General features: G+C 45.6%; 47 protein-coding genes and 1 pseudogene (2 of these 48 cut by a window edge). 45 read left to right on the top strand and 3 right to left on the bottom strand.

Annotation, left to right across the window (positions count from 1 at the left end; genetic code table 11):
- From ACYVD3_RS00505 to ACYVD3_RS00450, 12 genes are all read left to right on the top strand, one after another.
- A protein-coding gene (locus ACYVD3_RS00505; protein ID WP_460640547.1) for an SPFH domain-containing protein crosses the window boundary here: on the top strand, positions 1 to 913 show its 3' portion. The gene continues 26 nt to the left of window position 1, outside the view; only the last 913 of its 939 coding nucleotides appear in the window; the start codon falls outside the window, past its left edge; its stop codon occupies positions 911 to 913.
- Positions 914 to 1,000: 87 nt separating this feature from the next.
- Complete coding sequence (locus ACYVD3_RS00500) at positions 1,001 to 2,173, top strand: patatin-like phospholipase family protein (protein WP_460640546.1); 1,173 nt, start codon at positions 1,001 to 1,003, stop codon at positions 2,171 to 2,173.
- Positions 2,174 to 2,249: 76 nt separating this feature from the next.
- Positions 2,250 to 3,185, top strand: coding sequence for an ornithine carbamoyltransferase (argF, locus tag ACYVD3_RS00495; RefSeq protein WP_460640545.1), 936 nt, complete (start codon positions 2,250 to 2,252; stop codon positions 3,183 to 3,185).
- A 3-nt stretch (positions 3,186 to 3,188) separates the two neighbouring features.
- Entirely contained in the window at positions 3,189 to 3,497 is a 309-nt protein-coding gene (locus ACYVD3_RS00490; protein ID WP_460640544.1) for a DUF6637 family protein, read from the top strand.
- A gap of 5 nt (positions 3,498 to 3,502) precedes the next feature.
- Positions 3,503 to 4,480 (top strand): biotin--[acetyl-CoA-carboxylase] ligase, encoded by a 978-nt coding sequence (locus ACYVD3_RS00485; protein ID WP_460640601.1) that lies wholly within the window; start codon positions 3,503 to 3,505, stop codon positions 4,478 to 4,480.
- Positions 4,480 to 5,577, top strand: coding sequence for an A/G-specific adenine glycosylase (mutY, locus tag ACYVD3_RS00480; protein WP_460640543.1), 1,098 nt, complete (start codon positions 4,480 to 4,482; stop codon positions 5,575 to 5,577). The genes ACYVD3_RS00485 and mutY overlap by 1 nt, the downstream gene beginning before the upstream one ends.
- A 4-nt stretch (positions 5,578 to 5,581) precedes the next feature.
- Complete coding sequence (locus ACYVD3_RS00475; protein ID WP_460640542.1) at positions 5,582 to 6,535, top strand: diacylglycerol/lipid kinase family protein; 954 nt, start codon at positions 5,582 to 5,584, stop codon at positions 6,533 to 6,535.
- A gap of 104 nt (positions 6,536 to 6,639) precedes the next feature.
- Complete coding sequence (gene rpoD, locus ACYVD3_RS00470; protein WP_460640541.1) at positions 6,640 to 7,782, top strand: RNA polymerase sigma factor RpoD; 1,143 nt, start codon at positions 6,640 to 6,642, stop codon at positions 7,780 to 7,782.
- A gap of 165 nt (positions 7,783 to 7,947) precedes the next feature.
- Positions 7,948 to 8,583, top strand: coding sequence for an epoxyqueuosine reductase QueH (locus tag ACYVD3_RS00465; RefSeq protein ID WP_460640540.1), 636 nt, complete (start codon positions 7,948 to 7,950; stop codon positions 8,581 to 8,583).
- A 122-nt stretch (positions 8,584 to 8,705) separates the two neighbouring features.
- Positions 8,706 to 8,972: an HPr family phosphocarrier protein gene (locus tag ACYVD3_RS00460; protein WP_013273141.1), complete on the top strand. Its 267-nt coding sequence runs from the start codon at positions 8,706 to 8,708 to the stop codon at positions 8,970 to 8,972.
- Positions 8,973 to 9,527: 555 nt separating this feature from the next.
- Positions 9,528 to 14,087: a glutamate synthase large subunit gene (gltB, locus tag ACYVD3_RS00455; RefSeq protein WP_460640539.1), complete on the top strand. Its 4,560-nt coding sequence runs from the start codon at positions 9,528 to 9,530 to the stop codon at positions 14,085 to 14,087.
- A gap of 12 nt (positions 14,088 to 14,099) precedes the next feature.
- Positions 14,100 to 15,587: a glutamate synthase subunit beta gene (locus ACYVD3_RS00450; protein WP_460640538.1), complete on the top strand. Its 1,488-nt coding sequence runs from the start codon at positions 14,100 to 14,102 to the stop codon at positions 15,585 to 15,587.
- Positions 15,588 to 15,812: 225 nt separating this feature from the next.
- On the opposite strand, the gene ACYVD3_RS00445 is transcribed toward ACYVD3_RS00450, so the two are convergent.
- Positions 15,813 to 16,520: a DUF5131 family protein gene (locus ACYVD3_RS00445; protein WP_460640537.1), complete on the bottom strand. Its 708-nt coding sequence runs from the start codon at positions 16,518 to 16,520 to the stop codon at positions 15,813 to 15,815.
- 399 nt (positions 16,521 to 16,919) lie between these two features.
- Positions 16,920 to 17,555 (bottom strand): annotated as a pseudogene (locus ACYVD3_RS00440) (formate/nitrite transporter family protein); the annotation flags it as partial.
- Positions 17,556 to 17,936: 381 nt separating this feature from the next.
- Here ACYVD3_RS00440 and ACYVD3_RS00435 point away from each other — a divergent pair.
- From ACYVD3_RS00435 to ACYVD3_RS00425, 3 genes are all read left to right on the top strand, one after another.
- The gene (locus ACYVD3_RS00435; protein WP_460640536.1) at positions 17,937 to 18,680 is read left to right on the top strand and encodes a LytR/AlgR family response regulator transcription factor; all 744 of its coding nucleotides are present in this window, start codon (positions 17,937 to 17,939) and stop codon (positions 18,678 to 18,680) included.
- Positions 18,680 to 19,966: a sensor histidine kinase gene (locus ACYVD3_RS00430; protein WP_460640535.1), complete on the top strand. Its 1,287-nt coding sequence runs from the start codon at positions 18,680 to 18,682 to the stop codon at positions 19,964 to 19,966. The genes ACYVD3_RS00435 and ACYVD3_RS00430 overlap by 1 nt, the downstream gene beginning before the upstream one ends.
- Before the next feature lie 143 nt (positions 19,967 to 20,109).
- Positions 20,110 to 20,259, top strand: coding sequence for a cyclic lactone autoinducer peptide (locus ACYVD3_RS00425; RefSeq protein ID WP_460640534.1), 150 nt, complete (start codon positions 20,110 to 20,112; stop codon positions 20,257 to 20,259).
- Positions 20,260 to 20,957: 698 nt separating this feature from the next.
- Here the strand turns inward: ACYVD3_RS00425 and ychF are convergent.
- Entirely contained in the window at positions 20,958 to 22,055 is a 1,098-nt protein-coding gene (ychF, locus tag ACYVD3_RS00420) for a redox-regulated ATPase YchF (RefSeq protein WP_460640533.1), read from the bottom strand.
- Between the two features lie 205 nt (positions 22,056 to 22,260).
- On the opposite strand from ychF, the gene lgt reads away from it, so the two are divergent.
- From lgt to ACYVD3_RS00270, 30 genes are all read left to right on the top strand, one after another.
- The gene (gene lgt / locus ACYVD3_RS00415) at positions 22,261 to 23,145 is read left to right on the top strand and encodes a prolipoprotein diacylglyceryl transferase (protein WP_460640532.1); all 885 of its coding nucleotides are present in this window, start codon (positions 22,261 to 22,263) and stop codon (positions 23,143 to 23,145) included.
- Positions 23,142 to 23,294 (top strand): aspartyl-phosphate phosphatase Spo0E family protein, encoded by a 153-nt coding sequence (locus ACYVD3_RS00410; protein ID WP_198018262.1) that lies wholly within the window; start codon positions 23,142 to 23,144, stop codon positions 23,292 to 23,294. Before lgt ends, ACYVD3_RS00410 begins: the two co-directional genes overlap by 4 nt.
- Positions 23,295 to 23,579: 285 nt before the next feature.
- Positions 23,580 to 25,400: a cache domain-containing sensor histidine kinase gene (locus ACYVD3_RS00405; RefSeq protein WP_460640531.1), complete on the top strand. Its 1,821-nt coding sequence runs from the start codon at positions 23,580 to 23,582 to the stop codon at positions 25,398 to 25,400.
- Positions 25,378 to 26,121, top strand: a complete 744-nt coding sequence (locus ACYVD3_RS00400) for a response regulator transcription factor (protein WP_460640530.1) — start codon at positions 25,378 to 25,380, stop codon at positions 26,119 to 26,121. Before ACYVD3_RS00405 ends, ACYVD3_RS00400 begins: the two co-directional genes overlap by 23 nt.
- Before the next feature lie 338 nt (positions 26,122 to 26,459).
- The gene (locus ACYVD3_RS00395) at positions 26,460 to 27,503 is read left to right on the top strand and encodes a BMP family protein (protein WP_460640529.1); all 1,044 of its coding nucleotides are present in this window, start codon (positions 26,460 to 26,462) and stop codon (positions 27,501 to 27,503) included.
- A gap of 175 nt (positions 27,504 to 27,678) precedes the next feature.
- Positions 27,679 to 29,199, top strand: coding sequence for an ABC transporter ATP-binding protein (locus ACYVD3_RS00390; protein ID WP_460640528.1), 1,521 nt, complete (start codon positions 27,679 to 27,681; stop codon positions 29,197 to 29,199).
- 3 nt (positions 29,200 to 29,202) lie between these two features.
- Positions 29,203 to 30,267 (top strand): ABC transporter permease, encoded by a 1,065-nt coding sequence (locus ACYVD3_RS00385; protein ID WP_460640527.1) that lies wholly within the window; start codon positions 29,203 to 29,205, stop codon positions 30,265 to 30,267.
- Positions 30,268 to 30,275: 8 nt separating this feature from the next.
- Positions 30,276 to 31,193 (top strand): ABC transporter permease, encoded by a 918-nt coding sequence (locus ACYVD3_RS00380; protein WP_460640526.1) that lies wholly within the window; start codon positions 30,276 to 30,278, stop codon positions 31,191 to 31,193.
- A gap of 268 nt (positions 31,194 to 31,461) precedes the next feature.
- Positions 31,462 to 31,887 (top strand): division/cell wall cluster transcriptional repressor MraZ, encoded by a 426-nt coding sequence (mraZ, locus tag ACYVD3_RS00375; RefSeq protein ID WP_460640525.1) that lies wholly within the window; start codon positions 31,462 to 31,464, stop codon positions 31,885 to 31,887.
- A complete protein-coding gene (rsmH, locus tag ACYVD3_RS00370; RefSeq protein ID WP_460640524.1) occupies positions 31,884 to 32,822 on the top strand; it encodes a 16S rRNA (cytosine(1402)-N(4))-methyltransferase RsmH in 939 nt (312 codons plus the stop codon). The genes mraZ and rsmH overlap by 4 nt, the downstream gene beginning before the upstream one ends.
- Positions 32,823 to 32,839: 17 nt before the next feature.
- Entirely contained in the window at positions 32,840 to 33,322 is a 483-nt protein-coding gene (locus ACYVD3_RS00365) for a cell division protein FtsL (RefSeq protein WP_460640523.1), read from the top strand.
- 40 nt (positions 33,323 to 33,362) lie between these two features.
- The gene (locus ACYVD3_RS00360; RefSeq protein WP_460640522.1) at positions 33,363 to 35,519 is read left to right on the top strand and encodes a peptidoglycan D,D-transpeptidase FtsI family protein; all 2,157 of its coding nucleotides are present in this window, start codon (positions 33,363 to 33,365) and stop codon (positions 35,517 to 35,519) included.
- A 74-nt stretch (positions 35,520 to 35,593) separates the two neighbouring features.
- The gene (locus ACYVD3_RS00355; RefSeq protein WP_460640521.1) at positions 35,594 to 37,354 is read left to right on the top strand and encodes a peptidoglycan D,D-transpeptidase FtsI family protein; all 1,761 of its coding nucleotides are present in this window, start codon (positions 35,594 to 35,596) and stop codon (positions 37,352 to 37,354) included.
- 75 nt (positions 37,355 to 37,429) lie between these two features.
- Entirely contained in the window at positions 37,430 to 38,398 is a 969-nt protein-coding gene (gene mraY / locus ACYVD3_RS00350; protein ID WP_460640520.1) for a phospho-N-acetylmuramoyl-pentapeptide-transferase, read from the top strand.
- 12 nt (positions 38,399 to 38,410) lie between these two features.
- On the top strand, positions 38,411 to 39,757 hold the full coding sequence (murD, locus tag ACYVD3_RS00345) for a UDP-N-acetylmuramoyl-L-alanine--D-glutamate ligase (RefSeq protein WP_460640519.1): 1,347 nt from the start codon (positions 38,411 to 38,413) through the stop codon (positions 39,755 to 39,757).
- Positions 39,758 to 39,984: 227 nt separating this feature from the next.
- The gene (locus ACYVD3_RS00340; protein WP_460640518.1) at positions 39,985 to 41,136 is read left to right on the top strand and encodes an FtsW/RodA/SpoVE family cell cycle protein; all 1,152 of its coding nucleotides are present in this window, start codon (positions 39,985 to 39,987) and stop codon (positions 41,134 to 41,136) included.
- A gap of 68 nt (positions 41,137 to 41,204) precedes the next feature.
- A complete protein-coding gene (gene murA / locus ACYVD3_RS00335; protein WP_460640517.1) occupies positions 41,205 to 42,455 on the top strand; it encodes a UDP-N-acetylglucosamine 1-carboxyvinyltransferase in 1,251 nt (416 codons plus the stop codon).
- Entirely contained in the window at positions 42,452 to 43,180 is a 729-nt protein-coding gene (locus tag ACYVD3_RS00330) for a cell division protein FtsQ/DivIB (protein ID WP_460640516.1), read from the top strand. Before murA ends, ACYVD3_RS00330 begins: the two co-directional genes overlap by 4 nt.
- Before the next feature lie 118 nt (positions 43,181 to 43,298).
- Positions 43,299 to 44,636 carry a cell division protein FtsZ gene (gene ftsZ, locus ACYVD3_RS00325; RefSeq protein WP_460640515.1) on the top strand — a complete coding sequence of 446 codons (1,338 nt, stop codon included), beginning with the start codon at positions 43,299 to 43,301 and terminating at the stop codon, positions 44,634 to 44,636.
- A 287-nt stretch (positions 44,637 to 44,923) separates the two neighbouring features.
- Positions 44,924 to 45,250, top strand: coding sequence for a helix-turn-helix domain-containing protein (locus tag ACYVD3_RS00320; protein WP_460640514.1), 327 nt, complete (start codon positions 44,924 to 44,926; stop codon positions 45,248 to 45,250).
- Between the two features lie 15 nt (positions 45,251 to 45,265).
- The gene (locus ACYVD3_RS00315) at positions 45,266 to 46,408 is read left to right on the top strand and encodes a hypothetical protein (RefSeq protein ID WP_460640513.1); all 1,143 of its coding nucleotides are present in this window, start codon (positions 45,266 to 45,268) and stop codon (positions 46,406 to 46,408) included.
- A 183-nt stretch (positions 46,409 to 46,591) separates the two neighbouring features.
- On the top strand, positions 46,592 to 47,449 hold the full coding sequence (gene metF, locus ACYVD3_RS00310) for a methylenetetrahydrofolate reductase [NAD(P)H] (protein ID WP_460640512.1): 858 nt from the start codon (positions 46,592 to 46,594) through the stop codon (positions 47,447 to 47,449).
- 72 nt (positions 47,450 to 47,521) lie between these two features.
- Positions 47,522 to 48,166 carry a vitamin B12 dependent-methionine synthase activation domain-containing protein gene (locus ACYVD3_RS00305; RefSeq protein ID WP_460640511.1) on the top strand — a complete coding sequence of 215 codons (645 nt, stop codon included), beginning with the start codon at positions 47,522 to 47,524 and terminating at the stop codon, positions 48,164 to 48,166.
- Positions 48,167 to 48,193: 27 nt separating this feature from the next.
- Positions 48,194 to 50,626 carry a homocysteine S-methyltransferase family protein gene (locus tag ACYVD3_RS00300; protein ID WP_460640510.1) on the top strand — a complete coding sequence of 811 codons (2,433 nt, stop codon included), beginning with the start codon at positions 48,194 to 48,196 and terminating at the stop codon, positions 50,624 to 50,626.
- Between the two features lie 218 nt (positions 50,627 to 50,844).
- Complete coding sequence (gene trpS / locus ACYVD3_RS00295) at positions 50,845 to 51,936, top strand: tryptophan--tRNA ligase (RefSeq protein ID WP_460640509.1); 1,092 nt, start codon at positions 50,845 to 50,847, stop codon at positions 51,934 to 51,936.
- 8 nt (positions 51,937 to 51,944) lie between these two features.
- Positions 51,945 to 52,187: an RDAC family protein gene (locus ACYVD3_RS00290; protein WP_460640508.1), complete on the top strand. Its 243-nt coding sequence runs from the start codon at positions 51,945 to 51,947 to the stop codon at positions 52,185 to 52,187.
- A 453-nt stretch (positions 52,188 to 52,640) separates the two neighbouring features.
- The gene (locus tag ACYVD3_RS00285) at positions 52,641 to 53,996 is read left to right on the top strand and encodes an NCS2 family permease (protein ID WP_460640507.1); all 1,356 of its coding nucleotides are present in this window, start codon (positions 52,641 to 52,643) and stop codon (positions 53,994 to 53,996) included.
- A gap of 363 nt (positions 53,997 to 54,359) precedes the next feature.
- Entirely contained in the window at positions 54,360 to 55,658 is a 1,299-nt protein-coding gene (eno, locus tag ACYVD3_RS00280; RefSeq protein WP_460640600.1) for a phosphopyruvate hydratase, read from the top strand.
- A 196-nt stretch (positions 55,659 to 55,854) separates the two neighbouring features.
- Entirely contained in the window at positions 55,855 to 56,910 is a 1,056-nt protein-coding gene (locus ACYVD3_RS00275; protein ID WP_460640506.1) for a GNAT family N-acetyltransferase, read from the top strand.
- 199 nt (positions 56,911 to 57,109) lie between these two features.
- A protein-coding gene (locus ACYVD3_RS00270) for an MBL fold metallo-hydrolase (RefSeq protein WP_460640505.1) crosses the window boundary here: on the top strand, positions 57,110 to 57,671 show its 5' portion. 86 nt of this gene lie beyond the right edge of the window; 562 of the gene's 648 nt are visible here — the first part of the coding sequence; it begins with the start codon at positions 57,110 to 57,112; its stop codon lies off the right edge, out of view.

The following is a 57,671-nucleotide window of genomic DNA, read 5'->3' as shown; positions in this document are numbered from 1 at the left end:
TATTATTATATTAATTGTTATTCTGGCATTATTGTCATCCTGTATCAGGATCGTTCCCCAGGCACAGGCCCTGGTTGTAGAGCGTCTGGGCGCTTTCCTGGAGACATGGTCTGTAGGGGTTCATATTAAGATGCCTCTCCTTGACAGGGTGGCTAAAAGAGTCAATCTAAAGGAGCAGGTAGCGGACTTCCCGCCTCAGCCGGTTATCACCAAGGATAACGTTACCATGAGAATCGACACGGTCATATTTTTTCAGATCACAGACCCTAAGCTTTATGCTTACGGTGTTGAGAATCCCATTATGGCCATTGAGAATCTGACGGCTACGACTCTTCGTAACATCATTGGTGATCTGGAGCTGGATCAGACCTTGACCTCAAGAGAGACCATCAACGCAAAGATGAGAGAAACCCTTGATATTGCCACTGACCCGTGGGGAATCAAGGTAAACCGTGTGGAGCTTAAGAATATCATGCCTCCGGCAGCCATCCAGGATGCCATGGAGAAGCAGATGAAGGCAGAGCGTGAACGCCGTGAAGCCATCTTAAGGGCAGAAGGAGAGAAGACATCCACCGTTCTTGTGGCGGAAGGAAAGAAGGAATCTGCCATTCTTGATGCGGAAGCTGAAAAGCAGGCTGCAATCCTTCACGCAGAAGCAGAAAAGGAAAAACGGATCCGTGAGGCGGAAGGCCAGGCGGAAGCCACCTTAAAGATTCAGCAGGCCAATGCAGAGGGAATCCGTATGATTAAGGAAGCCGGCGCAGATCATTCGGTTTTAGTCATTAAGAGCCTGGAGGCCTTTAAAGCAGTTGCTGACGGCAAGGCCACCAAAATCATCATCCCTTCGGATATTCAGAACATGGCAGGGCTGGTTTCTTCCATTACGGAGATCGCTAAGAATCCCGGGGAATAACTTCCTTAAGCATAAACATACCGCAGCAGGGGGCAGATGCCTTCTTGCTGCGTTTTTGGCATATAAGGAGTTTTTTAAGGAGGGCTTATGGAACTGAAACTGGATTTGAGCAGGGAGTATGGACTCGTGTTGGAAGGCGGAGGAGCCAAGGGGGCTTATCAGATCGGTGCGTGGAAGGCCCTGCGGGAAGCAGGAGTAAAGATCAAGGGAGTTGCAGGCGTTTCTGTTGGCTCCTTAAACGGCGCTCTGATTTGTATGGATGATTTAGAACGGGCAGAGGAAATATGGAAGAACATGGAATACTCCCAGGTCATGGCGGTAAACGATGAGACCATAAAGGCGCTAAAGGAAAGGGATTTCAAGTCCTTAAATCTTCAGGAGCTGATAAGCAGCGGATTCCAGATTCTAAAGGATGGCGGGTTTGACATCACTCCGTTAAAAAATCTCATTGAGGAAGTGGTGGGAGATGAGGAAAAAATCATAAATTCAGACAGGGAGCTTTATGCTGTAACCTATTCGGTTTCAGACCGGAAAGAGCTGGCTGTGGATATCAGGAGGGGTGAAGCTGGGGCGATCAAGGATATGCTGTTGGCCAGCGCCTATTTTTTGGCCTTTAAAAATGAGAAGCTGGGCGGAAAACGGTATATGGATGGCGGAGGGGTCAACAATGTTCCCATTAACGTGCTTCTTGATCATGGATATGAAGATATTATTGTGATCCGTATCTACGGTCTTGGTCTTGATAAAGAGCGGGTCACAGAGATCCCGGAGGGAATCCGGGTATACCACATCGCTCCCAGGCAGGATCTTGGGGGAATTCTGGAATTTGATAAAAAAAAGACCAGAAAAAACATGACTTTGGGATATTTTGATGCAAAAAGGTTCTTATATGGCCTTTTCGGGCGTATTTATTATATTGATGCACCCAATACGGAGCCTTATTATTTTGATAAGATGATGTCGGAACTGGAATTTTTTAAAATATATATGCAGGATGCTCTTAATGAAGAGGGAATGGCGGCACTTACAGGGTACCGGGCCTTTACGGAAAAATTATTCCCTAAGCTGGCTGAAGAGTTTAAGCTGAAAGAAGACTGGGATTATAAGGATATGTACCTGGGGCTTTTGGAGGATCTGGCAAAGCGTTTAAAGGTCAGACGCTTTCAAATATATACGGTGGATGAGCTGTTGAGAGAGATCAGAAAGAAGCTTCAGGCTCTTGAAAAGGTCAAGCTCTTACAGCAAGGCGATAAAAAATAAAAAAAGTATTGCATAACTATACGCAATATACTATAATATTGTATAAAAATACAATAAGAAAAGCGGAGGAAGCAATATGAACTTAAAAGGAAGAAATTTTATCACATTAAAGGATTATTCACCGGAAGAGATCGGATACCTGCTGGATTTAGCAGCAGACTTAAAAACTAAGAAGAAACAGGGGATTACTGGAAACTCCCTGAAGGGAAAGAATATTGCCCTTATTTTCGAAAAGCCATCCACCCGCACCAGATGTTCCTTTGTGGTGGCTGCGGTGGATGAAGGGGCGCACCCGGAGTATTTAGGAAAAGATGACATCCAGTTGGGACACAAGGAAAGCGTGGAAGATACGGCCAGAGTTTTGGGAAGGGTGTTTGACGGGATTGAATTCCGTGGTTTTAAGCATAAGACAGTGGAAGACCTGGCAAAATATGCAGGCGTTCCGGTGTGGAACGGACTGACCGATGATTACCACCCCACACAGATCCTGGCAGACCTTCTTACCATGAAGGAACATTTCGGATATTTGAAGGGCTTGCATTTTGTATACGCAGGGGATGGCCGCAATAACATGGCCAACAGCCTGATGATCGGCATGAGCAAGATGGGCGTTCATTTTACCATCCTGGCTCCTAAGAGCCTGTGGCCCAAGGAGGAGCTGGTGGACTTGTGCCAGGGCTATGCAAAGGAAAGCGGAAGCACCATCACTCTCACAGAGGATACGGGTGCAGTGAAAGATGCGGACACCATTTATACTGATGTGTGGTGCTCCATGGGCGAAGAAGACAAGGCAGCCCAGCGAATCGCCCTTTTAAAGCCTTACCAGGTAAATAAAGAGCTGATGGAAAAAACCGGTAAAGACACTACCATATTTATGCACTGCCTGCCGGCTGTCAAAGGGAATGAAGTGACAGAGGAGGTTTTTGAATCGGTTGCGTCTTTGGTATTTGATGAAGCAGAAAACAGAATGCATACCATTAAGGCGGTAATGGTGGCAACCTTAGGAGAGTAGAACATGTATATACAGGAACGAGGAAGAAGTTTGAGAAACGCTTCCATGATGGTGGATATCCTCCATATTGTGGTTGGAATCCTGATCGTAGTGCTGGCAGTCATATCATTTTTAAACCCGGAAGACCATATGCTTTTGCTTCCGGCAATATTTTTCCTGGCAGGCGTGCTCAACCTGATCAACGGAATTTATAAAATCAGGCTCAGCGGCCGGGAAAAAAAGAAGAAGGCAGCGGGCATGGCGGTCCTCATGTTCGGGATCCTTCTCACCGCCCTTACCGTGATCAGTGCGGTAAGTATCTGGTGGGGGTGATGTCATTGAAAACAGAGATTCTTAAGCTGCTTAAGGAAAACGACGGCTATTTATCCGGGCAGGAGCTGTGCAACCGTTTCGGGGTTTCCAGGACTGCGGTCTGGAAGATTATCCGTCAGTTGGAAGAAGAAGGATACCAAATTGAGGCGGTTCGAAATAAAGGGTACCATTTCATCGGTTCTTGTGATATAATGACGAAAACAGAGATAGAAAGCTGCATCAAAGGAACGTTCGGCCAGGAGGTGGAATACCACGAGACCATTGATTCCACCAATATAAGGGCCAAGCGTCTGGCAGAGGAAGGAGCTTCCTGGGGAACGCTTGTTGTATCGGACTGCCAGAAGGCAGGCAGGGGCAGAAGAGGCCGTATGTGGGTATCTCCTTCCGGGAAGAATATATTTATGAGCCTGATCTTAAGGCCGGACATCCTTCCTTCCTCGGCTTCCATGATAACGCTGGTGGCGGCCCTGGCGGTTTATGACGGAATAAAGAATGTGACAGGCCTTGCTGCTGGTATTAAGTGGCCCAACGACATTGTTGCAAACGGGAAAAAGCTGTGCGGTATTTTGACGGAAATGAGCGCTGAGCTGGAAGGGATCCATTACGTGGTAGTGGGGATCGGGATCAACGTCAATATGGAAGAATTTCCTGAAGAGGTAAGGCAGACGGCCACCTCCCTGTTTCTGGAAACAGGGGAAAAGGTGGAAAGAAGCCGGCTGGTTGCCGCTGTTATGGAGGCTTTTGAACAATATTATGAAGTATTTATCAGCCAGGGTGATTTATCCGGGCTGATAAGTGTCTATAATAAGCATATGGTCAATGGGGGAAAGGAAGTAAGAGTCCTGGACAGGTCAGGTGAATATATTGGTAAGGCTTTGGGAATCAACGAAAAAGGGGAGCTTCTTGTGGAAGTGGAACCGGGAGAGGTAAGGCATGTGATTTCCGGAGAGGTATCTGTCCGGGGAATCTATGGATATGTGTGATGAAGAACCATTCGCTTTATGATAAGTTACAGATTTTAGAACCCCGGGAAAAGGAACTGGATACAAAAGAGCGGTTAAAAGCCATGGAGCGCCCTCTTTTGTCCTGGTACAGTGAGAATGCCAGGGCTTTGCCCTGGAGGGACCAGCCGGAACCTTACCGGGTATGGATATCGGAGATCATGCTCCAGCAGACAAGAGTGGAAGCTGTAAAGCCCTATTTTGAACGTTTTATGGCAGCCTTGCCTGGAATCCATGATCTGGCGGCAGTGCCGGAAGACCGGCTATTAAAACTCTGGGAAGGCCTGGGCTATTACAGCAGGGCGAAAAATCTAAAGAAAACAGCAGAGCTTCTTGTAGAGCAGCAGGTTGGAGAGCTTCCGGCTTCCTACGAGGAGCTTAAAAAACTTCCGGGGATCGGGTCTTATACTGCAGGGGCGATTGCGTCCATAGCCTTTGGAATTCCTGTTCCTGCGGTGGACGGCAATGTTTTGCGGGTGGTCTCCAGAGTGACAGGCAGCAGGGAGGACATTTTAAAGCAGTCGGTCAAAAGCCGTATGGAGGATGAATTAAGGGCTGTGATGCCGAAAGAGGCAGCCAGCTCTTACAACCAGGGGCTTATTGAAATCGGTGCCATTGTCTGTGTGCCCAACGGGTCTCCCCTGTGTGGCCAGTGTCCCCTGGCCTCCATTTGCGTTGCAAGGATCAAAGGCCTTACAGGAGAGATTCCGGTGAAGACTCCTAAAAAGGCCAGAAGGGCTGAGGATAAGACGGTGATGCTCTTGTGGCAGGATGGGCGGATCGCAATCCGGAAGCGGGAGGACACAGGGCTTTTGGCTTCTCTTTATGAGTTCCCCAATGTGGAAGGACATTTAAAAGAGGAGGCGCTGCTTTCCCGGCTTGGAGTGAAGGAGGCTGTAATAACGCCTCTTCCTGCCGCAAAGCATGTGTTCAGCCATGTGGAATGGCATATGATAGGATTTCGAATTGAACTGGAGGAACGGCCGGCCGGAGACTTTTTATGGGTCACTGTAGAGGACTTAAAGAAAATTTATTCTCTGCCAGGTGCATTTAAGGCGTATACAAAATTAATCAGGTGATATAATGAAAAAGATTCTTTTTATATTTAATCCCCGTTCGGGGAAAGCTCAGATCAGGAATAAGCTCATGGATATCCTGGATATTTTTACAAAGGCCGGTTATGAACTGGCGGTCCATGTGACCCAGCGGTGCGGAGATGCAATGGAGGCTGCCGCCGCATACGGAGGCGATGCGGACCTGGTGGTGTGCAGCGGGGGAGACGGGACCTTAAATGAAACCATAAGCGGCCTCATGAAGCTGGATCATTTCCCGGATCTGGGATATATCCCTGCCGGTTCCACCAATGATTTTGCTTCCAGCTTAAAGATTTCCAAAAACATGATAAAGGCGGCTGAAGCGGCGGTTTTTGGCGAACCTTACCCCATTGACATCGGCTGTTTCTGCGAGGACAGGCATTTTGTATATATTGCGGCCTTCGGAGCTTTTACAGAAGTATCTTATTTAACGCCCCAGGATAAGAAGAATGTTCTGGGACATCAGGCGTATATGCTGGAAGGCATGAAAAGCCTGGCTTCCATAAAATCCTACGTGATGAGGATCGAGTGTGAGGAGCACCCTGGGGGCATGCCTTTATTCCCGGAGAGCGCGGGCAAGAAAGAGGAAATGACCCTGGAAGGGGAGTTTATTTTCGGCATGATAACCAACACTATAAGTGTGGGTGGTTTTAAAGGGCTTGTGGCCCAGGATGTAGCTCTTGACGACGGCGAGTTTGAAGTGCTGCTCATCCGCACCCCCAAGACCCCTATGGATCTGACCAACATCATTAACTACATGTTTCTGAAGGAAGAGGCAAACGAATACGTCCATAAATTTCGGACAAGGTCTTTGAGAATTCTCTCGGAAGAGCCCATAGACTGGGTGTTAGATGGAGAATTCGGCGGGACCAGGAGGGAAGTTAATATCAACAATTTAAAGAAAAGGATCCGAATTATGAGAAAAGTGCCGAAAAAGCAATAATACAGCTTTTTTAGCAGAAATATGTTGAAATATGGATTCCGATAGTATATAATGAAAAGTTGTGTGGGCTTTATGTATACCTCTTAGCGAAAGGACGTTATTAAGTGGAAAAGGATAATTTTTTAGATAAACTGGGAAAACTTGTCGAACTTGCAAAAACGAAGCACAATGCTTTGGATGTAACGGAGATTAATAACTTCTTTATGGGGGAAGAACTGACAACCGAGCAGATGGATCAGATTTATACGTACCTGGAGAATCGCGGAGTAGACGTGATTCCGGTCATTGACGATTCCGTTTTAACTGATGATGTGCTCCTGTCGGACGACCTGCTTTTAGATGATGATCTTGATGACAACTTTATAAAGGATGTAGATGAGGAAGATATTGATCTTGACGCCATTGACCTGTTGGATGGCATCGGCACAGAAGATCCTGTCCGCATGTACTTAAAGGAAATTGGCACGGTACCACTTTTGAATGCAGAGGAAGAGTTGCGCCTTGCTAAGAGAAAAGCAGATGGCGATGATGATGCCAAAGAGCGTTTGATCGAGGCAAACCTGCGCCTTGTAGTCAGTATTGCAAAGCGCTATACAGGCCGGGGAATGAGTTTCCTTGATTTGGTTCAGGAAGGGAATCTGGGCCTTATTAAAGGTGTGGAAAAATTTGATTATACCAAGGGTTATAAATTAAGTACATATGCTACTTGGTGGATACGGCAGTCTGTAACCAGAGCTCTTGCAGATCAGGCCAGAACCATCCGTGTGCCTGTGCATATGGTGGAAACGATTAATAAAATGTCCAAGATGCAGAGAAAACTGACCCTTGAGCTTGGATACGAGCCGTCTGTGATGGAACTGGCGGAAGCTCTTGATATGACTGAGGACAAGGTCATGGAGATCATGCAGATCGCCAGGGAACCTGCATCCCTTGAAACGCCCATCGGTGAGGAGGATGATTCCAATCTGGGAGATTTCGTAGCCGATAATAACGTGGTGACTCCGGAAGGCAATGTGGAATCCGTTATGCTGAGAGAGCATATCGATGCCCTGCTTGGAGATCTAAAGGAGAGGGAGCGCCAGGTGATCGTACTCAGGTTCGGGTTGGAGGATGGACATCCCCGTACTCTGGAAGAAGTGGGGAAAGAATTTAATGTTACCCGGGAGCGGATCAGGCAGATAGAAGCAAAGGCACTTAGAAAGCTTAGAAATCCTGTTCGCAGCAAACGGATCAGGGATTTTCTGTAAGAAACAGGAGGCGTGGCAGGCTACTGCGGACGCCTTTTTGTGATTTGCGCGAGCAATGATCCGAATGAATATGCTTGTATATTCATCCGGCGAATGCCGCGGCAACTAAGATAAACCCGCAAAGCGTGTTTTTTTAGTTTTGAAATCAGCAGGGAAGGAGCTACCATGAATCAGAGAAATTATCAGAAGGAATTGGATCAGGTCATTGCAGCATTGGAAGAACAAGAAAAAGTCCCCAGGCTGCTTTTACACAGTTGCTGTGCACCGTGCAGCAGCTATGTACTGGAATATTTATCCCGCTATTTTGAAATAACCGTGTATTTCTATAATCCCAATATATATCCGACCGAGGAATACAAAAGGCGGGTAAAAGAGCAGGAAAGGCTCATTGCCGCCATGAATTTCGTCCATCCCGTTACCATGGAAACAGGACCTTATGAGCCGGAGGAATTTTACCGGTTGGTAAGAGGCCTTGAACAGGAGCCGGAAGGCGGAGAACGGTGCTTTAAATGCTATGAGCTGCGTCTCCAGGAGGCGGCAAAGGTGGCCCAGGCGGGGCGCTTTGATTACTTTACCACCACTCTGTCCATAAGCCCTTTAAAGAATGCAGGGAAACTCAATGAGATCGGTGAGAAGCTTGCCAAGGAGTACCGTGTCTCCTACCTGCCCTCTGATTTCAAGAAAAAAAACGGATACAAACGGTCTGTGGAGCTTTCAGGAGAGTACGGCCTTTACAGGCAGGATTACTGCGGCTGTGTCTATTCCCAGAAGGAAAGGCAGACCCTTTCAAAGATCTCCTAGGCAGGATCGTTCCTTTGGAAAATATGCAAAAGACCTATGGTTTGTCTTGACACAAATTGGATATTGTAATAGAATTAACTGCAAGGAGTATAAAAAAAATTGAGGATAAAGGAGAAAAATTTATGTTATCAAAAACATTGACCGTAGTAAATCCATCCGGACTTCATTTAAGACCAGCAGGGGTTCTGTCTCAAACAGCTATGAAATTCAAATCCGATGTAATCATCGAATATGGAGAGAAAAGAATCGTAGCTAAAAGCGTGTTAAACGTTATGGCAGCCGGAATTAAGTGCGGAACAGAGATCAAATTGATCTGTGACGGCGAAGATGAGGCCGCTGCAATGAAGACCATGACAGAAGCCATTGAAAGCGGTCTTGGCGAGATGTAATACCGTTTTTCTTTTTATAAGAGAATATTGTATAAGCCCTGGGAAGGTGATTCCCAGGGCTTTTTCTATGGAGAAAAAAGGGGAAATTAGCGGTCCTGGCAACGGAGAAGCTTTGAAAATAAAACACAGGCTTAATAATTGAAAGTGATGACTTCAAAAAATTAGAAGTTTGTTCCAGAATCCTTGAAAGATGGTAAAATTGTATTATATGGAGAGAAAAAATATAAATAATATTTATAATAATCTGAATATTTTATTTTTAATCAATAAAAGTCAAATTATCTGACAATACAAAAATAAAATCCGTTTACAAGTGGGGAAAAATGTAGTATTATCAACTAAAATTTACTATTACACATTAGTACCTAAAAGCAGAGGAAGAAATCAGGAATGCTCTTCGGGTAAACCATTATGTCCAAAAACCATGGGCAAGAATAAGGAACGCCCTCCGGGCATACCTCTATGCCCAGAAACCATGGGCAAGAACAAGGAACGCCCACCGGGCATCCCTCTATGCCCAGAAACCATGGGCAAGAATAAGGAAAGGAAGAGATTATGGATATGAGTATAAAATCCCCCAATAAAAAGGCGTCGCCGGGGCTGTATGATCCCCGCTTTGAACACGATAACTGCGGCATCGGAGCGGTTGCCAACATAAAAGGCATAAAGACTCACAAGACAGTGGAGCAGGCGCTCCATATCGTGGAGAATTTAGAACACCGTGCTGGAAAGGATGCAGAAGGAAAGACAGGGGACGGAGTCGGAATCATGCTCCAGATCTCTCATAAGTTTTTCAAAAAGGTGACAAAGCCTCTAGGCATAGAGCTTGGAGAAGAAAGGGAGTACGGTGTGGGAATGTTTTTCTTCCCCCAGGATGAACTTGCCAGAAACCAGGCTAAAAAGATGTTTGAGATCATTGTGAAGAAGGAAGGTCTTGAATTTTCCGGCTGGAGAGATGTGCCCATCCATCCGGAGCTGATCGGTGCTAAGGCGGTGGACTGTATGCCCTGCATTGCCCAGGGCTTTGTGAAGAAGCCGGCGGATACTGCCAAAGGGCTGGAATTTGACCGGAAGCTTTACGTTTCAAGGCGTATCTTTGAGCAAAGCAATGACAATACCTATGTGGTTTCTTTAAGCAGCAGGACCATTGTCTATAAGGGGATGTTTTTGGTAAAGGAACTGAGAAAATTTTTCCCGGATCTTCAGGATAAGGATTATGAATCCGCCATCGCTGTGGTCCATTCCCGGTTCAGCACCAACACGAACCCCAGTTGGATGAGAGCCCATCCCAACCGTCTCATCGTACATAACGGCGAAATCAACACCATTCGCGGAAATGTGGATAAGATGATGGCCAGAGAAGAGAACATGGAATCCGAGTATTTCCGGTATGACGTGCATAAGGTCCTTCCGATTATCAACCAGGAAGGTTCGGATTCAGCCATGCTTGATAATGCGCTGGAATTTATGATGATGAGCGGAATGGATCTTCCTCTGTCTGTTATGGTGACCATTCCGGCCCCATGGGAGCATGACAAATCCATGCCCCAGGAGATCAAGGACTTTTACCGTTACTATGCAACCATGATGGAACCCTGGGATGGTCCGGCTTCCATCGTGTTCAGTGACGGCGATCTGGTGGGCGCTGTTTTGGACCGCAATGGCCTTCGTCCTTCCAGATACTACATTACAGATGATGACCAGATGATCCTGGCTTCCGAGGTAGGTGCCATTGATATTGAGCAGAACCATGTGGTGAGAAAGGAGCGCCTTCGTCCGGGCAAGATGCTTCTCATTGATACGGTCAAGGGCTGCCTTATCAGCGATAAGGAACTGAAGGAATATTATGCGGCCAGGCAGCCTTATGGAGAATGGCTGGATTCCAATTTGATTGAACTGAGCGGTCTGCCCATTCCCAACAAGGGAGTTCCTGCCATGAGCAAGGAAGAAAGGGCAAAGCTGCAGAAGACTTACGGCTATACTTATGAGGAATACAAGACCATGATCCTTCCTATGGCCTTAAACGGAGCAGAAGCAGTTTCCGCCATGGGCGCTGACAGCCCCCTGGCAGTGCTGAGCAAAAAACATCAGCCTCTGTTCAATTATTTCAAACAGCTTTTTGCCCAGGTTACCAATCCTCCCATTGATTCCATCCGTGAGGAAATCGTTACCTCTACCACGGTTTATGTGGGTGAGGAAGGGAATATCCTGGAAGAGACAGCGGAAAACTGCAAGATACTGAAGGTCAATAATCCAATCCTTACCTGTACGGATTTATTAAAGATTAAAAATATGAAAAGACCCGGTTTTAAGGTAGAAGTGATTCCTATTACCTACTATAAAAATACTTCCCTGGAAAAAGCCATTGACAGGCTGTTTCTGGAGGCGGACCGGGCTCACCGGGATGGGGCCAATATCATCATCCTGTCTGACCGGGATATTGATGAAAACCATGTGCAAATCCCTTCCCTCCTTGCCGTATCTGCCCTTCAGCAGCATCTGGTGAAGACAAAAAAGAGAACTTCCATGGCGCTCATACTGGAAAGCGGAGAGCCTAGAGAGGTACATCATTTTGCTACCCTTCTGGGATACGGAGCCTGTGCCATCAATCCTTACCTTGCCCAGGAGTCCATCCGTTCCCTCATTGAAAGCGGTATGCTGGATAAGGATTACTATGCGGCTGTGGAGGATTATAACGCAGCGGTTCTTCATGGCATCGTAAAGATCGCTTCCAAAATGGGAATTTCCACCATACAGTCCTATCAGGGAGCCCAGATTTTTGAAGCCATCGGTATTTCAAAGAAGGTGGTGGACAAATATTTTACTGACACCGTAAGCAGAGTAGAAGGGATCACTCTGGATGACATTGCCAATGATGTGGATGTCCTTCACTCAGCCGCCTTTGATCCCCTTGGCCTTGATGTGGATCTTACATTGGAAAGCGTGGGAAGCCATAAGGAGAGGGCTGGGCAGGAGGAGCATTTATACAATCCTGTTACCATCCATCTCCTTCAGGAGGCGGCCAGAACCGGAAACTACGAAACATTTAAAGAATATACACATGCTCTGACGGAAGAGGGGCAGACGGTTAATTTAAGAAGCCTTCTGGACTTTGATTATTCCAAGTCAAAGGAAATTCCAATGGAAGAAGTGGAAAGCGAAGAATCCATTGTTAAACGGTTTAAGACGGGAGCCATGTCCTACGGCTCCATTTCCCAGGAAGCCCACGAAACCCTGGCCATTGCCATGAACCGGATTCACGGCAAATCCAACAGCGGCGAGGGAGGGGAAAGCCTGGAGCGTCTGATTCCGGGGGCAGATGGTGTAAACCGCTGTTCAGCCATTAAGCAGGTGGCCTCCGGGCGCTTTGGCGTGACTTCCAGGTATCTGGTCAGCGCCAGGGAGATCCAGATCAAGATGGCCCAAGGGGCGAAACCGGGAGAAGGAGGCCAGCTTCCGGGAGAGAAGGTATATCCGTGGGTTGCAAAAACCAGGCATTCAACCACAGGTGTAGGTCTTATTTCCCCTCCGCCACACCATGATATTTACTCCATTGAGGATCTGGCCCAGTTGATTTATGACCTGAAAAATTCCAATACCGCTGCCAGGATCTCCGTTAAGCTGGTGTCCGAGGCAGGTGTGGGCACGGTTGCTGCAGGCGTTGCAAAGGCCGGTGCACAGGTAATCCTTATTTCCTCTTTTGACGGTGGAACCGGAGCGGCTCCCAGAAACTCCATTTATAATGCAGGTCTTCCATGGGAGCTTGGTGTGGCAGAGGCCCACCAGACCCTGATCATGAATGGGCTGCGGGATAAGGTGATCCTGGAGACTGACGGAAAACTGATGACAGGACGTGATGTTGCCATTGCCTGTGCCTTAGGGGCAGAGGAGTTTGGCTTTGCAACGGCTCCCCTTGTGACCATGGGCTGCGTCATGATGAGGGTCTGTAATCTGGATACCTGCCCAGTGGGAATTGCCACCCAGAATCCGGAGCTTAGGAAGCGCTTTAAAGGGAAACCCGAACATGTGATCAACTTCATGCATTTCATTGCCAGAGAGCTTCGGGAGTATATGGCAAAGCTTGGCATCCGTACGGTAGATGAGCTTGTGGGAAGGACCGATCTGTTAAAAAAGAAAGGCAATATTCCTTCTGAAAGAGCAGGAAAGTTGGATTTTTCCGCTATATTAGGAAATTCCTATGCAGGGCAGAAGCGTGCCAGCTACGGACAGAAGCAGGTGTATGATTTTGAACTGGATAAAACCATAGATGAAAAGATCATTCTTAAAAAGTTAAAGGATGCCCTTAAGGGAGGCCAGAAAAAGAGCCTTCATATCGATGTTTCCAATACGGACCGGGCCTTAGGCACCATATTTGGTTCGGAAATCACCAGGCTTTATCCTGAAGGGCTTGCTGAGGATACCTTTGCCATCAACTGCACAGGCAGCGGCGGACAGAGCTTTGGAGCCTTTATTCCCAAGGGCCTTACCCTGGAACTGATAGGGGACAGCAATGACTATTTCGGAAAGGGACTTTCCGGCGGCAAGCTGGTGGTTTATCCTCCTCAGGGTGTCAAGTTTAAGGCTGAGGACAACATCGTCATCGGAAATGTGGCTTTATACGGCGCTACCAGCGGAAAGGCATTTATCTGCGGAATCGCCGGCGAACGCTTCTGTGTCAGGAACTCCGGTGCAACAGCAGTTGTAGAAGGCGTAGGAGACCATGGCTGTGAATACATGACAGGCGGCCGGGTAGTGGTGCTGGGTTCTACGGGTAAAAACTTTGCGGCGGGAATGAGCGGCGGCATCGCCTATGTGCTGGATGAAAAGAGAGATTTTTATAAAAGGCTCAATAAGGAAATGGTTTCCTTTGAAGAGGTTACCAATAAATACGATGTCCTTGAATTAAAAGACATGATCAAGGAGCATGTGGCTTATACCAATTCCGCAAAGGGAAAACAGATTCTTGATAACTTTGGAGAATATCTTCCCAAGTTTAAGAAAGTCATGCCTCATGATTACAGGCGAATGATGAACACCATCGTCCAGATGGAGGAAAAGGGCTTAAGCAGCGAACAGGCACAGATTGAGGCATTTTATGCCAACACAAAAAAGTAAGGAGGAGCGGAAATGGGAAAACCAACAGGATTTTTAGAATACAGCAGAAAAACGGGAAAAACGGTAGACCCCAAGGCTCGTATTAAGAATTATAACGAGTTCCATCTGCCTCTTTCCGAAAAAGAGCAAAAATGCCAGGGTGCCCGCTGCATGGATTGCGGCGTCCCCTTCTGCCAGTCCGGGGTGATCTTAAAGGGAATGGTTTCCGGCTGTCCCCTTAACAACCTGATCCCTGAATGGAATGAGCTTGTATACACGGGAACATGGCAGCAGGCCTACAACAGGCTGAAAAAGACCAACAGTTTTCCGGAATTCACCGCCAGGGTATGTCCGGCACCTTGTGAGGCCGCATGTACCTGCGGTTTAAACGGAGACCCGGTGAGCATCAAGGAAAATGAGTATGCCATCATTGAGCGGGCTTATGAAAGCGGCATCGCAGGCCCTCTGCCTCCAAAGATCCGCACAGGCAAAAAGGTGGCTGTTATCGGTTCCGGTCCGGCAGGTCTGGCGGCGGCAGATCAGTTAAACAAAAGAGGGCACAGCGTCACCGTGCTGGAACGGGAAGACCGTATCGGCGGCCTTCTCATGTATGGGATCCCCAACATGAAGCTGGAAAAGCATGTCATTGAACGGAAAGTGGAGATCATGAAGCAGGAAGGGGTGACGTTCTTAACAGGTGCTGACGTAGGAAAGAACCAGAAAGCCAAAGACCTGTTAAAGGAGTATGACCGGGTTATCTTAGCCTGCGGCGCTTCAAATCCCAGGGACTTAAAAGTTCCGGGAAGAGACTCTGAGGGAATCTATTTTGCCGTGGATTTCTTAAAGTCCACCACAAAGAGCCTGTTAAATTCCAACTTACAGGACAATAGCTATGTTTCTGCAAAGGGAAAGCACGTCATCGTTATTGGCGGAGGCGACACTGGAAACGACTGTGTGGGAACTGCCATCCGTCATGGCTGTGCTTCCGTTACCCAACTGGAGATGATGCCCAAACTCCCTGATAAAAGGACACCGGACAATAGCTGGCCCCAATGGCCGAAGGTATCGAAAACCGATTACGGCCAGGAAGAATCCATTGTTGTATTCGGCAAGGACCCCAGGGTATATCAGACCACAGTAAAGGAGTTCGTAAAGGATAAGTCCGGCAAGGTGGTAAAAGCGGTGCTCATGGGGCTGGAGCCTAAAAAGGATGAGAAAACAGGCCGTATGAACATGGAACCTGTTGCCGGCAGCGAAAAGGAGGTTCCGGCTGACCTTGTTTTAATAGCGGCAGGGTTTCTGGGTGTACAGAATTATGTGTCTGACGCTTTTGGCGTGAAATTAAACGGCAGGAGCAACGTAGAGACTGAAAACGGAAAATACAAGACAAATGTGGATAAGGTATTTGCAGCCGGAGACATGCGCCGTGGACAGTCTCTGGTGGTTTGGGCCATCAGAGAAGGCAGGGAAGTGGCAAAGGAAGTGGATATCAGTTTAATGGGGTATTCAAACCTGGCGTAAGTCCAAGGGGCGTGACCATAAAGAAAAAGAGGTTTTTGCAAAATAGTTAAGTGATTATCTATTGAGCAAACACCTCTTTTTTTAAAACTCTGAAATAGTACAATATTTCAATTATTATATATTATTTATATTAAATATTTTCAAAGAAAAATATTCAGATGTTTGCTGCCATTTCCCATACAGCAGAACATGACAATTTTTTTGCTTCAAATTCCATAGAACTGGTCAGCAGTCGATTCCGGCCTTCCTGGCCTGGCTGCATAAGTCTCTGGTTTTCAGCGTGTACTCTTTTCCGTCCTTAATGAAATGTGTTCCGCACTGCCTGAACTGAAAATGCACCCCATTTTTCATGCATTGTTTTCTTAAAGATAAAACCCAATCATAATGAAGGGGCCTTGCATTGTAATCCGACTCGCCGCCTGCGACAACCAGTTCGATTTCTTTTAAGTAAGTTTCTATGTGGATATCCTCAATAAGCGGCTGGCAAATGATATTTTTATGCTTAATGGGAAGCCGGGAAAATACGGAAAGGCGGTAATCGGCCCTGTCCTGATTTTCAATGGTACAGCCGACCGTTACATTATCATAACCATCGCCCCAGTCTTCTGGAATACACTGCATAAATCTCTCAATCCGCTTCGTTAAAAAAATAAAATGCAGGTCAGGCCGCTGCCGCATCATGGCCCAGCACTCTTTTCGCCATGGATCCGCATCTTCGATCAGAAAATCACTGGAAAAACAGAGAAATACAGTTTGGCCTGGTTTCATTTTGTATTCCCCCTTTTTGTTTTTTGATATGGGAGCCTCAAATTTATCTGTCTTTACAATCTCCTCCGTAGGAATTCCCCGTTTGCCGTCACCTTTATGGATATAACAGAATTTGCAGCCATCACTGTACTTATGGCAGCCTCTCCATGGATTCCACATAGCCATGATCATACCTCCCCGTAAAATAAAGTCTTCATTAATATGATTCTATCATGATATCAGAAAAAATTACAGTTGGATTTTATATAACGAAAATATAACCTATGACTAACGATAATTATAACCTGTAAAAAGGCAGAGTTCCTTATTATAGTAATAGTGGAAGGTATCAACTGTTTTCTATGAAAAAAACGGAGGGAATGGGAAAAAATGAATAAAAAACTTTCTGAAAGATGTTTTAGGAACTATTTTACCGGTTTCACGATCAAAGCAGCTCTTTTCATTTCAGTTCTAATCATATATCTCATAGCCAGATGGCTGTGAAGCAGAAACGCCGGATCAAAGGGCGTGCTTTGCTAAATATTGACTAATGCAAGAAGCCGGCGGGATATTTACCGGGAGAGCCTAATGGGGGAGAGGAACTCCTTCGTTAAGGTATTTCTTTGCTAAAGGAATCAGGCTTCCTCCTGCTAAATTTCCCGCGGAGATGATCAAGATATACAGGAATGCTTTTGCACTCCAGGAACCTCCCATAGTAAAGTAAAACATATCAGCAATACTGTGTTCATAACCGGACAGGATAAATACCATGACCGGCAGGACTAAAGATAAATATTTTCCGATACCGTCTTTTATGGTTTGATAACCAATAACTGCAATGCACATCATAATACCGCACAAGACTGCCATGGTGAAAGTGCTGAACAGGCTATCCGACAGCTTTATATTCACAAGTTCTCTTGTATGATCTGCTAATCTGGCCAGTTTGGTATGTCTGAACACAACACCGGTTCCCACGGTCCCTGCAAAATTCCCTATGTATACAATAAGTACGGTTAATAAATAGGAAGGCTTTTCGTTAACAATATAACAAACCTTTCCGGTAAACAGATTAAATCCAAAGGTATATATGGTAAATAATCCGATTGAAAATAAAAAAGAGCCGGCTATATGATTCTCAAGAGTTAAATAAATTACTCCCCCCATACTGATGGCAATTCCGGCTATAACGGCGTTAATGAATGTTTTCATTGGTGAATGCTCCTTTTTCCTTTTTAAAACTTATTTTCCGGCTGCAAAAAGGCTTTTTGCATGACCATGTCATATTATAGCATAAGAAAAAGGGTTTACAAGGACAATCTCTTTATTGACATAATTTATCAGTCACGATGGCCGGAGGGTTTAAGCGAAAGAAGAAAGGTCTTTTTATAGAGAAACTATTGGAACATTGCGCTGGTATTGATTATATATAAATTTTTTGAGAAACAAAATAAATGTGATGCAAAGAGATTTGAAAATAGTAGATGCACAAAAAGTAAACCTCCCTTATAATAGAAGATACCAAGTATTTTTATTTAGCAAAGGATAAAAATGCTTACACTCCCATAATGATTAAAATTGTGATGATCAAATCAAGGAGAAGTGGCTGATAAAGAAGGTGGACTTATGCTGAAAATTGCAATTTGTGATGATGAGCAAATAGTTTGTGCAGATATAGAGAAAATTATTTTGGATTTCCAAAAGGAATCTGGTATACATTTAGAGGTTGAAGTTTTCTATTCCGGAATTGATTTATATAAATTTATAGTAAATGATTATGCATTTGATTTAATATTTTTAGATATTGAAATGCAGGATTTAAATGGTATTCAGCTTGGGAATAAAATTCGAAATGAACTGGAAAATTATATTACAAAAATAGTGTACATATCGTCAAAAGATAGCTATGATCGTCAGTTATTTGAAGTGCAGCCCATGCACTTTTTACCTAAACCAGTAGATAAAGAGAAAATTATTGCTGATGTCAAATTGGCATTAAAAATTCTAGGAAAGCGCAGCGATGTATTTTCATACAAAATAGGACATAGCGTATATAAGGTTTCAATAAAAGATATATTGTATTTTGAAAGTTTAGACAGAGAAATAAAGTTAGTTTCAACAAAAGGTACTGTTTGTTTTTATAGCACAATAGAAGCCGTCTTATCCCAGGTTTCCAGCTATCAATTTATTCAAATTCATAGATCCTACATCATTAACTATGCTTATGTATCTAAATTTAGATATGAGGAAGTTATAATGATGAATGGTGAACATTTGCTTATAAGCCAGCGCAGAAGGAAAGATGTCCGGGACTTGCTTATATCTTATGAGAAGGAGGAAGACTAGTGCAATTAAGCATGTATGATGTAATTTATATTATCTCTAATCTCTTTCGGACATACATAATTTATAAGTTTATGATGGTGTTATTTGACCGCAGCCAGTTACAGGTAAAGAGAAAATGGGAGTTCGCATCATATGTATCCTGTTATGTATTCATTACAGTTATTTACCTGTTGACTAGGATTCCTGTGGTAATGCTGGTTTCCAATATCAGTTTTTTTTTCCTGCTGACATTTAATTATAAGGGGTCATTTAAAAGCCGGGTATTTTCAGCCATGGTAATCTATCTGACCCTTATGTGTACAGAGGTATTGCTGGTTCTGCTCATAGGGTATTTTAAACTTCCTATTCTAAAACAAAATGATTTTGACTCTATATTTGGCATTGTTGCAATGCAGATTATTTCTTATGCAGTGGTTATAATTTTATCTAAGTATAAGCATATTAAAAAAGGAATAAGTATCCCTTCAACTTATTGGATTTGTATTTCGGTTATCCCTTTTGCATCAATATATTTAATGTTGCTGCTGCTTTCGTCCGGCAATTTGAAGTTTTCGTATGTTGTTATTGGTATTATATTAATTCTGGTGACCAACTTTTCAGTATTTTATCTGTATGATAAGATCTCTGAGATGTTTTTAGAACAAAGCCAAAAACTTTTATTTGCAGAGCAAAATAAATATTATGAAAAGCAACTGGATATTATGAAGTCTTCTTTGGAAGCAACCCTGTCAATCAGGCATGACATGAAAAACCATTTGTTCGCATTACAGTCTCTCGCACAAAACCATTGTTATGATGAGTTGCTGCAATGTTTAAATGATATTATTGCTAATTGTGAGGATCAAACAGCATTTTCTCATTCAGGTAATGTTGTTATCGATAGCATACTAAATTTTAAATTGCAGGAAGCTTCCAAGCTTAATGCAGAAATTATCCTGGATATCAATTTACCAAAGGATTTACAAGTACCTGCTTTTGATATGGCAACTATCTTAGGGAATTTACTTGATAATGCCATTGATGCACTTAAGGCCATTGAAGACAGGCGTATGATTTCAGTTAAAATCAAGCATAGCAGAGGACAATTCATAGTTAAAATTTCAAACACTTTTAATGGAATTGTCATAGAACGAGCAAATAATCTGCTTACAAAGAAAAAAGATGACATAAATCATGGTTTAGGCATTAAAAACATTAAAAAAATTTTGGAAAAATATGATGGTTCCATGGATATTGAATATAATGCAATGATATTCACTTCTATTTTACTGATGTATGTTGATTAGAAGCAGGAGAATTTTCCTCCTGCTTTTTCTTTTTGTTAATTCATATGTTCATTCATTACAAAAACATATGTCGCTCACAGCAAAAACCTGAATAATAAAATATTGATGATATAATTGAATAAAAACAAAGGAGGCAATGATTTATGAAAAAACTGATTGTGAAATATGGCAGTGTAATTGTCGCACTGGCTCTTATTCTTATGGTAACAACCTTGAACGCAAACACAGCATGTACCTTTTACGCACACCAGCCAAAACTCCCGGATGGTGCTGAGAAACTTCGCAAATTTTAATAATGACTGTTTTTACGGAACGTGTGGGTACCATATTACAGGAAAACGGGATCATCAGAAAAGAAGATAGGGAGCTATATATTTATGGTTTACAGCAAGGCCTCCCCTGAGATGTTATCTGCTTTCAATTATTATGCTTGTGTTGGGTAAATTAAAAAATCTGGGTGAAAGAAAAATACATATTCAGAGGCAAATGAAAATGTAGAAGAGGAAATGAGAGATAGAGTTCTGGGAAAATCTGACAAAGTATCTAACACATCTTGTCAGATATCAGCGCCAGATGGTAAGATTCTTAATGTGCATTCTTGTTTGATGTTTTTAACGGTTGTGACAATTGTTTTAATTTATCAGGTAAGGATCGGCAATAGTGTAAACAAAAAAGCAGTTTTGTCATTCCGGTAAACTGTCCTTTGTTTACACAGTTTTTGATTTAACCGGGGGTGCGGACAAAGTCAATGTCCGGATGGCCGGTACTTATGGACTCTTAATTTCAATGTTGGGATATAACAGACTGTGAATCTCAATGTATTCCAGTTGGCAGATGGTAATCTGCCTTTTTGGTGTGTTTAAAAATATACAAAGAAAAGCACAAAAGGAAGCAGAGCCAAAAATTGAAATCATTTTATGACTCTGCATATAGTAATAAGTATTATATAAATGATATTGGTGCGGTCTGCCAGGAGAGGTGCTGGTTGACGTTATACATTAAAACGGAACAGGACAACATCCCCATCCTTGACCACGTATTCTTTGCCTTCCAGGCGAACCAGTCCTTTTTCCTTTGCTGCACTGTAGCTTTTGCAGTCTAGAAGATCCTGGTAATTCACAACCTCTGCACGGATAAAGCCTCGTTCAAAATCAGAGTGGATCTTACCGGCAGCCTGAGGGGCTTTGGTTCCTTCCTTGATGGTCCATGCCCTTGTTTCCGTGGGGCCTGCGGTTAAGTAGCTGATGAGTCCAAGCAAATGATAGCTGGCTGCGATCAGTTTTTCCAGGCCGGATTCTGTAAGTCCCAGATCCTCCAGAAACATCTTTTTCTCATCTTCTTCCAGCTCTGCGATTTCCTGTTCGATCTGGGCGCAGATAACGAAAACTTCACAGTTGTTCTCTTCTGCAAATTTGCGGACCTTTCCCACATATTCATTAGAAGTCCCGTCATCAGCCAGGTCGTCTTCACAGACATTGGCAGCGAAGATCACAGGCTTAAAGGTGAGAAGATTAAGGGTGGAAATGAATTCTCTTTCATCTCCGTCTTCTATTTCCATGCTTCTTGCCAGATTTCCATCCTCTAAGTGGGCCTTGATCCTTTTTAAGATCTCCAGTTCTTTTGCAAGAGACTTATCATTCATTGCGCCTTTAATTGTTTTGGAAATGCGGCGGTCTAAGATTTCCAAATCGGAAAAAATCAGTTCCAGATTTATGGTTTCAATATCGCGCAGGGGATCTACGCTTCCATCTACATGGATTACATTGGTATCCTCAAAGCAGCGGACCACATGGACGATAGCATCTACTTCCCGGATGTTGGAAAGAAACTGGTTGCCCAGGCCTTCCCCTTTGGAAGCGCCTTTTACAAGTCCTGCAATATCGACAAATTCGATCACAGCAGGGGTGATTTTTGCGGAATTATAAAGAGCGGCCAACTGGCCCAGGCGCACATCCGGAACAGGAACAACTCCCACATTGGGATCAATGGTACAAAATGGATAGTTAGCAGATTCTGCACCGGCCTTTGTAAGAGAATTAAACAGGGTGCTTTTACCTACGTTTGGCAATCCGACAATACCTAATTTCATAGCAATTACCTTCCTAATATTGTTTATATTTATGGTTGATTTTTGTCTGTAACTAATATAGAATAGCATATTATCCGCAAAATTAAAAGAGAAAAACGCAAGAATCGATTCTTTGTCGAATTATAGTCGAATATGTCGGGCGAATATGTTTGATTTTTGTGTTTTCACGGGGTAAAATAAAGAAAACATCGAAAGGAGAAGACGAATGGCAAATACGGCAGATATTAGTTTTGTCCATTTGGAAATTACAATCGACCATTTGCGAAACAGTATCTCAATATTTGGATTCCGCGTTGCATTTTACGGAATTATCATAGGGGTTGGAATATTAGCAGGTCTTTGGGTTGCGACAAGCGATGCAAAACGCAGGGGGCAGGATCCGGATGTTTATCTGGACTATACTCTATACGCAATCATAATTTCTATTATGGGAGCCCGAATCTATTATGTTTTATTTGATTGGGACAATTATAAGGATGACCTGCTTCAAATTTTAAATCTCAGGGCAGGAGGACTGGCCATTTATGGAGGTGTCATAGGGGCCGTCATAACTCTAACTGTTTATGCCAGGGTGAAGAAACTTTCCTTCTTTTCCTTGGCTGACACTGGATGCCTAGGACTGATAACCGGGCAAATTATAGGAAGATGGGGAAACTTCTTTAATTGCGAGGCGTTTGGCGGATATACCAACAGCCTGTTTGCTATGAGAATCAGAAGAGCGCTGGTTAATGAGAATATGATATCAAGAGAGCTTTTGAACCATTTGATCGTAAGAGATGGTGTGGAGTATATACAGGTGCATCCTACTTTTCTTTATGAATCGGTCTGGAATCTCTGCGTGCTGGCATTTATGCTTTGGTACAGGAAGCGCAAGAGATTTGATGGGGAGATGCTTTTTATTTACCTGCTTGGCTATGGTTTGGGACGAGTGTGGATCGAAGGACTCCGCACAGACCAGCTAATATTCTTTAGTACCGGCATTCCGGTGTCTCAGGCACTGTCATTAATTCTGGTAGTGATATCTACTCTTGTGCTCTTCTGCAAACACAGACAGATACGAAAAAAGAGCAAAGGAGAAGTAATGATATGATGATGTCAAAAGAAGAGTTAATACGTGATATTGAAGAAGCAAGGGAAAGATTAAATAAAAGCATTGAGCATGATGATGAAGATATTATTTATCACAGAAGTGTGGAACTGGATAAATTAATTGAACAATATATTGCAGCAGGCTATTGATACTGAAAGCCTGTAGTGTATTTTTTGCAGGCTTGAGAAAAGCACGGAAAGAGATGGAGATCTTTCCGTGCTTTTTACTGTGACACAATCATAAAGAGGGCGGAAGCGGCAAATGCTTTCCCCCTCTTTATCTCATGATGGCAGCCATACAGCAAGAACTTTAAAATACTGCATTCAAAGATGCTGCAAAAGCAGTTTGACACAACTGGCGCAGGGATGTAATATTTATCTTAGAATTGTCGAAAACTGTTACAAAGACGGTAGAATGTGTCCGGAGGTGGGAAAATGAAGTATTTGTCGTTCCGAATGAAATTGACTCTGGTGTTTATTATAACAGCCATGATCGAAGGGGCTATTATAGGAAGTTTATCTTTTTCCCATAGCAAGGCCATTGTGGTAAAGAATAAAAAGCAGGAAATGTCAGATACCATTAACCGCATTGATATTAACATCAATGTTAAGGTCCGTTATATCATGGAGATCCTTGACAATGCGGTGGCCAGCCAGCTTGTGCGGGATGCATGCACCCCCGGCTGGGACAAAGGAGACCAGCGGGTCAGCCGGACTTATCTTGATGATTACTGCAGGAGCCTTATAAAATCCGTTGGGGAGGAAATGGACATTTCCATCATCAACACCTCCCAGGTAATGTATACAACATCCAATATGGGAGGATCTCAACCAACGTATATTTCAAAGGAAATACTCAAAAGCTACGATGACGCCCTGGGCGGCAGAAACAATAAGTCTGTTTGGACGGGCATCATGCCAAAGCTTTTTTCGCCCCCAGGGGAAGAACATCAGGCGGTCACTGTTGTCAGGGCCATTCGGGACAGGGAGGAAGAAAGGAACTTAGGTGTCATGGTGATCGAACTGGATCCTGACATGTTCAGCAATTTACTTTTGGGGAACCAGGGACTGTTTCAGTACCAGTACCTGCTTATTTTGGATCAGAAGGGGCAGGTGATCTGCAGCAATCCCAAGATAAATAATGGGTGGCAGGAAGAAATCAATGACAGGTTTGAACGGGGAATCCGACGCTTTGAACTGGTGTGGAACGGCAAGAAATATTACGTCTGTGGGCAGTATAACGGCATCACGGGATGGAAATCCTACTCGGCCATACCCTTTGAGGGGCTGTTTCCCCAGGCAGGGGATTTAAACAAGGCCATCTGGCTGGTGGGAACGGTAAGCACCTTTGCCATTGCTGCGGTCATCGTCCTTCTGGTTTACACCATGGCAGGGCCTATCAAGGGGCTTTCAAGGGCAATGGGGCAGGTACAGAAGGGAGATTTTACCGTCCGGGTCCCCAATAAGAGAAAGGATGAAATCGGGGAACTGACAGAATCCTTCAATTACATGCTGGAAGAGATCAACACTCTGATCCGGCAGGTTTATCAGGAGAAAATAGCTCAGAAAAATGCGGAGGTTCAGGCCCTCCAGGCACAGATCAATCCTCATTTTCTTTATAATACCCTGGACTCTGTCAACTGGATGCTCATTGACCGGGGGGAATATGATATCAGCGACATCATCCTTTCCCTGGCAAGCCTTATGCGTTACAGCATAGAGGATGAAAATGCTTTTGTACCCCTTGAAAAGGAAATCGGATATGTGATGTGTTATTTAAAAATCCAAAAGAACCGTCTGGAAGAACGGCTGGAATATTCCCTGGAGGCGGAAGAAGGCCTGATGGCTGTGCAGGTTCCAAAGCTGATCCTGCAGCCCATTGTGGAAAATGCCATCACCCATGGAATTGAGCCCAGAAAACAGAAGGGGAATATTTCCATCACCATAAAAGATGTTGGAGATGAGGTGGTCATTTTGGTGGAGGACAACGGCATGGGCATGACCTCCGGACAGCTTAGTCATATAAGGGATGAAATGCCTGATATAGAGAAGGAAGGCCATACGGGAATCGGGATCAGGAACGTAGACCGGCGTATCCGCCTCCATTATGGGGAGCCTTATGGAATCGTTATAGAAAGTACCTATGGAAAAGGAACTATTGTAGGCCTGCGCATACCGAAAGATCACCGGCCGGTGACGGAACCGGGAGCAGAGAAAGGAGAAAAGGCAGGACATGAAGCTGATCATCGTGGATGACGAACCTAAAATCAGAAAGGGGCTTTTTAAGCTGCTGGATGCCCAGGAAGGTTTTAACGTAACAGGGGTATTTGAAGATGTCCGTTCAGCCCTTAAGGCCCTGTATGAACTGGAGGCCGACGTGATCATTACGGATATAAAAATGCCGGAAGTCTCAGGTCTTGAGCTGATCCGCCAGATCCGGGAAAGGAACTTAAAGCTCCGCATCATTATCTTAAGCGGGTACAGCAATTTTTCCTATGCCCAGAAGGCCATTGAACTGGGGGTAACCAGGTATTTGTTAAAGCCCACAGACCCCAGGGAGCTTCTTTCTGTGTTAAGGGAAGTGGAGCGGGAGCTTTTGCCGGAAACTCCTGAAAATGAAGGGGAACAGGGCCAGGGGCTGGAAGTGGAAAATGAAGTGGGAAATTTACTGGTGGTAAAAGCCATCCAGTATATTGAGGTCCATTATGGAGGCAAGGTCACCCTAAAGGATATGGCCGGGGAACTCCATCTGTCCCCCAATTACTTATGTGAGCTTTTTAAGCGCCATACAGGGAAAAATCTTATGGAATACGTGACCGAGTACCGGATGCAAAAGGCAAAGTCCTATTTAAACCATGTAGAATATAAGGTGGCAGAGGTGGCGGAAATGGTGGGTTACAAAGAGGCGAAATATTTCAGCAGCGCCTTTAAGAAAGCATATGGGATCACTCCCCTGGATTACCGGAACAGACGGTAGACTCCTTGGATATCATTTGAAAAAGACGGGAAAATGACTAAAAAGTCTCTCCTGTCTTTCTTTTATTTGGTTATAATAACAAAAAACATAATATTTTGGTATAAATAGTAATCTGATAGAATTGCGGTGAATGCCAGAAAATGATAATCTATTATCACAAACAACTTGCAAACGTCTGTGAATCATCTCAGTTATGAATAAGTGTCAGATATTATTAAAGCCAAGGCAACGAGCCAAAGTCAAGCTGGCTTGATCTTGGCGGCTGCTGGTGGGGCAAATACCCTGCAGCTTGCTGGTATTTAACTGAGGACAGACGTAAAAAAAAGGAGGATTTTCGTATGAAGAAAAGATTTAGCGCATTACTCATGGCAGGGGTAACGGCAGCAGCACTTGTACTCAGTGGCTGCAGCAGTGGAGGTAAAACAGAGGGGGCGGCAGAAACAAAGGCTCAGGCAGGTGGAAAAGGCGCGGCGGATTATAAAATTGTCCTCATCCTTCCAGGGCCGATCAATGACCAGAGCTGGAATGCCACAAACTATGCAGGCCTCACTGCCTGTAACGAAAAGCTGGGCACGAAAATGGAATATGTAGAAAATGTGCAGGCTTCCGACTATGAATCCACCTTCCGTGAATATGCGGAGCGAGGCTATGACCTGATTATGGCTGCTGGTTCCCAGTTTGATGAAGCGGTGGCAGCAGTGGCTCCCAATTATAAGGATACTACTTTTTGTGCGGTAAACGGCTCAAAATGTGACGGAGACAATGTGGCTCCCATTTTTCCAAAGGAATATGAAGCCAGCTATATCGCTTCCATCCTTGCAGGAAATGTAACAGAAAACGGTAACTTTGCAACCATCGGAGGCTTCCCCAATGAACCCATGGAGCATTTGATGGATGTATATGAAAAGAATTCGGTCAAGATCGCAGAAAGCCGCGGCATCTCCGGTGCAAAGGCTACAAGAGCCTACGCCAACAGTTGGAATGACGTAGCCCTTGGCAAACAGATGGCAGAGCAGATGATCGACAACGGAGCAGACACCCTGTTTGTATACGCCAACGAGGTTGGTCTTGGAAGCATTGAAGCAGCGAAGGCAAAAGGCGCGAAATTCATCGGCTTTTCCAGTGATCAGACAACCATTGATCCCAATACCGTTGTAGCTTCTGTTAATTTTGATTTCAAGAATTTCTATACCTGGGCTCTGGGCCTTTATATGGATGGCAAGCTTTCCGGGAACATGGTTCATGAAGCAGGTATTAATGAAGATATCTTTGTGCCGGTATATACGGATAATGTTTCTCAGGAAATAAAAGATGCGGTTGACCAGGGGATCAAGGATTTCAAAGATGGAAAGGTAGATTTACAGGCGATGTTTGAGAAATAAGAAGTAACCGAGGGCTGCCGCAGGAGAAAACAGAATTGTTTAAACTGGGTCGCCCTCATTGTATGTGCGAGCAATGAGCCGAAGAAATACGCTTGCATATTCATTCGGCCAATGTCGCGTCAACTAAGAAAAACCCGCAAAGTGTGTTTTTCTTAGTATGAAGAGGAGGAGCTTCGTGAATACACCGTTTTTTGAATTAAAGAATGTATCGAAATATTTTGCCAGGGTCGTGGCAAACAAGGACATTTCTTTTCCCGTAAATAGGGGAGAGGTGCTGGCGCTGTTAGGAGAAAACGGGGCAGGAAAAAGTACGGTTATGAAGATACTCTATGGCCTTTACCGGGCGGATGAGGGGCAGATCCTGATGGATGGAAAGGAACAGAAAATCACCTCCCCAAAAGATGCCATGGCTTTGGGAATTTCCATGATTCAGCAGCACTTTTCCCTGGTATCCGCCCATACGGTCACGGAAAATATTATTTTAGGCAATGTGAACGGCGTCATTGATTATGAAAAATGCAAAAAGGAAGTAGAGGAGCTGTCGGCCCAGTACGGATTTCAAATTCCTGTGGACGCAAAGGTGGAGGAGCTGGCAGTGGGAGTACAGCAGAAGGTGGAGATCTTAAAAGCCCTTTATTTAAAGACAAGCCTGCTGATCATGGATGAGCCTACGGCTGTGCTGACACCCCAGGAAGCCGATACCCTGATGGAATTTGTGAAAGAGTATACAGCCAGAGGAAATTCTGTCATTTTTATTACCCATAAAATGAAGGAGGTCATGGAGGTAGCGGACCGGATCATCGTCATGCGGGGCGGAAGGCTTACGGGAGACCTTTCTGCAAAGGAAACCAATGAGGTGGAGCTGACCAGGCTGATGATGGGGAAGGAAATGGTGCCTCCAAAGCGGGAACAGGCGGAAGAGAAAAAAGAAAAAAAGGTCTGTCTGGAACTGGAATCTGTTACCGTACAGCGCAAAGGGGAAACTCCTCTTTTAAGTGATCTGTCATTCCAGATCATGGAAGGTGAGATTTTCGGAGTGGCGGGAGTGAGCGGAAACGGGCAGGAGGAGCTTTGCGAGGTGATCTGCGGCGCTCTCCCTGTTACTTCAGGAAAGGTACTTTTAAATGGAAGGGATATTACAGCCTCTTCCGTAAGAGACCGGATTGATCTGGGAATCGGATACGTTCCGGTAGACCGTTACCGGGATGCCATGGTGGGAGAGATGACCCTGGCTGAAAATATGATGTTAAAAACCAGCTTTAATAAGAAATGGACAGTGAACGGCTTTTTAAATAGGAAGAAACTCCAAAATGACACCCAGAAAGCCATCGATGAATTTGAAATCAAGGCGCCGGGCCCTGATGCCCAGATCAAGGGATTGTCAGGAGGCAACCAGCAAAAGGTCATCCTTGCCAGAGAAGTGGGAAACGCCGGCAAGGTGCTGATTATGGACCAGCCCACCAGGGGGCTGGACTTAGGAGCCATTAATAACATCCATAACAACATCCTGGCAGAGGGCCGGAATGGAAAGGGGATCCTGCTGGTTTCCACGGAATTGTCGGAGATTTTCCAGCTTTGCGACAGGATCGCCGTTATCTACAAAGGTTCCTTTATGGGAATCTACGACCATGACCAGCTTAATACAGAACGGATCGGTCTGTTAATGGCCGGCTACAAAGAGGAGAAGGGGGCGTAAGGCATGAATACAAAAATCAGAGACCTGATTGTGACAAATGCTGCGGCTATCATTGCCGGCCTGCTCTTAAGCGGCCTCATGCTTTTGCTGCTGCATATTAACCCGGGAGAAGTATTTGTATATTCCATAAAAACCATGTTTACAGACAAATATACCATGGGAGAAGTGTTTTTAAAGGCAACGCCTCTTATTTTTACGGCATTGGCCTTTGCGTTTACATTCAAGGCCAACTTATTTAATATCGGTGCACAGGGACAGTTTTATATGGGCTCTGTTGCAGCCATCGCCCTGTCCTTACAGCTTGACGGAAAGGTTCCAACGGCAATCCTTCTGATCCTTGTGTGCCTTACAGCGGCACTGGCAGGAGGACTTATGGGCGCTTTGATCGGATTTTTAAAAGCCCGCTATAAAGCAAATGAATTTCTGGTCAGCATGATGTCCACCTATGTTGCTCTGGCGGTCATGAATTATTTGCTGCGCACATTTTTAAAGGAATCCAAGGGAGAATACCCCCAGACAGACGCCTTATCAAGGGCGGCATGGCTTCCTGTCATCGTAAAGGGAACCAGGCTGCATATCGGATTTGTGCTGGCGGTTCTGGCTGCAATAGGCATCTGGATTCTGCTTTATAAAACCCCTCTGGGATACAGGATCCGGGCAGTGGGAAGCAATGCTTCCGCAGCCAGGATGTCAGGTATTGATTCAAACAAGATCTTTGTGGCCGCATTTTTTATCAGCGGTGCCCTGGCGGGAGCTGCCGGATTTACAGAAGTAAACGGCGTTCAGCATATGCTGATCCAGGATTTTAACAGCGGAGTAGGCTCCGCCGGTCTGGGAATCGCCATATTGGCCAATGCCAATCCCATTGGAATCATTTTCGCCTCCATCTTATTTGGTGCTTTGGGCGTCATGGGAAATTTAATGGGCCGTATGCCGGGAGTCAATGTTCCTGCAAGCATTGTTGATCTGATGCAGGGATTCGTCATGCTGTTCGTTATCATATCCTATTTCTTCCGGCATTATATGGAAAACAGGAGAGAAAAGCGCAGACTGCAGAAAGGAGCGTGAAACAGGTTATGATCATAAGCTTATTAAAACGTGCACTGATGATGAGTACGCCCCTGCTGTTTGGCTCCATTGCGGAAGTAATCGCGGAGCGTTCGGGCATGATGGTTACTGCCATTGAAGGGATCTTCCTTATGGGAGCCTGGGGTGGATTTGTGGGAACCTATTTAACCGGCAGCGCATTTATCGGCATTCTTGCTGCGATTCTTTCAGGACTTGTGGCAGCAGCCGTGTATGGTGTGGTGTGTATTTATTTAAAGCAGCATCAGGTTGTAACAGGCACTGCCATTAATGTGCTGGCAGCAGGAATCTGTACCTATTTACAGAGGGTATTGTTCGGTGTTCCCACTGCGCCTCTTAAAATCAGCCCCCTGCCTGAGATCGCCGTTCCCCTTCTCAGCCAGATCCCTGTAATTGGCCCGGTTTTTTTCCAGCAGAATATATTGACCTATGTGGTATATCTTCTCATTCCTGCGTCCTACTTCCTTTTGTTTAAGACTTCCTTTGGCCTGACTATCCGTTCTACCGGAGAAAATCCGGAAGCAGTGGATGTGGCCGGCATCAATGTGAATGCGGTCCGGTTCTTTACCGTCCTGCTGGCAGGAGCCATGGGAGGAATGGCAGGTGCATTTTACTCTGTGGGATATTTGGGAATGTTCACCACAAATATCATTGGCGGCCGGGGCTGGATCGCATTTGCCATATGCTTTTTGGGCAACTGGAATCCAAAAGGAGCCGTTGCCGGAACCGTGGTCTTCGGGCTTACGGAAGCCATCGCCATTTACATGCAGTCGGCAGGAGGGGGAAGTTATTTCCCCAACGAATTATTCATTGCAATGCCTTATCTGCTGACCATTGTGCTCACTGTGTCCAGAAGGAATTTTAATGTACCGGCAAAGCTGGGAGTGGCATACAGCAAAGAAAACTAAATAAGAAAAAGAACAGGCATCCCCTGACCAGTGTATTTCCCAACACTGCTCAGGAGGTGCCTTTTTCCATATTCTGGAAGGAATGTAAGGCCTGCTGTCTGAAGTCACATGAAAGCCAAATCAAAATGAAATTTCTTCGAAATTGTTCTTGCTATTTCCTGGCAAATGTACTAGAATTAAACCATAAGTGGAGGAAAGTGGTGCAAAGTGGTAGAAAATGGTGGAATAGTGGTCCGAAACCCTACCGGTGTACAAGCAGGTGATTGGTATGTTCATGGGCGAATACAATCATACAGTCGATGCAAAGGGACGTCTCATCGTTCCATCGAAATTCAGAGAGCAGCTTGGAGAGGAATTCGTTGTGACGAAGGGACTAGATGGCTGTTTATTTGTGTATGATAACAATGAGTGGACTGCCCTGGAAAATAAATTAAAAAGCCTGCCCTTAACCAACACAAATGCCAGAAAATTTTCCAGATTCTTTCTGGCCGGAGCTACCACCTGCGAAGTGGACAAGCAGGGAAGGATCCTGCTTCCGGCAGTTTTAAGAGAACATGCGGGGATTGAAAAGGACGCAGTTCTTGTGGGAGTGGGAAGCCGTATTGAAATCTGGAGCAAGGATGCATGGTTGGCAGCCAATACCTATGAAGATATGGAAGAAATTGCGGAAGCTATGGAAGGACTTGGTATATGATGTTTGAACACAAGTCAGTGCTGCTTTATGAGACCATTGACAGCCTGAATGTAAAACCAGACGGAATCTATGTAGATGGAACGCTGGGAGGAGGCGGACATGCTTTGGAAGTATGTAAGTGCCTGGGAACTAACGGAAGATTAATCGGAATTGATCAGGATGGGGATGCCATTTTGGCAGCCACAGAACGTCTGAAAGCCTATGAAGATAAGGTGACAGTCGTAAGAAGCAATTACGAAAATATACAAACGGTATTAAAGGATTTGGAAATCGAAAGGGTGGACGGAATTTACCTAGACCTTGGGGTATCCTCTTTTCAGCTTGACATACCAAAAAGAGGATTTACCTACAGGGAAGATGATGCGCCTTTGGACATGCGGATGGATCAGAGGAATGAACAGACGGCAGCCGATATCATCAATACCTACAGTGAATTTGACTTATACCGGATCATACGGGATTATGGCGAGGATAAGTTTGCAAAGAATATTGCAAAGCACATTGTAAGGGACAGGCAGGTAAAGCCCATTGAGACAACAGGAGAATTGACGGAAATCATCAAACATGCTATCCCTGCCAAGATAAGGGCAGTTGGGGGACACCCCTCCAAACGGACCTTTCAGGCCATACGGATCGAACTGAATAAGGAACTGGAGGTTTTAAACAAATCTCTTGATGCCATGATCGATCTGTTAAATCCGGGAGGGCGGCTGTCGATTATCACCTTCCATTCCTTAGAAGACAGGATGGTGAAGACGAGATTTAAGACCAACGAGGACCCGTGTACTTGCCCGCCGGACTTTCCGGTCTGCGTTTGCGGAAAGAAGAGCAAGGGTAAGGTTATCACCAGGAAGCCTATTATACCGTCAGAAGAAGAGATTGAAGAAAACAAACGTTCAAAGAGTTCAAAACTACGGGTATTTGAACGAATTTAAAAAGGGAGGAAGAGAGAGTGGCTGCAAGAAAGAATGTGCGTTCCTATGGGAATTCCTCTTACGTACAGGGAAATACTGTCCGTAAAGCCATGCCGGTTGAAGTGCCGGCTTATACACCAGAAGAAAACCGTCGTCCATCGGTAAACCATCAGGTCAGAAGAAACCGTGAAAAAGCCTTGCAGATGGACTTGCCCTATGTGGTCATGCTGACCATTGCTGCAGTCTGCACCCTCTGCCTGTGTGTGAATTATCTGCATTTGCAGTCCTCTATTACAGCCAGCATTCACGGCATTGAGCTTTTAGAAGCAAAACTGGAACATTTGAAAACTGAAAATGATGCATTGGAAATGAACATTAACACTTCCGTCGATTTAGACCATGTATACAAAGTAGCTACTGAGGAACTTGGTATGGTCTATGCGAATAAAGACCAGATCCTTCACTATGATAAGACGGAAAGTGAGTATGTAAGACAGAATGAGGATATCCCGAAGCACTAACAAAAACAGGAATAAAAAGAGTAAGGTATTTCCCCGTTATATGCAGGAGAAGCTGGCGATTACTGTTCTGGTAATTACGCTGGCTTTGTTTGCATTAGTTATGACCCTGTATAATCTGATGACAAATAAAAAGGAAGATTATAACCAGATCGTGCTGTCCCAACAGGAATACGACAGCCGTACCATTCCCTTTAAACGCGGGGACATTATGGACCGGAATGGGACTTATCTGGCTACCAGTGAAAAGGTATACAACTTAATCCTGGATCCCAAGCAGATCATGTCGGATCAGGAGGCTTTTCTGGAACCCACCGTAGCGGCCCTGACAGAATGCTTTGGCTATGACCGGACGGAAATCATGAATCTGATCCAGGAAAAGAAAGATAAACAATATGTGCGCTATGCAAAGCAGCTTACTTATGACGATAAGGAAAAATATGATAAGTACAAGGCTGACCAGGCGGAGGCACTGAAAAAGGGCGGAAAAGCCATTAAGGGAATCTGGTTTGAGGATGAGTACAAACGGGTGTATCCCTATAACTCCATGGGCTGCAACATCATTGGCTTTGCCAACGGCGACGGCATGGATGGGACAGGAGGGATCGAACAGTTTTATAATACGACCCTTATGGGAACCAACGGAAGAGAATACGGATACTTAAATGACGACTCCAATTTAGAAAGGGTCATAAAGCCAGCGTCCAACGGCAATACTGTGGTTTCCACCATGGATACCAACATACAGAAGATCGTTGAAAAATATATCAATGAATGGGAACAGAATACAGGAAGCAAACGGGTGGGCGTTATTGTTATGGATCCCAATAACGGGGAGGTCCTGGCCATGGCAAACGACAAGGCCTTTGATTTAAATAATCCCAGGATCTTAAGACCCGAGTATACCGGTGATATGCTCCGCCAGCTCGGGATCAAGGAGGCCATGGACGATTACAAGAGAAAGAATAAGGACGCCCAGCCTTTAACAGAAGCAAACGTTACGGAGCACTATAGCAACGATGAAATCATGTCCCTGGGGACCCAGGTGGCATGGAACCAGACCTGGCGCAATTACTGCATCAGCGACGGATTTGAACCGGGATCAACAGAAAAGATATTTACCATATCCGCTGCCATGGAAGAAGGCGCCATTACCGGGAATGAAACTTATGAATGCAACAAGTTCCTTGAGGTGGGAGGCCATAAGATCAACTGTGTCAGCAGGTATGGACATGGCCTTATTACCGTCCAGGAGGGCTTGATGAAATCCTGTAACGTGGTCATGATGCGGATCGCCCAGCAGATGGGAAAAGAGAAGTTCTATAAGTATCAGCAGATTTTTGGATTCGGTTCCAAGACCGGGATTGATCTGCCTGGAGAAGCAGACAACAAGACTCTGATTTATACCCAGAATACGGCGGGACCTACGGATCTTGCCACCAACTCCTTTGGACAGAACTTTAGCAGTACCATGATTCAGATGGCTGCTGCCTATTGCTCCGTAATCAACGGCGGTTCCTATTATGAGCCTCATGTGGTGAAACAGATCCTTAACGAGCAGGGTTCTGTGATAAAAAAGGTAGAACCGGTCCTGGTAAGGGAAACAGTATCGGAATCCACCACAAAGTTCATCAATGAATCGCTGTTTAAGACTGTTAATGCGGTGGGAGGAACCGGAGGAGCCGCAAAGGTGGCAGGGTATAAAATTGCTGGAAAAACCGGTACAGCGGAAAAGATTCCCCGTGATAAGACCAATTACGTGGTATCCTTCTGCGGATATGCTCCATCAGACAATCCTCAGGTTCTGGTTTACGTTGTGATTGATGAGCCCCATGTGGAGGATCAGCCCCACAGCACCTACGCCAGCGAGATTTTTCAAAAGATTATGACTGAGATTCTTCCTTATTTAAATGTATTTCCGGATATTGATACAGAAGCTTCACCGCTGCCGGATGAAGGGGCAAAGCTTCCTGAGCAGGAAGGCATAACAAGTGAATCAGAAGGAGCCTCCCAGGAAGAAACTTCCTCAGGGGAATCAGGTACAGAAGAAACCACTGGCGCGGTTCCTACCATGGAAGACGGCCAGCCGGTTCCGGAAGAGTATTTAAGCCCCTCTGAAGAGTATGTCAACAGGGAGGAAGGGGAGGATGGCTCCAATCTCCCGGCTGCATTGCCCAGGTCAGAGACCACGGCTCAATAAGGAACTTTTTTCAAAGAACTCATAAAAACTCAGGAAATTCATATACTGTAGAAATAATGGTGACGGAGCAGTGCATGAGTTCGAATAAAACACATCACAGAGAGAAAGTAGCCATCCTGTTTTTCCTGTTATTTCTTGCCATGACAGGGCTTATGGGACGGCTTATTTTTCTAATGATTTTCCGTTCTGAACATTACGGTGCCATGGCATTAGACCTTCATGAACGGGAAAGGACCATAAAAGCCGCCAGAGGAAATATCATTGACGCCAATGGGGTTGTCATTGCCACCAACCGGACAGTATGCACCATATCGGTCATACACAACCAGATCAGAAAGGCAGATGAGGTTGTGGCGGTCCTTTCCAACGAGTTGGGCCTGCAGGAGGAAGAAGTTCGGAAGAAGGTAGAAAAATACAGTTCCAGGGAAATTATTAAGACCAATGTAGACAAGGCTCTGGGAGACCAGATCCGGAGCTATCATTTAGAAGGGGTAAAGGTGGATGAGGATTACAAACGCTATTATCCCTATGATACCCTTGCTTCTACGGTTCTTGGTTTTACAGGAGGAGATAACCAGGGAATCATCGGCCTGGAGGTGAAATACGAACAATATTTAAAAGGTCTTAACGGAAAAATCCTGACCATGTCTGACGCGGCAGGTATTGAGATTGAAAATGCGGCAGAGGACAGGATCGAGCCTGTGGCAGGACAGGACTTATATATCAGCCTGGATGTCAATATCCAGCGGTATTGTGAGCAGGCGGCTTATCAGGTGATGGAGAAAAAGGGCGCAAAAAGAGTGTCGATCATTGTCATGAATCCTCAGAATGGGGAGATTATGGCAATGGTAAATGCACCTGAATTTAATTTAAATGATCCGTTTACACTAAATATTGACGCAGGAATTCCTGCATCTGACAAAGAAAAACAGGATCTGTTAAACAAAATGTGGAGAAATCCATGCATTAACGACACCTATGAACCTGGCTCCACCTTTAAGATCGTCACTGCTGCCGCAGGGCTGGAAGCGGGTGCGGTGAAGCTTGACGACCATTTCTCCTGCCCTGGCTTTCGGGTGGTAGAAGACCGGAAAATCAGATGCCACAAGGTGGGAGGCCACGGCTCAGAAACCTTTCTCCAGGGCATGATGAACTCCTGCAACCCTGTTTTGATCGATGTAGGGCAGCGGCTTGGCGTGGATAATTACTATAAATATTTTGAACAGTTTGGCTTAAAGGGAAAAACCGGGATCGACCTTCCCGGCGAAGCATCTACCATCATGCATAAAAAAGATGATATGGGGCTTGTGGAGCTGGCAACGGTCTCCTTTGGCCAGTCGTTTCAGATCACTCCCATGCAGTTGATTACCACTGCCTCTGCCATTATAAATGGCGGAAACCGTATCACTCCCCATTTTGGAGTGAAATCAGTGAGCACAGATGGAGCTACGGTCAATACCTTGACCTATCCCGTAAAAGAAGGGATCTTATCTCCGGAAACCAGCGCAACCATGCGCTATATCCTGGAACAGGTTGTGGCGGAAGGAAGCGGAAAAAAGGCGCAGGTCGACGGCTATCGGGTGGGCGGAAAAACAGCGACTTCCGAAAAACTTCCAAGAAGTCTCAAAAAGTACATTTCATCCTTTGTAGGCTTTGCTCCAGCGGATAATCCACAGGTAATTGCACTCATTACCATCGATGAACCTCAGGGGATTTATTACGGCGGAACCATTGCAGCACCGGTCATTGCAGACATTTTTAAGAATATTCTTCCATACCTGGGAATCGAGCCAACTGAGGAAAAAACTGTTTCGGCGTTTCGAATCTATGGTTGATTATTCAGGCAAAAAGACGTATACTACTTACTGTGTACTTTTGAAATACAAATACATAAAATATTGAGGTGTGACATGATTAACGAAACGATTCTGGCAATCATCATAGCATTTACCATCAGCGCCATGCTGTGTCCCATTGTAATACCATTTCTTCACCGGTTGAAATTTGGCCAGGAGGTCCGCAAAGAAGGGCCTGAAAGCCATTTAAAAAAGCAGGGAACTCCAACCATGGGAGGGCTTATCATATTGACCAGCATCATCATTACGTCGCTGTTCTATGTGAGGGAATATCCAAAGATCATTCCCGTGCTTTTCGTGACAGTGGGATTTGGCATCGTAGGGTTTCTTGATGATTACATCAAGATCGTGATGAAGCGGTCAGAAGGGCTTACGGCTATTCAAAAGGTGGCAGGGCAGTTAATCATCACAGGCATTTTTGCCTATTATCTGCTTCATTCAAAGGATGTGGGGACCGAAATGCTGATTCCCTTTACCGGAGGCTTTGAAAAAGGGCTGTATCTGAATTTAGGCATACTCTTTGTACCGGCGGTATTTTTTATCGTAATAGGGACTGACAACGGGGTGAATTTCACCGATGGATTGGATGGACTTTGCACCAGCGTGACCATTCTGGTGGCCACTTTCCTGACTGTGGTGTCTTTAGGGGAAAATACGGGCATCAGTCCAATTACCGGTGCAGTGGTGGGAAGTCTTTTGGGATTTTTGCTGTTTAACGTGTATCCTGCCAGAGTGTTCATGGGAGATACCGGTTCCCTTGGACTTGGAGGCTTCGTTGCTTCCAGCGCTTTTATGATGCAGATCCCTGTTTTCATTGCCATTATCGGTTTCATTTATTTGATTGAAGTACTATCTGTCATTATTCAGGTGACATATTTTAAGAGAACAGGCGGAAAGAGGATTTTCAAGATGGCGCCCATCCATCACCACTTTGAGCTTAGCGGGTGGTCAGAAACCCGGGTGGTAGCCGTATTTGCAATTGTGACAGCGGTCCTTTGCATGCTTGCATACCTTGGATTATAGGAGAAAAACCATATGAATCAGAAAATATTAGTTGCCGGCAGCGGAAAAAGCGGTATTGCCGCATCCGGGCTGATCCTTAAAACAGGCGGTGAAGTGATCCTTTATGACAGCAATGCCGCCCTTCATAAGGAGGAGCTGCTTCGCCGGTTTGGAGAAGAAGAGAAGGTTTCGGTTTTATTAGGGGAACTTAAGAAAGAGGATTTAACAGGCGTGAGCTTGTGCGTCATAAGCCCCGGCATTTCCATGGATGCCCCTTTTGTCTCTGTTCTTAAGGAGGCGGATATCCCTGTCTGGAGCGAGATCCAGTTGGCTTACCACCATGCAAAGGGAAAGCTGGCGGCGATCACGGGAACCAATGGTAAGACAACCACTACGGCCCTTACGGGAGAGATCATGAAGGCATTCTATGACCAGGTATTTGTGGTGGGAAATATTGGAATCCCTTATACGGAGGAAGCTTTAAAGACTACTAATGATTCAGTGACCGTGGCGGAGATCAGCAGCTTCCAGTTGGAGACCATTACAGACTTCCGGCCGGATGTAAGCGCCATCTTAAACATAACCCCGGACCACTTAGACCGTCATAAAACCATGGAATGTTACATAAAAGTAAAGGAACAGATCACATCAAACCAGAGACCCCAGGATTTTTGCATTTTAAATTTTGACGATCCTGTTTTGCGTGAATTTGGAAAAACCATGAAACCTAAGGCAATCTATTTCAGCAGCCGCCAGTTTTTAGAAGAGGGCTACTGTATGGAAGGGGACAGGATCATCTGGAACCATAACGGAGAAAAGACGGTGATCGCAAGCCTTCATGAGCTCCGGCTCCTTGGCCGTCATAACCATGAAAACATCATGGCCGCAGCCGCCATATCCGTCCAAATGGGAGTTCCCATGGAGGTGATCAGGAAGGTGATCTGTGAATTCAAGGCGGTGGAGCACCGGATCGAATTTGTCGCGGAAAAAGCCGGGGTAAAATATTACAACGATTCCAAGGGGACCAATCCGGATGCGGCGATCCAGGCAATCAAAGCCATGCCAGGGCCTACTCTGCTCATTGCAGGCGGCTATGACAAGAACTCCCAGTATGACCAATGGATTGAATCCTTTGACGGCAAGGTGAAATACATGGTGCTTCTGGGGCAGACCAGGGAAAAGATCGCCGAGTGTGCGGCCAGACACGGTTTTACCAATGTGATGTATGCAGAGGATATGCAGGAAGCGGTTAAGGTCTGTGCTTCTTATGCCAACAGAGGAGATCACGTACTCCTGTCCCCTGCCTGCGCCAGTTGGGGGATGTTCAAATGCTACGAAGAGCGAGGCCAAATCTTCAAGGAGAGTGTCCGAAACTTATAAAAGCAATGAGCCATGCAGAACCATATGTGAAATTTATGCGTGTGAGCTCGCTCACTAAGCATAAATCTCACATATGGTTCTATAGGGCGAATGCCCGTTATGAATAATTTGGCGGTGCCCTTCCGCCAAATTATGAATGCCATGGCGGATGTAATGGATGAATGAAATAGCGTCTGTCATGACGTCTGTCATAAATGAATGAAATACCAGTTGCAAGGAGGAACCATATGGCAGAAAAAAGGCCAGTGAAGAAAAAAAACAAACCGCGCCGTTTTTATGATTACAGTCTCCTGTTTACTGTGATATTTCTGTCTGTTTTTGGCTTGGTCATGATTTACAGCGCCAGTTCTTACGCAGCCCAGCTTAAATTCAATGATGCCGCTTATTTTATGATGAGGCAGGCCAAGATCGCACTGGCAGGCTTTGTCATCATGATTGTAATATCCAAAATGGATTACCACTGGTACGCCAGGTTTGCCGTATTTGCTTACGCCCTTTCTTATGTTCTTATGATCACCGTATCCCTGGTGGGGCGTAAGGTAAACGGAAAGAGAAGGTGGCTTGGAGTAGGAAGCTTATCTTTTCAGCCTACGGAATTTGTAAAAATCGCTCTTATTGTCATGCTGGCGGTTCTGATCGTTCAGATGGGAAGGAATATTAATACGAGAAACGGCGTGATCCTGGTGATTGTGACGACTCTTCCCATAGCTGGAATCGTAGCGGCAAACAACCTAAGTTCCGGAATCATTATTGTTGGAATCGCTTTTGTCATGCTGTTTGTGGCCTGCAAGAAGAAATGGCCGTTTTTTGCCTGCGGTGTTGCAGGCGTGGGCCTGCTGGCTTTTGCCGGGCCAATGGCTGCTGTTCTGGAAAAGATGAATATCCTCCATGATTACCAGTTGGGACGTATTCTGGTATGGCTGGAGCCGGAGGCTTATCCCTCCACCGGAGGCTATCAGGTGCTTCAGGGGCTTTATGCCATAGGTTCCGGCGGATTGGTGGGAAGAGGCCTGGGAGAGAGCATACAGAAGATGGGATTTGTGCCGGAGGCGCAAAACGACATGATTTTTTCCATTATCTGTGAGGAGCTTGGGCTTTTTGGAGCGGTTTCTGTGATTCTGATCTTCCTTTTTATGATCTACCGGTTTATGCTCATTGCGGATAATGCGCCGGATCTGTTCGGGGCATTGCTGGTTGTAGGAGTCATGGGGCACATTGCCATACAGGTTATCTTAAACATTGCGGTTGTGACCAACACCATACCAAATACCGGTATTACCCTTCCCTTTATCAGTTACGGAGGTACCTCGGTCCTTTTCCTCATGATGGAAATGGGAATTGTCTTAAGCGTTTCCAATCAGATAAAGCTGGAAAAATAATGGGATGTGAAACCATTCTCTCACTTTTTACATAGGATAGTATATAAGAAGCCATGGGAGGTACCGGATTGTCAGTCATACAGGTCCAGGGGTTACGATCCTTAAAAGGTGAGATAAAAATTCAGGGTTCCAAAAATGCTGTTCTGCCAATGATGGCAGCAGCGGTTCTCCATAAAGGTACAACAGTGATTCATAATGTCCCCAGGATACAGGATGTGTTCTGTATGCTGGGGATACTTGAGCATATTGGCTGTATATGCGCCTTTGACGGCCATTCCTTGACAATTGATGCATCGACCCTGACACAGGCGGAGATTCCGGAAGAGTATATTAAAAGCATGCGCTCTTCCATCATGCTGTCTGGTCCGCTCCTTGGAAGGACCGGGAATGCAGTTACCAGCTTTCCGGGAGGTTGTTCCATAGGGGAGCGCCCCATTGACTTACACTTGTCTGCCTTTCGGAAACTTGGGGCAATCATTGAGGAAAAAGGCGATAAGCTTTTGGCGTCCGCGGATCGGCTGATGGGCGCCGATATTTATTTTCCCTTTCCCAGCGTAGGAGCTACGGAAAATGCCTTGATGGCCGCTGTATATGCTCAGGGAGTGACGGTCATCCATGGAGCGGCAAAGGAGCCGGAGATCATCACTTTATGTGAATTTTTAAACAATATGGGCGCCAAAATACATGGAACCGGTACCTCCAGACTGGCGGTCACAGGTGTGAAAGCGCTTTGCGATTCTGAATTCACTGTTGCCGGAGACAGGATTGTGGCAGGAACTTATTTAATGGCTGTTATGGCTGCTGAGGGAAGTATTGTGATCCAGGGAGTCCGGCCCGGGCATTTAACCGCTGCCCTCTTTCTTGCTGAAAAAATGGGTGCGGAGATAAAATGGTACGAAAGCCAGTTGGAGGTATCCATGAGAGGACGGCCTAACTGTGTGGATGTTATGACAGAACCCTATCCGGGATTTCCCACGGATCTCCAGTCACAGTTAATGTCAGTCATGGCATCCGGGGAAGGAACCGGAAGGGTGAAGGAGACCATTTTTGAAGGACGGTTTGGGACAGCAAAAGAGTTGCATAAGCTTGGGGCAGATATTATAATAGAGGAGAAGCGGGCTGTTATACACGGTCTTTATCCTTTAAAGGGAAACCAGGTAATTGCCACGGACCTGCGGGGAGGCGCGGCCCTTGTGGTCGCAGGTCTTGCATGTGAGGGCGTGACTGAGATCCATGAGTGCCATCATATTGAACGGGGATATGAAGACATCTGCCGTGACTTAAGCAGTCTTGGTGCAGCGATCAGAGGGATGGAATGAAAGATTTAAGAAAAAGCAGAAGAAGAATTAAATTTGGAATCGCAGCAGCCGTGATTTTTCTGGGTATTGTCATTTTTTTGTCGCTGCAGATCAGGAATATTACGGTGACCGGAAATAAAAAGTATACATCGGAGCAAATTGTTGATATGATATTCAAAGACGGCTGGGACCGGAATGCGGTTTTCTGTCTCTACAGGGATCGTTTTAAGAAGCATGAACAGATTCCCTTTGTGGAAGATTATAAAATCGTATTCCAAAGCCCGGTAAATGTTGAAGTCATCGTCTATGAGAAATCCGTGGTAGGCTATGTTTCCTATATGGGCAGCTACATGTATTTTGACAAGGACGGTATTGTTGTGGAAAGCTCCAGCGGAAAGCTTGACGGGATTCCCTGGGTTACGGGGCTGCAGTTCGGGCACATTGCCCTGCACCAGCCCCTGCCGGTGGAAAAAGGGAAGATTTTTCATGAGATACTGACCCTGACCCAGCTTTTATCAACCAAGGAAATCCCGGTTGACCAGATCCGTTATGATTCCCGGGGAGATGCCACTCTTTTCATGGGAGAGATCAAGGTTTTTCTTGGAAGCAATGACCAGATGAATGGAAAAATTTCCGAATTGAAAGACCAGCTTCCTGTTTTAGGAGGATTGTCGGGAACTCTGTATCTGGATACTTATGACGAGGCGGAAACGGTCACTTCTTATCGATTTGTGAAGAATAAATGAATTTACATAATTTGCTTGGAATTTTGTTTAAAAAATGGTTGATATTTTCGGTGAAATCAAATATTATATTAATTAGGTTTATATAGTAAGCTGTTTATGGTTAAAGGAGGATATAATCTTGTTAGAGATTAAGATAAATGAAGCGGATAATGCCGCAAGAATTCTGGTTATTGGAGTAGGCGGTGCCGGAAACAATGCGGTCAACCGCATGATTGATGAGAATATAGCTGGTGTGGAATTTCTTGGAATTAATACAGACAAGCAGGCCCTGCAGTTTTGCAAGGCTCCTACAGCCATGCAGATCGGAGAGAAGCTGACCAAAGGTCTTGGTGCAGGCGCTAAGCCTGAGATCGGTGAAAAGGCAGCAGAGGAGAATGCGGACGAGCTGGCCCAGGCCATGAAGGGTGCGGATATGGTCTTCGTTACCTGCGGAATGGGAGGCGGTACCGGTACCGGAGCGGCTCCTGTTGTGGCCAAGATCGCAAAAGATATGGGAATTCTCACAGTGGGTGTTGTGACAAAGCCTTTCCGCTTTGAAGCAAGGACCCGTATGAGCAATGCAAATAATGGTATTGAGCGCTTGAAAGAAAGCGTGGACACCTTAATCGTTATCCCCAATGACCGTCTCCTGGAAATCGTGGACAGGCGCACTACTATGCCGGATGCCTTAAAAAAGGCGGATGAAGTTCTTCAGCAGGCCGTACAGGGCATTACGGATCTGATTAATGTGCCGGGACTTATTAATCTGGACTTTGCAGATGTCCAGACAGTTATGACAGATAAGGGTATCGCCCATATCGGTATCGGCAGAGCAAAGGGTGATGAAAAGGCATTGGAAGCCGTGAAGCAGGCGGTATCCAGCCCGTTGCTTGAAACTACCATTGAGGGAGCTTCTCATGTCATCATCAACATTTCCGGTGATATCAGCCTGGTTGAAGCCAATGAGGCAGCCAGCTATGTTCAGGAGATGGCAGGAGATGATGCAAACATCATCTTTGGTGCAATGTATGATGAAAACGCTCATGATGAAGCCAGCATTACCGTGATCGCAACCGGACTGGACATGCAGTCTGAGACTCCGGTATCCAAGGTCATGACCAATTTTTCCAATCCTAACTTTAAACAGCCAAAAACAGCAGCTCAGACCCAGGCCGTGAATCAGGAGGCAGCAGCCACTGCAGCAACCCCTGGATATAACCAGAATTATAATCCTAATTATTCCAACCCGGCTTATAACAATCAGAATTATCCTAATAACAACAGCGGCTATAATAACCAGAATTATGGGAATCAGAACTATGGTGCCGGAAACTATGCAAAGCCTAATTATCAGGGACAGAATAATCCTCAGGGCACGCCCCAGGGAACTCCCCAGGGAGGTGGACAGCCCTATCGTCCAACGGTGAATAAGGAAGTTCAGATCAATATTCCGGATTTTTTAAGAAATAAAAGATAAAACTTATGAGGTTACATAATCAGGCAGGTTCCGATGAACCTGCCTGTTTTTGAAACACCCTAGAGGAATATCCTACGGGTATCCCTTTATGCCCAAAGAGCATGGGCAAGAAAGAGGAAACACCCTACGGGTATCCCTTTATGCCCAGAGAACATGGGCAGATAAGTGGAAACACCCTACGGGTATCCCTTTATGCCCAGAGAACATGGGCAAGAAAGAGGAAACACCCTACGGGTATCCCTTTATGCCCAGAGAACATGGGCAGATAAGAGGAAAGGAGTGGCGGAATGTCAGAGAAAGAATTGGATTGGGAACTTGACCAGGATTATTATAACAGCGGGGAAGATGGAAAGAGTTTGTCCTTGGAAGATTTTATTACAGAGTCAGAAAAGCAAGCGTCCGGCCTTGAGCCTTCCGGCCAAACGGATGAATTATTAAGGAAGACAATTGCAGATGTCCGTCAGGTGATGGCTCTGGCTCAGGAAGGTAAGAACATTGGAGAGATCGCTTCCATGACCGGCCTTTCTGAGAAATATGTTTATGATATACAGGTTTGTGCCCAGGGCTTCAGGGAGGATGACGAGATTGCCGTAGCTCATCTGATTCTGGGATAGAAGGGAGGATTTGAATTGATTAAAAAGATTTGTCCGATTTGTGATCTTCCGGTGAATGAGATGAATTACTGCTCACGGTGCCGGCGGGTGACCCGCCAGCCCTTTCTGTGGAGGTCAGATTATTATTTGAATGAGAGACGCCCTGATTATGAAAACAGCCGTGATCTTCATAAACCGGATTCACCGGGGAATCAGCAGAAAGAGACTGTGCAGGGGAATTCGCAGAAAAGGACTGTGCAGGGGAATCCTCAAAAGGGGAATGTGCGGGATACGGCAAGGCAGAAGAATGGGTCTCAGCGGCCTGTAACCCCTGGTTATCAGGAGGAGAAAAGGTCCGCAGTGCCTGCTTCTGGCTATAATCCTTCTCAGCCTTCCCAGACGGGGCAGGCAAAAAAGGGGAGGAAATCCCTGGCACCCTTAACAGGAATCTTTGCCCTGCTCATTGTTTTAAATGCCGTACCAAAGGTCATTGGATCAATCGGCCGGCTGATAGATGAGAAAAGTGATTATAGTAATTATAGTGATTATAGTAATTATGAAACTGCTGTCCCATATGATGATTCCGGTTTTACTGAGATTGAGGAAGAGGAAGTGAAGGCTTCCGGAGAGCCTTGTGACGGCTACCTTCATTTTCCGGCTGACGGAAGGCAGATCGCGGCCTCTCTGGAGCAGTTTTTTCAGGAAACAGACTATGGCTATCAGGTGGAAGACGGAGCAGTTTATTCTGACAATTATATATTTGAAGATGAAAGCGGACCTCTCTCCTATTATGAGACCATTGAAAGCTTTTCTTTTGAGGATGAGGCAACCGGCCGGCTGGATCCTGGCGATGAAAGCTACGTATATCAGTATGTGGATATTAACTATGATACGGCTACCGGAGAGCTTCATGATTATATCTCTTCCCTTAAGGACCGGGAGGTTTCCCTTGTCTTTTTACAGGAGTTTCTAAGGCTTACAGAAGAGGCCGCCGGAATCCCCCAGGGGGAAAGCAGCATTCCGGCCATTATGGAGCAGGCCAGAACAAAGGAATGGCAGGAAGAGGGAATTTTCATTACAGAGGGGCTGTTTGATATCAGCGCATATCTTACCAATGATGGGATCAGGATTTACGTTTCCTGCGGCAACCCTCAGGTAATGGAAAGCCAGGAAACGTAAACAGGACAGGTTGCGGGAAGCAGTTTTTTGTGGTAAAGTGTTAAAAGATAAATGAAACACCCTTGGGGTATCCCTTTATGCCCAAAATGCATGGGCAGTAATAATGAAACACTCTTCGAGTATACCTTTATGCCCAAAGTGCATGGGCAGTAATAATGAAACAAAAGATAGGAGATAGACAGCATGAAGATTAAAGACATATTGAGCCAGGGAAAGCCAACCTTATCCTTTGAAGTATTCCCTCCCAAGACAGAGGATAAATATGATTCAGTGGAACAGGCGGCGGCAGAGATTGCAAAGCTGAATCCTGCTTTCATGAGTGTTACATACGGTGCAGGCGGGGGAACCAGCCAATATACCGTTGACATTGCTTCTGCCCTGCATCACGAGTACCACGTGACAGCTTTGGCTCATCTGACCTGCGTTTCTTCCACAAAGGAAAAGGTGCACCAGGTCCTTGGTGAACTGAAAAAGGCGGGAATTGATAATGTGCTGGCTCTCCGGGGAGATATGCCTTCCGATGCTCCTGCCAAGAGAGAATACAATTACGCTTCTGAGCTGATCCGGGAGATAAAGGAGGCAGGAGATTTCTGTATTGGCGCTGCCTGCTATCCGGAAGGCCACGTGGAATCCGCCAGCAAGACCATTGATATGGATTATTTAAAACAGAAGGTGGAGGCTGGATGTGATTTCGTTACCACCCAGATGTTTTTTGACAATAACATTTTATACAATTATTTATACCGCATCCGGGAAAAGGGAATTACAGTTCCGGTGGTTGCGGGAATCATGCCTGTAACCAATGTAAGGCAGATCATTCGAAGCTGTCAGCTTTCAGGTACCTATCTGCCTTCCCGTTTTAAGGCCATTGTGGACAGGTTCGGAGAGAATCCGGCAGCTATGAAGCAGGCAGGAATCGCCTATGCCACAGAACAGATCATTGACCTTATTGCCAACGGAGTGAATGCAATTCATGTATATTCCATGAATAAGCCGGATGTGGCGTTAAAAATCAAGGAGAACCTTTCCGAGATACTGTGATTCCTTTCCATCAGGGTCCGGCTCCTTTTAAAAGGATCGGGCCCATTTAAAATGAAAAACGGAGGAACATCAATGGAAATCAGCCGAAGGGAAGTCCGGCGGTATCTGGGATATGGGAAAAATGAAGGCGATGAAGCCGTAAATGCTTTGATCGAGGAATGTATCAGAGAGCTTACGGCTTCTGCTTCCCCCAAAAGCATAAGCCGGGTATATCCCATGGAACTGCTTGACCATGACGGGATTAACTTTACCGTATTTAAAACCAGAAGCCGGAATTTAAGCCGGAATTTAGCGGATTGTGAGCAGGTGATCTTATTTGCCGCCACGTTAGGCGCAGGTGTGGATGTGCTTCTGCATAAGTATACAAAGCTGCAAATGAGCAAGGCAGTGGTCATGCAGGCGGCGGCAACCGCCATGATTGAGGAATATTGTGATGAAGAGAACCGGAAGCTTAAACAGGAATATGAAGACCGCAGCCTGTACTTAAGGCCCAGGTTCAGTCCAGGCTACGGAGATTTTCCCTTAGAGTGCCAGAAGGATATTACGGCAGTTTTGGAGACCTCCAAAAGAATCGGCATCATGCTGACGGACAGCCTTCTTATGACACCTTCCAAGTCCGTCACTGCGGTCATGGGAGTCAGCGGGAAGCCTTACCGCTGTGAAATTAAGGGATGCGAATCCTGTGGAAAAACGGACTGTGCATACCGGAGAAATTAGAAGATACAAACGCAGATGGAGGAATGTATGGCAGGGATTTTAGAAGAGATAAAAAAGAGGATAATATTTTTTGACGGAGGGACGGGAAGCCTTTTGCAGGCCAACGGCCTGGAGCCGGGAGAACTGCCGGAAACATGGAATGTGAAGCACCCTGATATTATGACTAAGCTTCACCGTGATTATCTGGAAGCAGGGGCTGACATCATAAAGACAAATACCTTTGGGGCCAATGGGCTGAAATTCCATAAGGGTACGGAATTTGATCTGGAAGAGGTGGTGACCGCAGCATTAAAAAATGCCAGGAAAGCGGTGGAAACGGCTTCTTATCCGCCAGGAAAAGAAAAAGGATATATTGCCCTTGATTTAGGCCCTACGGGAAAGCTGCTAAAGCCCCTGGGAGATCTGGACTTTGAGGACGCCTACAAAATGTTTTCCCAGGTAGTAAAAATCGGGGAGAGGGAAGGTGCGGACCTGGTGCTCATTGAGACCATGAGCGACAGCTATGAGGCCAAGGCGGCTGTATTGGCTGCAAAGGAAAACTCCAGCCTTCCTGTGTTTGTGACCATGATTTTTGATGATAAAGGAAAGCTTTTGACCGGGGGAAATGTAGAATCAACGGTTGCCCTTTTAGAGGGACTGGGAGTTGACGCCTTGGGTATTAACTGCGGCCTGGGGCCGATTCAGATGAAGAGCATTTTAACGGACATTATGAAGGTGGTTTCCATACCGGTTATCGTCAATCCCAATGCAGGACTTCCAAGAAGCGAAGGCGGGAAAACAGTTTATGATATTGATGCGGTTGAGTTTGCGGCTGCCATGAAGGAGATTGCAGAAGAAGGCGCCTGTGTGATCGGCGGCTGCTGCGGAACCACGCCGGAACACATTGAGAGGACCGTGGCCCTTTGTAAGAATCTTCCTGTGAGACTGCCCCACAAGAAGAACCGGACCGTGATCTCATCCTATGCACAGGCAGTCCTCATCGGCGATGACCCGGTTATCATTGGAGAGAGAATCAATCCAACAGGGAAATCCAAGTTTAAACAGGCTCTTCGGGATCATAACCTGGAATATATCCTCAGAGAGGGTGTGACCCAGCAGGACAATGGGGCCCATATCCTGGATGTAAACGTAGGTCTTCCGGAAATTGACGAGCCTTCCATGATGGTGGAAGTGATCAGGGAGCTTCAGAGCATCATTGACCTGCCGCTTCAGATTGATACTTCCAATAGGTCAGCAATGGAGCAGGCAATGAGAGTTTACAACGGAAAGCCCCTTATTAATTCTGTAAATGGGAAAAAGGAAGAGATGGAGGCTATTTTTCCTTTGGTAAAACGGTATGGAGGCGTTGTGGTTGCCCTGGCTCTTGATGAAGACGGCATCCCGGAGACAGCGGATGGAAGGATCGCCGTTGCAGAGAAGATCTATGAAAAGGCTGCGGAATATGGAATCGAGAAAAAGGACATTATCATCGATGCCCTTTGCATGACCGTCAGCTCTGACAGCAAGGGTGCTCTGACCACTCTTGAAACCTTAAGAAGGATCAGGGATGAGCTGGGAGGCAGGACCATACTGGGAGTTTCCAACATTTCCTTCGGGCTTCCTCAGAGAGAAATCATCAACTCCACCTTTTTTGCCATGGCCCTTCAAAATGGCTTAAGCGCCGCCATCATAAATCCCAATTCAGAGGCTATGATGCGTTCCTACTACAGCTTTCGGACTCTTGCTGATCTGGATCCCCAGTGCAGCAGCTATATCTCGGTTTACAGCGGCCAGGTGGCCACTTTGGGAGAGACGGTAAGGCAGGGAACCGCTGCAGGGAGCGTCTCCGGCAAAGATATGCCCCTGTCGGAAAGCATTGCAAAGGGGCTTAAGGACCGGGCTCATGCCGCAGTAACAGAGCTTTTAAAGGAACAGGAGCCATTGACCATTATCAATGAGGAGATGATCCCGGCCCTGGACCGGGTGGGAAGGGGCTTTGAAAACGGGACGGTATTCCTTCCCCAGCTTTTAATGAGCGCGGAAGCCGCCAAGGCAGCTTTTGAGGTCATAAAGGAGAAGATGGCAGAGGGCGGTATGGCACAGGAGAAAAAGGGAAAGATCATCCTGGCTACGGTCAAGGGAGATATTCATGATATCGGCAAGAATATTGTGAAGGTCCTCCTGGAAAACTACAGCTATGACGTCATTGACTTAGGAAAAGACGTTCCTCCGGAACGGATCGTGGAGACTGCAGTAAGGGACGAGGTGAAGCTGGTAGGCTTAAGCGCCCTTATGACCACTACGGTCCCCAGCATGGAAGAGACCATCAGGCAGCTTAGGGAGACCGCTCCTTTTGTGAAGGTGATGGTAGGAGGGGCCGTGCTTACAGAAGGATATGCAAAAACCATTGGCGCAGACCGGTACTGCCGGGATGCCATGGCTTCCGTCAACTATGCAGAGGGAGTATTTCAGTCAAAATAACACGCCTGATTGACAAATATAAAATGGATGGTATAATATCCACGAAAGCAATGAGTAGTGCGAAACAGGACAGGAGAAGATTTTCGTTGTGCTTGCACATAAGAAAATCTTGTCATGGCCTGTTTCATTGGGCGAATGCCCGTGGGGAAGGAATCCCCCAGGATTCCTTCCCCGCACTACGGATTTACGATACAACACATCTGGAGGTACCAAAAAACATGGGAAAGATTATATTAACAGGGGACCGGCCCACCGGAAAGCTTCATATCGGCCATTACGTTGGTTCGCTAAAGGGCAGGGTGGAGCTGCAGAATTCCGGCGAATTTGACGAGATTTTTATAATGATTGCGGATGCCCAGGCACTTACGGACAATGCCGACAATCCGGAAAAGGTTCGTCAGAATATTATTGAGGTTGCGCTGGATTACCTTTCCTGCGGGCTGGACCCGAAGAAATGTACCCTGTTTATCCAGTCACAGATTCCGCAGCTTACAGAGCTGTCCTTTTACTATATGAATCTGGTAACCGTATCCAGGCTGCAGCGGAATCCTACGGTAAAATCCGAGATCGCCATGAGAAATTTTGAAACCAGCATTCCTGTAGGCTTCTTTACCTATCCCATCAGCCAGGCGGCTGACATTACGGCGTTCCAGGCCACTACGGTGCCCGTAGGAGAGGACCAGGAGCCAATGATTGAGCAGACCAGGGAAATCGTGCGTAAGTTCAATTCCGTTTACGGAGATGCTCTTGTAGAGCCGGAGATCCAGCTTCCTGATAATAAGGCGTGTTTACGGCTCCCAGGCACTGACGGCAAGGCCAAGATGAGCAAATCCCTTGGAAACTGCATTTATTTATCCGATTCGGAAGAGGACGTGAAGAAAAAGGTCATGAGCATGTACACAGACCCTAACCACATCCAGGTTTCCGATCCGGGAGAGGTAGAAGGTAATACGGTATTTACTTACTTAGATGCCTTCTGTAAGGATGAGGATTTTGAAAAGTATCTGCCTGATTATAAGAATCTTGACGAGCTTAAGGACCACTACAGACGTGGCGGTTTAGGCGATGTAAAGGTAAAACGGTTCTTAAACAGCGTCCTTCAGGCAGAATTAGAGCCTATCCGCAGAAGAAGAAAAGAATACGAGGCCAACATTCCTCACGTATATCAGATATTAAAAGAGGGAAGCGATAAAGCTGAGGCAGCGGCGGCCCGGACCTTAAAGGGCGTGAAAGAAGCCATGAAGATCAATTATTTTGATGACCTGGAATACATTGAAGAACAGGCAAAGAAGTATAAGGGCCAGGAATAGAGGCGTATATGAAGATTGTTTCTATCACCGAGATTTTGGAATGCAATGAATGGATCAGGGGCAAAGACCTGGAATTTAAGATCCACTTAAGAGATGCCTGCGGGAAGCAGTCCTGCTGGATCGAATCATTAAATGACAAAAACGGCAGCGGACAATGGGAGGAGCTTTATAAGGCTTTGGAGGAGTTTTTTTCCAGGCTCCGGTTCCGGCTGGAATACGGAGAGAATAGAAAAGACTTCTGGCTGCTGTAATACGGTTGGCAGAATTGCCGGGGAAGGTGCAAAGGGAAAAAGGTTTCCTTTGTACCTTCCCCGGCATTTTCCGTTTTGTAAATCTAAAATCTGTTCTTTCCGGAAGACACATTATCAGCTTTTCCAGCCGGTTTATAATTTTTCTATAAGCAAAATGCCGCAATGGAAGTCATGAATCTGCCAGGTCCTGCAAAAAGACTTACCTGTTTTAAGGGAAGTAAAGTATCCGCTGAAATGGCAGGGAAACTGGAGCTGTTTGTGGTGACTGCTTGTTTTAAATAAGCTTCATTAATGGAATATATCGTTTATATTAAACATACTAATTAATAGGATTAATAAAAATAATGAGTAGAATCTTAAAATTTTATTAAAATTAATTGAAGAAAGTGGTATAATCAGGTAGTAATTAAGAAACATCAGTCTCGCAAAATAAAATGAAAAAGGAGTTTTATCATGGAGCAGTTTTTTAAGCTTAAGGAAAATGGAACGAATGTTACTACTGAGATTATAGCCGGAGTCACCACATTTTTTGCAATGGCGTATATAATCATAGTAAATCCTAATACTCTAAGCCAGGCAGGTATGGAGTGGGGCGCAGTATTTTTAGCAACCATCATTTCTGCGATTATAGGTACTTTGATTATGGGCCTTGTAGCCAATGTACCATATGCTCAGGCACCGGGCATGGGATTAAATGCATTTTTTGTTTACACCGTATGTTTTGCATTGAAATTTACATGGCAGCAGGCTTTGTCAATGGTATTCATCTGTGGTCTTCTTAATATTTTGATCACAGTGACCAGGATCCGTAAGTATATCATCAAAGCCATTCCTGCAAGCTTGCAGAACGCCATCGGCGGAGGTATTGGCATCTTTATTGCATACATAGGTCTTTTGAATGCAGGCGCTATTAATTTTGCAGCAGGTGTTCCGGCAATGTCAGTTATTGCAACAAAGGCTCTTGTTTTATTTATTATCGGTCTTGTATTAATTATTGTATTGACGGTACTCAATGTAAAGGGCGGCATTTTAATCGGCATTATCTTAACGACTTTAATCGGTATTCCCTTAGGTATTACAAAAACAGGAGATACTGTAAACTTTTCAGAAGCTTTGGCAGTGCTTCCAACTACCTTTGGGGTGATTTTTACGGCAGACGGGCTTCCTTCTTTATTTGGCGACATGGCTAAGCTTCCTCTTGTATTAATTACTATTTTCTCTTTCAGCTTATCTGATACATTTGATACCATCGGAACCTTCATTGGAACTGGCCGCAGAAGCGGAATCTTTAGTGCCGAAGATGAAGCTTCCTTAGAATCAGGCAAAGGATTTTCTTCCAAGATGGATAAAGCGTTATTTGCAGATGCTACAGCGACTTCCATTGGCGCCATTTTCGGCACTTCAAACACGACCACTTATGTGGAAAGTGCAGCAGGGATCGGAGCCGGCGGACGTACGGGTCTTACTTCCGTAGTCGTAGCTGTTTGTTTTGCATTAAGTGCATTCATGGCCTCCTTTATCAGTGCAGTTCCATCCGTTGCAACAGCTCCGGCTCTTGTCATTGTTGGATGTATGATGATCTCTTCATTTAAGGAGATTGAATGGACGGAATTGGAAGAAGCAATTCCCGCTTTCTTTGCAGGCGTGTTTATGGCACTTTGCTACAGTATTTCTTACGGCATTGCAGCGGCGTTTATTTTCTACTGCATCGTAAAGATCTGCAAAAAGAAAGCAAATGAGCTGAATCCGATTATTGTAGTAGCAACCATTCTGTTTGTTATAAACTTTATATTACAGGCATTTCTGTAATTTTAAAAAAGTTATAAGCTTTTGTCCCTGTATAGCCCAGGGGCAAGAGCTTTTTGCTTTTTAATGGATAAATCAGTAATAATTATCAGTGTCTGTATTGAATTTTTCGGTAAAATGTGGTATACTTATCCTGTGAATTAGGAGTGACTAACTTATAAAAATGATGGAAATAAGCCATATTAAAGGAGTATGGCTGCGAAGGCGGCCCATTTCTGGGGCCTGAAATGAGGCTGCAGCTTATGGAGCGTCATTAAAACTGTTCCCTGTATGAAGATCAATGATAAAAACATGGAAACTGGAAAGAATTTCCTTAAGAGGTTCCTTCCATTATAGAAACCATTTAAAAGAAAAGGAGAAAAAATGATGAACTATCTGGAGATTGAAAAAGTAATAGGAAGAGAAATTATTGATTCCAGAGGAAATCCTACGGTTGAGGCTGAGGTGCATCTGGCAGACGGGACCATCGCCAGAGGAGCGGCCCCCAGCGGCGCTTCTACCGGTGTATTTGAGGCTCTGGAGCTTCGGGATGGAGACAAGGCCCGTTATGGCGGAAAAGGTGTCTTAAATGCAGTTCATAACATCAACACGGTGATCCATTACGCCATCACTGGAATGGATGCTTCCGATATTTATGCCATTGACCAGGCAATGTTTTCCGCAGACGGAACAAAGGATAAGTCCAGACTGGGAGCCAATGCTATCCTGGCAGTATCCATTGCCTGCGCCAGAGCGGCAGCTATCAGCATGGGGATCCCCCTTTACCGTTTCTTAGGCGGAATATCCGGAAACCGCCTTCCTGTTCCCATGATGAATATTTTAAACGGCGGAGCCCACGCAGCCAATACGGTAGATGTGCAGGAATTCATGATCATGCCGGCAGGTGCTTCCAGCTTTAAGGAAGGCCTTCGGTGGTGTACGGAAGTGTTCCACTGCCTGGCTTCCATATTAAAGGCAAAGGGTCTGGCTACTGCTGTAGGAGACGAGGGCGGTTTTGCCCCGGATCTGGACAGTGATGAAGCAGCCATTGAATTAATCCTTGAGGCCATCAGAAAGGCAGGCTATGAGCCTGGACGTGATTTTGTCCTTGCAATGGATGCAGCTTCCAGCGAATGGAAGGGCGAAAAGCAGGGAGAGTATGTCCTTCCCAAGGGCGGAACCCACTTTACTTCTGAAGAACTCATTGAGCACTGGAAAAAGCTGTGTGAAAAGTATCCCATTTATTCCATTGAGGATGCTCTTGATGAGGAGGACTGGGAAGGCTGGAAAAAACTTACGGAAGCGCTGGGCACCAAGATCCAGTTGGTTGGAGATGACCTGTTTGTAACCAATACGGAGCGCTTAAAGAGAGGAATCTCAGACGGATGCGGCAATTCCATCCTGATCAAGCTGAACCAGATCGGTTCTGTATCTGAAACTCTTGAGGCGATTAAGATGGCCCACAGCGCAGGCTATACGGCCATTGTATCCCACCGTTCCGGTGAAACAGAAGATACTACCATTGCAGATCTTGCCGTGGCTCTTAATACCTGCCAGATAAAGACAGGAGCGCCAAGCAGAAGCGAACGTGTGGCAAAGTATAACCAGTTGCTTCGCATTGAAGAAGAGCTGGGAGAAAGTGCAGTTTATCCGGGAATGGACGCATTCCATATCCGGCGGTCATAAGAAATGGGAAAGGCCCGGCAAGTCTGGAATTTAAGACTTGCCGGGCTCTTTTATGATTCATAGAAAATTGCGTCCTATGAATCATAAAACCGGGCCCTTTATTCCAGTCTTTTTGCTGCGGCCTGGAAAAGGAATTGATGAAAGAGGCAAAAGATGATATGCTATAAGCCATAAGAATCAAAAGGGGAGATATTTCATGGAGTTTAGGGAATTAAAGGAAGAAGAGCTGAGCAGAGAACTTTTTAAGGATTTTGACCGCTTCCAGGAAGTGAAGAAGTGCTGGCGGAAGGAAAAGGGTGACTGGGTGATAAAGGAAAATCCTTTTATTGAGCAGTGGAAGGACGAAGATTATGAGGTATTGGTAAAATGCCTGAAAAATACCGTCACCACAGGAGGAGTTGTCTTCGGCTGTTTTCTGGAAGGAAAACTAAAGGGGTTTGCATCTGTGGAAAAGGCCCCCCTGGGCAGGGAAAACCAATACCTTGATCTTTCCAGCCTTCATGTATCAAGGGACTTAAGAGGCCAAAAGGCAGGCAGCAGGCTCTTTCAACTGGCAGCCCAATGGGCCAGGATGGAGGGGGCAGGCAAGCTTTATATTTCTTCCCACTCTTCGGTGGAGACACAGGGGTTTTATAAGTCCCTGGGCTGCGTGGAAGCCAGGGAATACCACAGGGAACACGTGGAAAGAGAGCCTTTTGACTGTCAGTTGGAATATGGGCTGGAGCGGAAGGTGATCTTATACATTGGGGTCAGCCTGGATGGATATATTGCAGATGAGGAAGGAAAGGTGGACTGGCTGGGCGGCCAGGATGAAGCCTATCAGGGAGATTACGGCTACGGCCGGTTTGAAAAACAGGTGGACACGGTTATTATGGGATACCGCACCTACCGGCAGGTGGTTACGGAGCTGTCCCCGGAGGTCTGGCCTTATCCTGGAAAGGAAACCTATGTTTTAACCCACAGGGAAATGGAAGACAGGCCTGGAATCCGGTTTACCAGGGAACCTTTGGAAACCTTCCTTTCCGGTTTAAAGAAAAGGGAAGGAAAAGGGATCTGGATCTGCGGAGGGGCGCAGGTGGTGAATCAGTTAATGGAAAAGGAATTCATTGATGAATACCACCTGACCGTTATGCCGTTGCTTCTTGGGAGCGGAATCCCATTGTTTGAAAAAACGGGAAAACAGGTTCCCTTAAAGCTGGTATCTGCGGAAACGGAAAACGGTGTGATAGACTGCATATACAGAAAAAGATAGAAGAGAAATCGGTAATATACAGGGCCTTCTTTCAATACAATGAACAATAGCGTTATGGTGCCGAAGGTTATTTTCCGGCGGAGAGCCAAATACCCTGCAGCAAGCTGCGGGGCATTTGCCAGATGCAGAAATACAAGCATTCCAGCGCCTGACTCATTGCCTGCAGAAATAAATGTATTTGAAAGAGAGATGAAAAAAGATGGCAGAAATAAAGCGGATCAGATGCGGAAGTGTGAACACCTATCTGATCGAGGAACATGGAAGAGCCATTCTTGTGGATACAGGAAGGATCGGATCTGAAGAAAAAATACTGGCCCAATGCCGGAAAACAAAGGTGGAGCTGATCGTACTCACTCATGGTCATGCGGATCATGTACAGAATACGGCCTATCTTAAGAAGGCATTGGGAGTTCCGGTTGCCCTGCATAAGGAGGACTTAAATCTCATTAAAGACAGTTTTACTGAGCCTCTCCGCTATCAGGGATTTTTGGGAATGGTGGTTGCGGAGGTTTCGGCCAAAAGCTATGAGACGGACAGGATACCGGAGTTTACCCCGGAAATTTTTTTGAAAGAGGGAGACTGGCTGAAGGAGTACGGGATCAATGCCAGGATCATGGAGCTTCCGGGGCATACCAGAGGGTCCATAGGAATTGACCTTAAGGAAAAGGCTGTTATTGTGGGAGACGCATTGATGAACATGTTTTATCCCGGACTGTCCATGATATACTGGGACAGGAAAGAGATGATAAAAAGTGCGGATA

Source organism: Lacrimispora brassicae (assembly GCF_054772055.1).
This window is presented reverse-complemented; position numbering and strand designations above follow the sequence as displayed.

What these genes read in the sequence shown, in the direction of transcription:
- ACYVD3_RS00500 (WP_460640546.1), top strand. Translation starts at nt 1,001, where the DNA reads ATGGAACTGAAACTGGATTTGAGCAGGGAGTATGGACTCGTGTTGGAA.
- argF (WP_460640545.1), top strand. Translation starts at nt 2,250, where the DNA reads ATGAACTTAAAAGGAAGAAATTTTATCACATTAAAGGATTATTCACCG.
- ACYVD3_RS00490 (WP_460640544.1), top strand. Translation starts at nt 3,189, where the DNA reads ATGTATATACAGGAACGAGGAAGAAGTTTGAGAAACGCTTCCATGATG.
- mutY (WP_460640543.1), top strand. Translation starts at nt 4,480, where the DNA reads ATGAAGAACCATTCGCTTTATGATAAGTTACAGATTTTAGAACCCCGG.
- ACYVD3_RS00475 (WP_460640542.1), top strand. Translation starts at nt 5,582, where the DNA reads ATGAAAAAGATTCTTTTTATATTTAATCCCCGTTCGGGGAAAGCTCAG.
- ACYVD3_RS00465 (WP_460640540.1), top strand. Translation starts at nt 7,948, where the DNA reads ATGAATCAGAGAAATTATCAGAAGGAATTGGATCAGGTCATTGCAGCA.
- ACYVD3_RS00460 (WP_013273141.1), top strand. Translation starts at nt 8,706, where the DNA reads ATGTTATCAAAAACATTGACCGTAGTAAATCCATCCGGACTTCATTTA.
- gltB (WP_460640539.1), top strand. Translation starts at nt 9,528, where the DNA reads ATGGATATGAGTATAAAATCCCCCAATAAAAAGGCGTCGCCGGGGCTG.
- ACYVD3_RS00450 (WP_460640538.1), top strand. Translation starts at nt 14,100, where the DNA reads ATGGGAAAACCAACAGGATTTTTAGAATACAGCAGAAAAACGGGAAAA.
- ACYVD3_RS00445 (WP_460640537.1), bottom strand. Translation starts at nt 16,520, where the DNA reads ATGGCTATGTGGAATCCATGGAGAGGCTGCCATAAGTACAGTGATGGC.
- ACYVD3_RS00425 (WP_460640534.1), top strand. Translation starts at nt 20,110, where the DNA reads ATGAAAAAACTGATTGTGAAATATGGCAGTGTAATTGTCGCACTGGCT.
- ychF (WP_460640533.1), bottom strand. Translation starts at nt 22,055, where the DNA reads ATGAAATTAGGTATTGTCGGATTGCCAAACGTAGGTAAAAGCACCCTG.
- lgt (WP_460640532.1), top strand. Translation starts at nt 22,261, where the DNA reads ATGGCAAATACGGCAGATATTAGTTTTGTCCATTTGGAAATTACAATC.
- ACYVD3_RS00410 (WP_198018262.1), top strand. Translation starts at nt 23,142, where the DNA reads ATGATGATGTCAAAAGAAGAGTTAATACGTGATATTGAAGAAGCAAGG.
- ACYVD3_RS00405 (WP_460640531.1), top strand. Translation starts at nt 23,580, where the DNA reads ATGAAGTATTTGTCGTTCCGAATGAAATTGACTCTGGTGTTTATTATA.
- ACYVD3_RS00400 (WP_460640530.1), top strand. Translation starts at nt 25,378, where the DNA reads ATGAAGCTGATCATCGTGGATGACGAACCTAAAATCAGAAAGGGGCTT.
- ACYVD3_RS00395 (WP_460640529.1), top strand. Translation starts at nt 26,460, where the DNA reads ATGAAGAAAAGATTTAGCGCATTACTCATGGCAGGGGTAACGGCAGCA.
- ACYVD3_RS00385 (WP_460640527.1), top strand. Translation starts at nt 29,203, where the DNA reads ATGAATACAAAAATCAGAGACCTGATTGTGACAAATGCTGCGGCTATC.
- ACYVD3_RS00380 (WP_460640526.1), top strand. Translation starts at nt 30,276, where the DNA reads ATGATCATAAGCTTATTAAAACGTGCACTGATGATGAGTACGCCCCTG.
- mraZ (WP_460640525.1), top strand. Translation starts at nt 31,462, where the DNA reads ATGTTCATGGGCGAATACAATCATACAGTCGATGCAAAGGGACGTCTC.
- rsmH (WP_460640524.1), top strand. Translation starts at nt 31,884, where the DNA reads ATGATGTTTGAACACAAGTCAGTGCTGCTTTATGAGACCATTGACAGC.
- ACYVD3_RS00360 (WP_460640522.1), top strand. Translation starts at nt 33,363, where the DNA reads ATGCAGGAGAAGCTGGCGATTACTGTTCTGGTAATTACGCTGGCTTTG.
- ACYVD3_RS00355 (WP_460640521.1), top strand. Translation starts at nt 35,594, where the DNA reads ATGAGTTCGAATAAAACACATCACAGAGAGAAAGTAGCCATCCTGTTT.
- mraY (WP_460640520.1), top strand. Translation starts at nt 37,430, where the DNA reads ATGATTAACGAAACGATTCTGGCAATCATCATAGCATTTACCATCAGC.
- murD (WP_460640519.1), top strand. Translation starts at nt 38,411, where the DNA reads ATGAATCAGAAAATATTAGTTGCCGGCAGCGGAAAAAGCGGTATTGCC.
- ACYVD3_RS00340 (WP_460640518.1), top strand. Translation starts at nt 39,985, where the DNA reads ATGGCAGAAAAAAGGCCAGTGAAGAAAAAAAACAAACCGCGCCGTTTT.
- ACYVD3_RS00330 (WP_460640516.1), top strand. Translation starts at nt 42,452, where the DNA reads ATGAAAGATTTAAGAAAAAGCAGAAGAAGAATTAAATTTGGAATCGCA.
- ACYVD3_RS00320 (WP_460640514.1), top strand. Translation starts at nt 44,924, where the DNA reads ATGTCAGAGAAAGAATTGGATTGGGAACTTGACCAGGATTATTATAAC.
- metF (WP_460640512.1), top strand. Translation starts at nt 46,592, where the DNA reads ATGAAGATTAAAGACATATTGAGCCAGGGAAAGCCAACCTTATCCTTT.
- ACYVD3_RS00305 (WP_460640511.1), top strand. Translation starts at nt 47,522, where the DNA reads ATGGAAATCAGCCGAAGGGAAGTCCGGCGGTATCTGGGATATGGGAAA.
- ACYVD3_RS00300 (WP_460640510.1), top strand. Translation starts at nt 48,194, where the DNA reads ATGGCAGGGATTTTAGAAGAGATAAAAAAGAGGATAATATTTTTTGAC.
- trpS (WP_460640509.1), top strand. Translation starts at nt 50,845, where the DNA reads ATGGGAAAGATTATATTAACAGGGGACCGGCCCACCGGAAAGCTTCAT.
- ACYVD3_RS00290 (WP_460640508.1), top strand. Translation starts at nt 51,945, where the DNA reads ATGAAGATTGTTTCTATCACCGAGATTTTGGAATGCAATGAATGGATC.
- ACYVD3_RS00285 (WP_460640507.1), top strand. Translation starts at nt 52,641, where the DNA reads ATGGAGCAGTTTTTTAAGCTTAAGGAAAATGGAACGAATGTTACTACT.
- eno (WP_460640600.1), top strand. Translation starts at nt 54,360, where the DNA reads ATGAACTATCTGGAGATTGAAAAAGTAATAGGAAGAGAAATTATTGAT.
- ACYVD3_RS00275 (WP_460640506.1), top strand. Translation starts at nt 55,855, where the DNA reads ATGGAGTTTAGGGAATTAAAGGAAGAAGAGCTGAGCAGAGAACTTTTT.